The sequence below is a fragment of the Aeromonas sp. SCS5 genome, assembly GCF_001887375.1.
Lineage (GTDB): Bacteria > Pseudomonadota > Gammaproteobacteria > Enterobacterales > Aeromonadaceae > Aeromonas > Aeromonas jandaei.
Genome location: NZ_LFCS01000003.1, coordinates 1 through 56,886, shown reverse-complemented (window position 1 = coordinate 56,886; position 56,886 = coordinate 1). Strand labels below are relative to the sequence as shown.

Below are 56,886 nucleotides of genomic sequence, written 5' to 3'. Positions count from 1 at the left end.
GGTATTTCTCTACCCAGCTCGGTGGAGTGATAGATGGCGCGGGTCAACTCGGGAGAGGGCATGATGGGAATATTGTATTCACGGGCGATCTCCCTGATCTTCATCGCCACCTCGTCAGTCCCCTTGGCGATAACCTTGGGTGCGGCACCAGGCTTGCCCGCCTCATATTTGAGGGCAACAGAGTAATGGGTCGGGTTGGTGATAACCACATCCGCCTTGGGCACTTCCCCCATCATCCGGCGCGCAGCCATCTCCATTTGTAGACGACGGATCCGCCCTTTGACCTCTGGCTTACCTTCGCTATCCCTGAATTCGTCTTTTATCTCCTGCTTAGTCATCTTGAGCTGACGCATGTGATTCCACTGCTGGAACGGCACGTCTATGGCCACAATAGGGATAAGGGCACAACAGAGGATGATCAGCATCCAGAGAAAGAGTTCTAGCGCATCAATGATGCCACCGGGGTATCCCTCCATCGAGAGATTGAGCAGATGGTTAAACTGGCTGGAAAGCATCCACCATGCAAACAGGGAAATAAACACAACCTTGGCAATCGACTTGACCAGCTCGACCAACGATTGCACCCCGAACATCCGCTTCAACCCGTTGAGCGGGCTCAGCTTGCTGAACTTGGGCATCATGGCTTCGGTGGAGAAGTTCATCCCCCCCATCAGGGTATTGCCGATAAAAGCGGCAATGGTAACCAGCGCAAAAAGCAGACCCAGCGGAAGGATCAATTCCCCAAGCAGCGCTGGAACCATGGCGATCATGGCGTTGGGGTCGAAGGCCTGCTCCCTGTCCAGAGTAAAACCGGTCGTCAACACTTTGATCATGGCACTGGCGAGCGACCCCTTGAGCATCAGCAGCCCGAACACGGCTGAAAGCAAGACACTGGCGGTACCCAGCTCCTTTGAACGCGCAATCTGCCCTTTTTCACGGGCTTGTTGCAGTCGTTTGCCCGTGGGTTGTTCGGTACGTTCCTGATCGGTATCAGCCATGGGCGCCCCCCAAACACTGGGTGTCAATCAGCTCGCAGCTGACCTCCTGCACCCGCTCCCACAGACTATCAAAATGGCCGAGAAAACCACCGATAGTGAGCCAGAGGATGAGCAGACCCGACATCATGCTGACGGCAAAACCGATACTGAAAATATTGAGCTGAGGAGCAGCCCGGGTCATCACGCCAAAAGCGAAGTTGATAAGCAGCAGCGCCACTATGGCAGAGAGCGACATAACCAGCGCAGCCTGATACATAACCCCCAGGAATTTGCTCAAGGTTTGCATGGAGGAAACCGAAAGACCGCTATCGGAGACGGGGAGTGTCTCAAAGCTGAGGATGACCAGTCGCAGCATCACCAAATGACCATCGAGCGCCAGAAAAACCAGCGTCGCCAGCATCAGATAAAACTGGCCGACTACAGGTGTAGCCTGACCATTCATGGGGTCAACCAAGGTGGCAAAACCCAGACTGGTCTGCATGGCGATTACCTGACCCGCCATTACGAAGCTCTCCATCAGAAACTGGGTCATCAGTCCCAGCGCAATGCCTATAAGCAACTGCTGGGCCAATACCAGAAAACTGCCGACGGAAAAAAGCTCGATGGGTGGCATCTTGGGTAAAAGAGGCGCAATCAGAAAGGTAATGGCAAGGGCCAAGCCAATCCGGATCCGGGCCGGGGCAAGGCGGCTGCCAAATACCGCCATCACCATCAGCAGGCTACTCACCCGAGCCAGTGGCCAGAGGATGGAAGACAACCACTCCATGATAAGAGCGGTTGTGTAGGTCATCCCACCACCTCGGGGATCTGGCTCACCATTAGCTGAAAGAAGTCCATCAAACTCTGCAAGCCCCAGTGAGCACCAACCCCCAAAGCTAAAAGCGTCACAATCAGACGAGGCAGAAAGCTCAAGGTCTGTTCGTTGATGGAAGTGGCCGCCTGAAAAATAGCTACCAGCAAGCCAACGAAGAGGCTGGGCAGTATCACGGCACAGACCATGATTGTGACTAACCAGAGCGCCTCGCGAAATACGTCGACAAAGGTTTCAGGGCTCATACTGCCTGCTCCTTCGGCCCGGCTTAGCCGGTACCCAGTCCGAAACTGTTGGCCAGAGAACCCAGAATCAGGTTCCAGCCATCCACCATGACAAACAGCATCAGCTTGAATGGCAGTGAAACGATCATCGGCGAGAGCATCATCATCCCCATCGCCATCAAGATACTCGCCACCACCAGGTCGATAACCAGAAACGGCAGAAACAGCATGAAGCCAATCTGAAAGGCAGTTTTCAGCTCACTAGTCACAAAAGCCGGGATCAACACCCGCAGCGGCACATCGGCAGGTTTCTCCACCTGTACGTTGGCGATCTCCATAAAGGTATTGAGATCCTTGATGCGAGTTTGCGCCAGCATGAATTGATGGATAGGTAATTCGGCCCGCTCCAGTGCCTCTTTAGCCTGAATGGTCTCTGCCAGATAGGGCTGCAACGCTTCATTGTTGATGCGGTCTAGTACTGGCGACATGATGAAAAACGACATGAAGAGAGCAATGCCGATCAGCACCTGGTTGGAGGGGCTCTGCTGTAGCCCGATCGCCTGCCGCAAAATTCCCAGCACAATGATGATGCGGGTAAACGACGTCATCATGATCACCATGGAGGGCAAAAACGAGAGCGCCGTCATCAACGCCAGTACTTGCAGGGTCAGGCTGTACTCCTGACTACCATCAGCCATGGTTTTGACGGTCACAGCCGACATGGCATCCTGTGCCACGGCCAGCGAGGAGAATAGCAGCGGGGTCAGCAGGCTGGTCGACAGCCAGATCCAGTTAGCTTTTTTCATGCTTGCCCATCAATTTGCCAAGCTGCTGGGAGAAAACCTGAGGCTGATTTTCATCGAGCGGCTCTTCCAGGCGATAGAGGAAGTTGACCTGCTGTGGCGTGACCCCGACCAGCAACTGCTGTTCACCTACTTTGACCACCAGCAACTTCTCTTTGTAGCCCACCGGCAGGCTGGCGATCACCCTCATCTGGCCGCCTCCCATGGCGGTGGCAATCTTGCTCTTCTTGAGCAGAAAACCCAGAACCAGAATAAGACCGATCACCATCAGGCTGGAGAGCAACCAAGAGCTCAGGCTGGGGGCATTGACTGCCGCCCCGACATCAGCAAGTGCCGGCAAGGGCAGCAGTAGTAACAGCAGCATTCGCATCATTTGAGTTTCTTGATCCGCTCAATCTGGCTGATGACATCGGTCAGACGGATACCGAACTTGTCGTTTACCACTACAACCTCGCCGTGGGCGATCAGGGTGCCGTTGACCAGCACATCCAGCGGCTCACCGGCCACCCGATCCAGCTCCACGACGGAACCCTGGTTCAGTTGCAGCAGATTGCGGATGCTGATCTGGCTGCGGCCCACTTCCATGGCGATGGTGACAGGAATATCCAGAATGGTATCGAGCTTGCGGCGCTCCTCGGCACTGATAGGAGCGTCATCTTTCAACTCTTCCAGCGGGGCTGGCTTGGCTTCCGCCGTCACCTGCTCTTCCAGGGCGGCAGCCCATGCGTCCGCCATCAGATCCTCTTCCTCAGTTCCGCTCATCTTGCTTCCTTATCGCTACTTCATGACCGTTTATCGCAATAAACCGTCGATTATCTCTGTTGATCCTCGATGCTGCGCTCCAGCTCTTCCAGCTCGGCCTCGCCATCGATACGTACACCGCCCCGGGTCACCAGATGCATCTCGGTCTTGACCCCTTCCGGGCGCTTGAGTTTGTCGGTGATTTTGAGGGCGACATTATCCTTGGTGCGCCCCATCTTGGCGTGGAAAGTCGGCAGATCTTCCACGAAAACCAGCAGATTTTCAGGCATCTCGACCGGGATGATATCGCCAGGTTGCAGCTCCATCAGCTCGCGCAGGGTGAGCTCGGTCTCCAGCAGTTTGGCCCGCAGCTCGACCTTGACGTCCATGATCTCATCGCGCAGCGCCTTGCTCCAGCGCACATCGGTATCACCCTTGTCACTCTGTACACCGGCATCCAGCAGTTCGCGAATGGGCTCCAGCATGGAGTAAGGCATGGCCACATGGAAGTCACCACCACCACCATCCAGTTCGATGTGGAACGAGCTGACCACGATCACTTCAGTCGGGCTGACAATGTTAGCCATTGCCGGGTTCACTTCGGAGTCGAGATACTCGAAGCCCACATCCATCACCGGAGCCCAGGCATCCTTGTAATCTTCAAACACCAGCTTGAGCAGCATCTGGATGATGCGTCGCTCGGTGGGGGTAAATTCACGCCCTTCAATTTTGGCGTGGTAGCGACCGTCGCCACCAAAAAAGTTCTCCACCAGGATGAAGACCAGCCGAGCCTCCATGGTGATTAGCGCAGTCCCTTTCAAAGGGCGGAAACGCACCATGTTGAGACTGGTTGGCACAAACAGGGTATGAACATACTCGCCAAACTTGAGCATCTGTACGCCGTTGATGGATACCTCGGCAGTACGGCGCATCATGTTGAACAGACTGATCCGCATGTGGCGGGCAAAACGCTCGTTCACCAGCTCCAGTGTCGGCATGCGGCCACGGACGATGCGGTCCTGGGAGGAGAAGTCAAACTGGGCTACGCCGGGATCCCCCGCCGAGCCTATCTCCTCCTCTTCGACATCATCGACACCGTGCAAGAGGGCATCAATTTCGTCCTGACTTAACAGATCGCTCACGCTTCACCTACTGCATTACAAAGCCGGTAAACAGCACTTGTTCGATAACGGGGGAAGAGACCAGATCCTTGAGCACCCGGCGACACTCTTCCAGTGAATCCTTGCGCAGCTTCTCCTTGCCTTCGAAGGTCATCAGCTGTTCGGCCGTTGCTGCGCTGAACACCCGCAGCAAGGTGCCTTCAATCAGGGGGATATTCTGCTTGGCCAGCGTCTCATCGGCGGTGCCGCGCACCTGCAGCTGGATTTTGATCTGCACCAGACGATCTCGCTGCACGCCAGCTACGTTGAAGACAAAGGGACGCGGCATCGATACATAAAGTGAAGGCTGGGGCGCCTCCTCCTTGGGTTTGGCCTCTTTCCCCTCGGCAGCTTCGGCGGCCGGTTTCTCCGAGCCGGAGAGCATCAGAAAGGCGCCAGCACCGCCACCACCCAGCAGGATAACGGCAAGGGCGATGATAATGATCAGCTTCTTTTTCTTGCCCGCGGCCGGGTCTTTCAGGGTTAATTCGTTATCGTCTGCCATCCCTTGTCCACCCTCATATCAAACTTGTTCGATATCATAAACTTACTCGGGATTGCATCAAGCATAGAAATCAATTCCGGAACCGTTTGTCGATTCCACCAGCACATTGAGGGTAGATGTAGTCACATCTCCCGTCTCCTGCCCTCTGCCGGAGCCTGACTGACCACCACTCTGTCCTTGCTGACCCTGACCGCCAGAGGTTGCCTGACCTTGCTGTTGCTGCTGTTGTGACTGATGCTGCACCTGGGTTTGACCAAGCTGGATCCCCTGCCCCGCCAGCATGTCGCGCAGACGCGGCATCGCCTGCTCCAGCATCTCACGAGTCTGTCCATGTTGTACCACGAAATGGACGCTGGCCTGACTGGAAGCATCGATCTGGATCTGGATTTTCATCTTGCCAAGGCCGATGGGGTCGAGCTGGATCTCAGCCTGCTGCAGCTTGTCCGCCAGCATCAGGTTGACCTTCTGGTGCAACTCGGCAGGGGCTTCCTGGCCAGCCAGCTTGAGGTGAGGCAAATTCTGCGGCTCGCGGCGCTGTGCGCCCTCGGCGGCTGACGGGGTACGGTTTTCGGCAACCTGCACCTGCGGCTGGCTGTTCTGGCTATGTTGCACCGACTGACTCTGGCTGCTTTCGCTAGCCGCCTCGGTCACCACCACACTTTGGTTGGCACTATCCACTTTGGGTTTTACATCGAGTTGGGCTGATTTGCGAAGCGGAGTCGCTCCAGCCGCCTCCATCTGCTGAATGCCTGCGGAGATAGTCGACAAGGGGGCCTGTGGCCCTTGCGATTCAACCTGCGCCAACACCTGCTGTGGCGCAGCCATCACGGGTTCCGCGCTGGCAGGAGCAGGTGCCTGAGCGCTCTGGGTCGTGACAGAGACGGGAGCACTTGCAGCCCCTTCGCGAGCACTCTGGGCTGTCGACGCCGGATTGCTATCTGCCGTTGTCTGCTGCCCGGCGCTCTTGCCATCCCCTTGTGCGCCACCTTGTGACCCATTCTGAGCCGTACCATCGGCTTGCTTGAGCCCTTCGTGGAAGGTCTTGAGCGCCTCGCTCTGCCCCTGAGCCGGGGTCGTCTGTGCAGCTTGTCCCTTGTTCAGCAGCACAGCACTATCCATTTCACTGTCGGGCCCGAGTTGCGAACCAGAAGCCGTCTCAGGCTTGCTAACCGGGACAGACTCGCCAGTTGGCATCAGTTTGGCCAACTGGGCAACACGTTCGGCTCCGGAGAGAGGTTTATCCCCCTTGGCGGCAGGTACTGGTTCCCCCTGCCCCTTGAGTTCAGTTTCTCCCTTAAGTGTGCTGGCGCTCTGCCCTTCACCGGTCTTCTCAACTACCTCTTCTTCAACTACAACCTGAGAGGATTCACTATTCTGAGCGGTGGACACAGCTTGTGCGGACGCCGCAGCAAGCTTCTCCAGCATGGTTCCAGCGGCTACCGAGGACGGCAGCGCCGGCTTGTCAGTCGCGCTCGGTTTGACATCATCACCAGCCTCAAGCTCATGCTGCTCACCTTCTTGCGGCAACAGATTGCCGTCAGCAGGAGCCGCGGCAACAACGGCAGGCGTTACCAAAGAGGTGTCGAGTTTGAGGGAGTCTTGCAGACGCAGCAGAAAATCGTTGGGAGGCAGCTCGTCCCCCTTCTTCTCGCCATCTTCTTTGATGCTGCTATCGCTTTCTGTCGCCAAAGATTTGGCTGATCGGTCGCTGCTGCCGGATTTGTTGACGGCACTCTCTGCTGCTCCCTTCTCTGCGGACCCTTTATCTGCTGGCCCCTTATCCTTGCTCTGCGCCTTTGCAATCAGAGAGGCGAAGTCCCCCTTGCTGTCGAGGGCTCCGGCGCTATCCATATTTGCAGTTTCGGGTGTACCGTTCAGGGCGGCTTTGTCCAACCCGTTCGTCTGAGCCGAAGGCGCTTGTGTCAACACTGTCTGCATCATGATGGAGTCCCTGAATTATGGAGGTTCCCTGCGGGATGACCTCCGGCCATGTTCAGTTCAAAGCAAGTTACAGGCCAGATTGATGGAAGCGCCGCAAGATAGCGTACTCATCCAGCATCTTCTGCTCCTGACGCTGGGCCTTCTGCTGTTCGCGGCTTGCCTGTTTTTCCAGCAGCAACTCCACCGCCTTGCGCCGCTGCTGAGCTGCCAGCCACTCTTCGCGGCGCTGCTCCAACGCCTGCCGCACCTGCAACACCCCTTCGTACTGCTGGGTTGCCGCCTGCTCGAGCTTGTTGATAAAGGCGTGATACTGGGCGTTCTGCTGCGGAGAGATCCCCTGCAAGCCACGATCGGTCCACTGCTGGTGATAGATCTGGCGATACTGGTTGAGGGCATTCTGCTGCTCCATGAACAGCTTGAGATCCTGCTGGGCCTTCGCCAGCGCGAGCGCACACTGCTGCTCCGCCTCCACCAGCCGTTCCGACAACAATATCAACCCTTTACTCATGGATCTGCTCCAGCATCCAGCGACTCATCAACGCATCAGTGGCATCGCCACCATCTGCAAGGCCTGCAGGCCATCGTCATAAGGGATAACCTCGCGCATCCCCTGCTGCAAGAACTGGTCCAGATAGGGTTTCTGGATGATGGCACGGTCGATACGGGGATCAGAGCCCTGGCTGTAGGCACCGATGGTGATTAGGTCCCGGTTCTGCTGATAGAGGGAGTAGAACTGCTTGAGGGTACGCGCCAGATCCATGTGTTCCGGCGAAGTCACCATGGGCATGACCCGGCTGATGGACTTCTCGATGTCGATGGCGGGATAGTGGCCCGCATCAGCCAGCTCGCGTGACAGCACGATGTGGCCATCGAGGATCGCCCGCGCAGCGTCGGCGATGGGATCCTGCAGATCGTCCCCCTCGGTCAGTACGGTGAAAAAAGCTGTGATGGATCCCTGCCCATCGCTGCCGTTACCGGCCCGCTCAACCAGCGCCGGCAATTTGGCAAACACCGAGGGCGGATAACCCTTGGTAGCCGGCGGCTCGCCCACGGCCAGCGCAATCTCGCGCTGTGCCTGGGCATAACGAGTAAGAGAGTCCATCAAGAGCAGCACGTTGAGCCCCTGATCGCGGAAATACTCGGCGATGGCCAGCGCGGTTTCGCACCCCTTGAGACGCATCAGCGGTGAAGCATCGGCGGGAGCTGCCACCACCACGGAGCGGGCACGCCCCTCCTCGCCCAGGATATCCTCGATGAACTCCTTCACCTCGCGGCCCCGTTCGCCGATAAGCCCTACCACGACCACATCGGCTACCGAGCCGCGGGTCATCATGCCGAGCAGCACGGATTTACCAACGCCGGAGCCGGCAAACAGCCCCATCCGCTGGCCCTGACCGACGGTCAGCACCGCATTGATGGCGCGCACCCCGACATCCATCGGCTGATGAATGGGGCGACGCGCAAGCGGATTGATACGGTGCTGGGCAAACTGCACCGTCTGGGAGGAGAGAAGGGGGCCGAGGCCATCCAGCGGCTGACCGATACCGTCGATCACCCGACCGAGAAGATTCATGCCGACCGGAATACCGTGTTCTTCGGTGATGGGCACCACCCGGGCACCGGGAATGACCCCTTTGAGCTGCTCGCTCGGCATCAGATAGAGGCGATCGCCAGAGAAGCCGACCACTTCAGCCTCCAGCGTCCCATCAAGGGTATCGATACGGCAGAGCGCGCCGATGGCGGCACGGCAACCGATGGCTTCGAGGGTCAACCCCACCACCCGGGTTAATTTGCCGGCAACCGGTGGTTTGGGGGCGCTATCGCGCACCTTGTACCCTTGCAACCGGTTCAGTAGCGAGCCGCTCATCTGGCCTCCTGATCTAGAAAACAGTCAACCGGACAGCAGTGTCCGGCGTTGATTACGGGTGCGGATCCGGCGAGGAGTTATTGGGTGTCGCGTTGTCTCGCAAGAAGTTGCGCAGCAGCTGATCAATGCGTCCGGAAAGGGTCAGGTCGATACTGGAGAGCTCGGTCGCCAGTTGCAGATCGCCGGGAGAGAGGGTGGGATCGCTCTGCAGCCGCCACTGGCGCTTGACGCACTCCTCGGCACCGAACGCCTGTTCGACCCGGGCAATATCGTCGGGATGCAGCATCAGCGTCACCCCCTGTTCGGCGGCAGGCAGCAGGGCAATCCCCTGCTTGAGCGCCTCCAGCAAAATACGGGGAGAGGTTTCGGCCTCATGGCGGATGAGGGCCCGAGCCAGTTGCAACACCAGCGAGAGCAGCTGCTGCTCCACCGCCTGATCCAGTTCGTTGAGAGGATTGGCCAACCGGGCTACCAGTGCTTGCCAGTGAGCTATCTCCTGCTCCACCAGCTCGCGCCCCATGGCCAGCCCCTCTTCGCGCCCCTGCTCGAGACCGGCAGAGTGGCCCTGTTGCAACCCTTCCAGCTTGCCCTCTTCCAGCCCCTTGGCAAAACCGGCCTCACGCCCTTCAGCCATCCCCTCTTCCCAGGCAGCCTGGCGGATTGCCTCCAGCTCCTCGGCAGTGATGGAGGGGGTTGGCTCCTGCTCGGGTTCCGGCTCGACGACCTCTTCTTCCTGCTGATACCAGTCGGGGGCCAGGCCGAGAGCGTTGGTCTCGACCTCGGCCTCGACCTCCATCTCGGGCCAACCCCAGGTTTCGATCCGGGCATCGTCCCCGTCAGGCCGCACATAGCCACGCAGTTTGTTGTTCATGGATTAGCGCAGCTCCTCGCCACCGCCGGATACAGTCCCGGCGCAACCGTAGAGTTTCTGGCCCATGGCTTAGAGGAACTCCTCGCCACCACCGGCACCCAGCATGATCTCGCCGGCATCCGCCAGACGACGGGCAATGGAGAGGATCTCCTTCTGGGCGGCTTCCACTTCGGAAACCCGGATGGGCCCCATGGCCTCCAGATCGTCTGCCAGCATCTCGGCGGCACGCTTGGACATGTTCTTGAAGATCTTCTCGCGCATCTGATCGTCCGAGCCCTTGAGGGCCCGTTGCAGCAGATCGCCCGGCACTTCCCGCAGCATGGTCTGGATGCCGCGGTCGTCCACATCGATAAGGTTCTCGAACACGAACATCAAATCCTGGATCTGCTGACTCATCTCCTCGTCCGACTCGCGGATGGAGTCCATCAGCTGACCTTCGATGTTGGTGTCGAGGTAGTTCATGATGTTGGCCGCAGCCTTCAGGCCGCCCATCTTGGCTGCCTGGGCACCCGCCGCACCGGCGAACTGTTTCTCCATGATGTCGTTCAGCTCTTGCAGCGCCGCCGGTTGTACCTCTTCCAGGTTGGCGATACGCATCACCAGATCGAGGCGCACCTGCTCGGGGAACTGGCTCAGGATCTCGGCTGACTGCTCCGGCTCCAGATAGGAGAGCACTATGGTCTGGATCTGCGGGTGTTCGTTCTGGATGATGCTGGCCACCTGACGGGCATCCATCCACTTGAGCGAATCGAGGCCGCGGGCACCGGAACCTAGAATGATCTGGTCCACCAGGTTGCTCGCCTTGTCTTCGCCAAGGGCGGCCACCAGAGCCTTGCGCACGAAATCTTCGCTGCCGATACCGATGTTGGTGTACTTCTGGATATCGTCGATGAATTGACGGTGTACCGCCGCTACCCGGTCGTGACTGAAATCCGACATGGAAGCCATCGACATACCGAGCCGTTGCACCTGCTTGGGCTCGAGATGACGGAAGATCTGGGCCGCATCCTCTTCATTGAGACTCAGCATCAGCACTGCCGCCATCTCCATCCCGGACATCTGCTCCAGAAGCTGGCGCTGACTGTCGGTGATGTCGTTGCCAGTGACCTGGCTCTTATTCTCTTCAGGCATCTTTGGTTACCCACTCTTTAATGACCTGAGCGGCCAGATCCGGCTCGTTCGCCACCAGGGCACGCACGGCCTTGAGCAAATCTTCATCACGGTGCAGATCGGGCAGCTTGAGTTGACCATCGCGCAATCCGAACACCGGCTCTGCTTCGGCCTGAGCCGCCAGCAGACTCAACTCGTCGTCACCACCCAGCACAGTGTGGTTGTCGAAATCCAATTCGCCTTCCGGCTTGGCATCCGGATAGAGCAGCCGCTTGAGCATGGGGCGAACCACGGTCACGATCAAGACGATAATAACCAGCACGGAGGCCGCGATGCGCACCGCACGCCAGAACCAGGGCTCATCATAGACAGGGGTGGCCGCCACGGCTTCAAGCTCGGGACGGTTGAACGGGATGGCAACCACTTCCAGAGTGTCACCACGGGTCACATCAAACCCCAGACCACCGCTCAATAGACGACGCAGGGTATCGAGCTCAGCCTGGCTGCGCGCCTCGCGAGTCACCTTGCCATCAGCGGCAGTCATCGACTTGTAATCGACCGCCACGGAGACGGTCATGCGGCGGATCCCCCCCATCTGGCGACGGGTATGGCTGACGGTGGTATCCAGCTCGAAGTTGCGGGTGGCCTCTTTGCGTGAACGGCCATTGGCAGCTGAGCCACTCTCGCCAGCAGTCGCCTGCTCGGGAATGGTGGATGCTGCTGGCGGCTGGTTGCTGAGCGCCCCCGGGACACCACCATTACTGCTGCCGGAGCTGTTCTCTTCCAGCGTCATTTCGGAACGCACCGCCGGCAGATCCGGGTTGTAGGTTTTACGGGTCTGCTCCTGCTGGGAGAAGTCGAGGGAGAGATCCACTTCCGCCGTATAGTTGTCAGCGCCCAGTACCGGGATCAGAATGGCGTCAATTTTTTGTTTGTATTCGAGCTCCTGCTTCTGCTGCATCGCGAACTCTTTGCGAGTCTGGGCAGCGAGAGGATCTTGCGAGCCGGAGTTGAGCAGACGGCCATTCTGGTCGGTAACGGTGACACGAGTCGGTTCAAGGCCGTGGACTGCCGAGGCAACCATATCAACGATGGAGTCCACCTCGCCCTGCCCAAGAGCAGCCCCTTTCAGATTGACGACCACGGTCGCACTTGGTTTACGTTCGTTGCGGGCAAAGACGTTGTCTTTCGGGATGGCCAGCAGCACTTGGGCCTTGGCCACATTCTGGAACTGCTCGATAGCGCTGGACAGCTGGCGCTCGCGGCTCAGCTTGAGGCGCTCCGCCTCCATCCGCTGGCTCACACCGAAGCTGGAATCCTTGAGCAGGATATCTTCGCCGTCACTGCTGGCGTCAGTCACATTGGCCAGACCGGCACGGGTCAGCGCCAGCTTGATATTGGGATAGTTCTCGGCACTGACCAGCACGCTCTTGCCATCCACCTCGTAGGGGATCTTCTGCTGATCGAGGAAGTCGAGGGTCTTGACCAGCTCCTGGGTGGTATAGGTGCCGAGGGGACGCATGTCCGGCTCCTTGCCCCAGAGCAGGATAAACACGGCAATGGCCAGACAGATGGCAAGTCCCAGGATCAGGGTGATCTGGCGCAGTACATCGGTATTGGACAGAAAGCCCAGTGCCGAACTCTTCTGCTCATTCTCATCGAGGGCGGCAGTACCCTCATCGTTTAGCAGCAGATCGCCGTTTTGGTCAGTAGCCACGATTTATGTCCTTATTGCTGACATGTTCATGATGCCCGGTCGTCATGATTCGTTGAAATCCTTTATACCGGCATGTTCATGATGGTCTTGTAGGCATCGACCATCTTGTTGCGTACCTGTACCGTGGCCTCGAACGCGATGGAGGATTTCTGCCCGGCAATCATCACTTCGGCCAGATCCACTGATTTGTCACCCATATCGAAGCGGGTGCGCAGATCGTTGGCGGCGCCTTGCAATTCGTTGACGTTGCCCAATGCCTGTTGCAGCAGCAGGCCAAAGTCGGAGCTGACCTGACGGCCCGGCTGTGCCAGCGGGGTTGCACCGGCCTCAACCTTGAGTGCCTGCATCTCTTGCATCAGGCTGTTTGCACTAATTTCCATTTTTCCATCCCCAGACAAATCATTGACGCTGACAGCCAACAAGCAATTATGATGCCAAACAACAGATCCAAGTCTGGACAAGGGTTGCAGCGAGGGGAAAGCACTGCAACCCGATGAAGGGATAACGCCATAGCAAAGAGAGGGTGAACCCTTTCTGAGGCGACCTTATTGGGTCAGATCCTTGTCGATCCAGTATTTGGATCCGGAGATATTGGCATCGAGCAGCAGCCCCTTCTCGCCAATCTGATAGATGGCCATGCCGCCGTTGTATTTGGCGGTCAGTTCAGCGCTCTCCTTGCCGGCCACCACGCCCACTTCGGAGGTGGCCTCCCAACCCTGGGTCACGAAGGCATCGAATCTGGCCTTGTCTTCAAACAGGATCACCTGCTGATAAAACTTGCCACCGATCCCGGCTGCAAGACCCGCACCAAACATCTTCATATAGGTGTGTTTGCCGGTTTTCCGATTAACAGCCACACCGGCCCCCTGATTGGTGTGAAGCATCAGGGAGAACTTGCGCGAGTCGAAGACGGCGTAACCATAAGCCTTGTCAAACAACAACTTGGCTGAGGGCTGTTCATTGAAGAGATGTATCAGCGCAGTATCAGACATGGTGTTGAGCGCAATCCTTGCCTCTTGTGCCGTCTTGGGGTTGACCATTTCCGTGAGTTTTTTGTCGGCGACAACCAACCACTCCTTACCGGTCGCTATGCTCTTGTCAGTCCAGACACCGGCGGTATTGAACGCCTCCTCACCCCAGGTCGAAATAGAGGCCCAGCTCTTCTTGGAGAAATCGCTGACATCCTGCCACACCTCCTTGCCGGTTTCGCTCAACGCACTTCCGAGATCAGATGCCGCAGCCTTGAGCTTCGCCCAGTCGGCATAACAGGGGGAGATGGCCAGACTCACGGCCAGACCCAGCAACCACTTGTGATTCTTCATCCTTTTGCTCCCATATCCTTTAGCTTCATGGCATTCACCTATCCGCGCGGGTCAGGGCAAACACCTTGGACAATCTTGCGCATTATCGGGATGAGCTCCGCCATAAGCAATCTTCGAGTCCATGCCCATAAGTGAGATACGTGCCAAACCAACATAAAAAAGGCTGCCCACCGAAGGTGGGCAGCCTTGATAGTCAGCAAGTCAAACCGCTTATTCGACCATCATCACCTTGCATGTGTTGGTACTGCCGACAGTCTCCATCTTGTCACCGTGGGTCAGCAACACCATGTCACCGCTCTGCAGCAGACCTTTGGCTTTCAGGACATCCAGCGCATCGCGGCACACTTCATAGACCGGCTTGGTCTCGTCACCGTCAAACAGCACAGGTGTGACGCCGCGGTAGAGGTTGGTCCAGGCCAGGGTCTTGTTGTGCGGAGACATGGCAAAGATCGGCAAACCTGAGCTGATACGGGACATCAGCAGCGGGGTGGTACCGGATTCGGTCAGCGCCACAATCGCCTTGACCCCTTCCAGATGGTTGGCCGCATACATGGTCGACATGGCTACCGCTTCTTCGACAGAGGTGAAGGTGTAGTTCATGCGGTGGTTGGATACGTTCAGGCTCGGATGCTTCTCGGCACCGACACAGACGCTGGCCATAGAAGTCACGGTCTCGATGGGGAACTGACCGGCAGCGGTCTCGGCAGAGAGCATCACGGCATCGGTACCATCCAGCACGGCGTTAGCCACGTCCATCACTTCGGCACGGGTCGGCAGCGGCGCATTGATCATCGACTCCATCATTTGAGTCGCGGTGATCACCACCCGGTTCAGACGACGGGAGAAGCGGATCAGCTTCTTCTGTACGCCAACCAGCTCGGGGTCACCGATTTCGACACCCAGATCGCCACGGGCAACCATGACGGCGTCGGATCCGAGGATAATGTCTTCCATCGCTTCGTCAGTGGCGACAGTTTCGGCGCGCTCAACCTTGGCCACGATCTTGGCATTAGAACCGGCTTCGCGGGCCAGCTCGCGGGCATAACGCAGGTCATCGCCACAACGGGGGAAGGAGACCGCCAGATAGTCCACGTTCATACGGGCGGCAGTCTTGATATCTTCCTTGTCCTTCTCGGTCAGCGCCGGCGCTGAGAGACCGCCCCCTTTCTTGTTGATGCCCTTGTTATTGGAGAGCGGGCCAGCCACAGTGACAGTGGTCAGAATACGGGTGCCTTCGACGCTCTCTACTTTCAGCTGCACACGGCCATCATCCAGCAACAGGATATCGCCAGGCACAACATCGTTTGGCAGGCTCTTGTAGTCGATACCAACCTGCTCCTGACAACCTTCCCCTTTGCCAAGGGCCGCATCCAGCACGAATTTGTCACCGATAGCCAGATAGATCTTGCCATCTTTGAAAGTGGAAACGCGGATTTTCGGCCCCTGCAGGTCACCCATGATGGCAACGTGACGGCCCAGCTTGGCAGCAATTTCACGCACCTGATTGGCGCGCAGGATGTGATCTTCAGGAGTGCCGTGAGAGAAGTTCATCCGCACCATGTCGGCACCGGCGCGGATGATCCCTTCGAGGATCCCTTCGCGGTCGGTAGCAGGACCGAGTGTGGTTACAATCTTTGTACGTCTAGGCATGAAAGACTCCGATATGAAGTTGATACGAGTTGAGATTCTGCCCCATCAAGCCGATAGCTCGATGCACCCGTTTGCAAGCCATCTGGGTGGCTTTTGTTACTAAATTACAATACTACACCAAGGCGGGTGGCATAGACAGTCGGGGGCAAAGCCCCCGACCATTCAGGAAGAGTGCGGGGTTTCGAAGCGGGATTCGCGCAGTCCCTCTTTAACCTTCTTCAGGTTTTCGCGAAATTTCATTCCCCGGCGCAGGGTAAAACCGGTTGCCAGTACATCAACCAACGCCAGCTGGGCGATGCGGGATGCCATCGGCATATAGACGTCGGTATCTTCCGGCACATCCATGGAGAGCACCAGATTGCACTCACGTGCCAGCGGAGAGTCCTTGGCGGTCATGCCGATGACGGTGGCATCGTTCTCACGGGCCAGCGCTGCAATTTCCACCAGCGCCTTGGTGCGACCAGTGTGGGAGATGAGAACAACCACGTCCCCTTCGCTGCTGTTGATGCAGCTCATCCGCATCATGACGATGTCGTCAAAGCTCACCACCGGTATGTTGAAACGGAAAAACTTGTTCTGGGCATCGCGGGCCACTGCGGAGGAGGCGCCAAGGCCAAAGAAGCTGATCTTCTTGGACTGGGTCAGAATATCGACACAACGATTGATGGCGGAAATATCCAGACTGTTTTTGGCTGCATCAAGACAAGCCATGGTGGATTCGAAGATCTTGGCGGTATAGGTATCCGGACCATCTTCCGCTTCCACATGACGATTCACATAAGGGGTGCCATTGGCCAGGCTCTGGGCCAGATGCAGTTTGAAATCAGGGAATCCTTTGGTGTCAAGGCGACGGCAAAAGCGGTTGACGGTCGGCTCGCTGACATCGGCCATCTTGGCCAGGGCGGCGATACTGGAGTGAATAGCCGTCTGTGGGGATGCCAAAATCACTTCGGCGACCTTGCGCTCTGATTTACTGAAACTTTCCAAGTTGTTTGTAATTTTATCAAGGGTATTCATCATCACCACCAGGCATTTTGTAATTTAGCTTCAGTGTCTTTGCACTCAATTTACGGCTAAGCAGGTTTCCAATCAACCTGATGACTATACAAGACAAGCGGTTAACGCAACTAACACCCACAATACAAAGTATGACTCATCTCTAATTATTTCGTTCTTTTCGTTACAAAATGTCACTGCCGATTGAAACCGCTTACAAATGTTGCAAAGCAACAACACTGTGAGCGGGCGCACGTTTGTGCGTCTCCAACAGACGACCATCGCTTTGGCTCGGTTAGAATTGGCGGCAAATAATAATGTCGGGGCGCCACTGGTCGTCCACACCTTGTAACGAAGGAGTTGTTATGCAGCATACCCATGCACTGGTCGGCGATGTCGGCGGAACCAATGCTCGCCTGGCCTTGTGCGAACTGGCCACCGGCGCAATCTCTCAAGCCAAGACTTACTCAGGTCTGGAGCACCCATCTCTGGAAGCGGTCGTCCGCCTTTATCTGGAAGAGCACAAGGCTCAAGTCAATGAAGCCTGTATCGCGATTGCCTGCCCCATCAACGGTGACTGGGTCGCCATGACCAACCACAGCTGGGAATTTTCCATCAGCGAGATGCAGGCAAACCTTGGCCTTGGCCGTCTGCAGGTGATCAACGACTTCACCGCCGTCTCCATGGCAGTACCGGTATTGGCTGATGAAGAGCGAATCCAGCTTGGAGGTGCCACCCCCATCGCCGGGAAACCTATCGCCATCTACGGCGCTGGCACCGGGCTGGGCGTCGCACATCTGGTGAAAGCAGGCAAGCAGTGGCTCAGCCTGCCGGGTGAAGGCGGTCATGTCGATTTTGCGGCCAACAATGAAGAAGAAGATGCCGTTTTGCAGGTGATGCGCGGCGAGCTGGGCCATGTCTCGGCCGAGCGCTTTCTCTCTGGTCCGGGCCTGGTCAATCTCTATCGCGGGCTGGTCAAATCAGACGGGCGTGAGCCTGAAGCACTAGAACCCAAAGCGATCACCGAACGGGCGCTGGCCGGATCCTGCCTCGATTGCCGCCGTACCCTGAGCCTCTTCTGCGTGTTGATGGGTCGCTTTGCCGGTAACCTGGCCCTCAATATGGGCACGTTCGGCGGCGTCTATATCGCCGGCGGCATAGTGCCGCGTTTCAAGGAGTTCTTTATCAACTCGGGTTTTCGAGTGGCGTTTGAAGACAAAGGCCGCTTCAAATCCTATCTCAAGGAGATCCCGGTTTTCCTCATTACCCATGAGGGCCCGGGGCTGCTTGGCGCTGGCGCCTACTTGCGTCAGTCGATGGGTATGGCCATCTGAACAAAGGTGGGAATGGGGCTGAATGATCCATGGTTCAGCCTCAATTCAGTGATCCGGACATATAGTGTCTGCACGTAACCAAGAGAGCTGGAATTCACAAGGAGTGGAAACCTCTTTCATCCACTGGATACGTTTGTCACCTGACAAGCCTGAACTGTTTCAACCGGCCCTCTGGCCGGTTTTTTTTATCTTCAAATTACTGCGCCAGCGACTTCAACTGCGCCTTGTCAGGTGGATTGCTCCAGTCAATAGGGCCATGAGTAAAGCGGTACTGCAGCCGTGGCAAGCTGGTCTCCAGCCACTCTTCCCGGAAATAGGCGTAGCCCTGATCCCAGTCTGGATCATTGGCCCAACCGGTTTGCAGGAAATAGAGACGGGTACCCTGCCCTTCCGGTACAAAGCGCAGACAAACCTGAGTCTTTTGCTGGCGAATGTGCGGGAAAGAGGGAGGAAAATTCCAACTGAAACTGAGCAGGTCGTAGGGCATCACAGCCATCACCCGGCACCCTTCACTGCCTCGCTCCCCAAGCGGAGCATCCGGTCTGAAGTAGATCTCGAACGGGCCATTCGGTTCAGCCACCATCAAACACTCGGGCGCCAGAAAACTGCGCAGGCCACTCTCTGTTGTCCAGGCATGCCAGACATCGTCTATATGAGCCGGAACAAAGATGTTGCCTTCAATCTGTTTATTGTCCATAAATCAGCGAGCCTCAAGCCATCCATACAGGGGACTTCGGCAGTATAGCCCCATGCTCATGACAATAGACAGAGCTTAATCACGTCCTTGTCATTTACTTCTGAACAACAAAAACCAGGGCACATAAGATGTGCCACGGCCTGACCAGGGAGGTCAGAATGATCCGCGTAATGGAACCAAAAGATATTCCCCAACTAGCCCAGCTCTTCCTGAAAAGTCGCAGAGACACGTTTTATTGGGTAGAACCAGCCAGGTTCCAGCTCGATGATTTTGAGCAACAAACAGCAGGAGAGGAAATATGGATTGCCGAACACGGAGGAAATATCTGCGGCTTTATTGCAATCTGGAAACCCGATAATTTTGTCCACCATCTTTATGTTTCGACAGACTGGCATGGCCACGGGATTGGACGAGCCCTGCTTGAACAGGGCCTTGCTACCGGCTCGGGCTCACTTAAAGTCGCCACACGCAATACTGCAGCAGTTGCGTTTTATCACCGGCTTGGCTGGATAGAGACCGAGGAGAGAGGTCACTGCGATCTTACTGGCCCCTGGTGCATGCTAATCAAGGCTTAACCTTCACTCTGCCCTTTGGTTGGCAATAATGGTACTGGGGGAAAGAACCAGCGGTAGAGATCAAACCAGCCATCACGCTGCGCAATCACAACCTCGTGTACCGGATCTCGCTGAAAAATCGCCACCTTGTTTTCCGTCAACGGCACCCAAGCATAGTTAACCAATGCGTACTGGGACTGGATGAGATTGTATTCGTTCAGATATGAGTCGTCCTTGCCAGACTCGTGGAGCTGTACCCTGCTGTCGATGAGATATACCAGCTGGTCAAACAACGTCAGTTGAAATCCGGTTATCCGCCATTTCTCCTTGGTGGACTCTTCCTCCTCAATCACGGTGATCTTGCCCCAACGACATACCCCATGATAATTGACGCCATTCGCAGACATTCGAAGTTCGTAATGACATCCCAGGCTGTTGATGAACATCCCCGCGACAAAAAGCAGTACCAAGGACAGCGGTAGAAACAGCAAGGCATTTTTCAACGTTCGTTTCATCAGCCATCCCTTAAGGCGTTTGTTCTAACTCTTGGTAGGAAAAAATACGCACCTGATGGCCCGAGATCAGAACCAGAGAGTCAGGTTTGGTGACTGGCACTTCGCTTTTGGCTTCCATACGGCAAACAAGTCCCGAAGCGCCCTCGCCACAGCTGACGTGGAGCCATTCAAAATGCAAATAACTGGCAACAGAAAGCAATAACAAGACAAAAGTAATATTTATATAGGTCAAGGTTTTTGCCAACATCGGCCGTTCCAAACGACGCAGCATTGCAAACTTGATACGTTGCATGAGGGATGTTGCCTCGGCTGCTGTGGGGGCAACTACCTTATCACCTGATGAAGAGGCTGTTTCAGGAGACGTAAGATGGGAGGATGCAGCAATTATCTCATCCGATATGGGATATGGGTCAGTGACAACATTTTCGGGTTCCTGATAGCCATATCCCACAATGACCTTGCAATTAAGATGCAAGGAATAACCCTTTTTAGGCGTACTTTTTATATCGAGGATCTGGGGAGTCAGGGCGAAGTGGCGACGGATATTGGCAATGGCTACGTTCAATGAATTGGGGCTGATAGGACGCCCTTGCCAACCAATATCCAGCAGTAAATCCTTGTCACACACTTCATCGGGATGATCCAGTAAATAGCAGAAGATGAGAGACTCTGCCGATGAAAACCGGGCTGTCTTACTGGTTTGTGCGGCATCTGAATCCGCACCAAAAGCCAGCTCCCGCCTTTTAACATCAAAAACATAATCACCGAAATGGTAGGTTGATATGTTATTGCCTGTCGCAACGCCCGTCATATCAGCCCCTTGCTATTTTCTTCATCGTCAAGCAAACCGGAATCCACATCCAGATAGAATCAAACAGCTCCGAAAACGGCCTGCCATCGCGGGAAATTCTAATGGGTAAGGATCTGCTTCACAATAGGAGCGAGAGAAGTGTACGACGGGAAAATCAGGGCAGTATCTATCTGTATCACCTTTCAAAGGTTCCCCCGGCCAGACCGGGGGAACAGGCAGGATGAATCCGTTGTTTGGTATGTCATAAAGAGAACCGTTTCAGACCCTAAACTGCTTCAACAACTTGTCCAGCTGGGCTGATAACTGACGCAGGTCGCTGCTTGCTTCGGCAACCTGGGCAACTCTTCCAGCATTTTCACTATTGAGTGTCGCAATCCGGTTGACGCTGTGGCTCACCGCCTCGGCAACCGAGTGCTGCTCCTCCGAAGCCTGCGCAATATACATGTTCATCTCGCGGATCAGGCTGACCTGATTCTTTATCTTCTCAACCGACATCTGCACATCAGCAGCTTCAGCGCCAGCCTGTGACGCTCTATCCTGACTCTGTTGCATCCCGGCACCCACATTCTGGGTAGCCTGTTGCAAACGCTTAATGCTAGCGCTGATCTCTTCCGTTGACTGGCGAGTACGCCCGGACAGCGTCCTCACCTCGTCGGCCACAACGGCAAAACCTCGCCCTTGGTCTCCGGCTCTCGCAGCCTCGATAGCTGCATTCAGCGCAAGAAGATTGGTCTGTTCGGCAATACCGTTGATTACTTCGATAATATTGCCGATGCTGTTGCTCTCGGTAGACAAAGAACGCATCAGTGTCGCAACCCGTTCCACTTCACCCACCAGCTGTCTGATCGCCTCATTGGCATGGCCTGCCAGACTATATCCCTGCTCTACATAAAGATTGGCTTCGTCAGTTGCCGTAGAGGTTTTCACGGCATTCCCTGCCACTTCCTGCACTGCCTGGCTCATCTCGGTGATAGCCGTTGCAACCTGATCCAGTTCGGATTGCTGGGCATCGCTACCACTGCGGGTATCAGCAGACAAATAGTCACACCGCTCTGCCGTTTGCAGTACCCCGGCCGACAACTCGTTAATCTCCGCCACCATCTCCTGCAGCTTGGCAATAAAGTGGTTGATGTTGATAGCAAGCGTACCCATCTCATCCTGACGGTTGATTTTCAAACGCTGGGTCAGGTCACCATCTCCTTGGGCTAAATCGAACACGGCTTGATTCATCTGGTTGAGCGGTCGCAGCACATTGCGATGCATCAGAACCATCAACAAGGCGATGATGCAGATATCAAGCACCACAATCTGCCAAACAGTGGTAATCAGTTGCTGCCGCAGGTGTGCCTGAATGGCGGCATCGCTGGTATGCACCAACAAGCGGGCTACTGTCGTCTTCTGGCCGCTGTCGTCATAAACCAGATCATGACCACTGTATGTGCTGATATCAGCGGGGATTGTACTGATCGGTGCAATCGACCCCGCCTCATCACGAGAGAAACCGGCTACCAACTTGTCCTTGCTGACCACCAGCAAGGCACTCAGCATGTCGGCAGCCAGCTCGGACTTGAGCGATGCCTCTATAAATGAGGATTCGTAGTTCCATAAAGGGCCTGGCAAAGAGAGCTGCAGACGGCTGATGGCCTGGTCCACCAGCTGCGCTTGTTTGCTGTAGCTCTCCGCCCTGGAGGCACTGTAATTGTACCCCCCAAACAATACCAACAGCAGACTCACCGACAGGGAGGTCAGCACGGCAATCCTGAACTTCAGACTTTTCCAATCCATGGCTTCCTCCCGGTATTAACGGCAGCCCGAGCAGTAAGACTTACTGGTACTTGGCGTTGATCTTCTCGATGGTGCCATCTGCTTTCATGGCTGCCAGGATTTCATTCAACTTTTTAATAAGCTCATCAGGGGTATCTTTGTTGAACGCCAAACTCATCTGGGTTTCCTTGAACACGAATACCGGTTTGGGATTGGCTGCCTTCTCCTTGTTCGCCAGATAGGGGGCCAGATACTGACCTGTTGCCCACAGATCGATACGTCCAGCCTCCAGTTTTTTCACGTTTGCCGTATCGTTGGCGGCCAGCTGCAACTTGGAAAAACCCTGCGCTTTCAAATACTCGGCAGCAGCATCGCCGTTATAGCCACCGACCGAATACTGTTTGGCATCGTCCAGCGACTTGATCGAAATATTGGCAGTGGAGCTGGAGAAGAAGACCCAGTTATTGTTAACCAAGGGGCCAACCCATTTGAACAGAGTTTCACGTTCCGGCGTGCGAGTCGTGGAATAGAGCGCGGTGTTGGGGGTACTGAGGGTATCTTCATAAGCCCGTTTCCAGGGCATCAGGGTAATCTTGTATTCAACTCCAGCGCGCTTGAACAGCTCTTCAACGACCTCGGTAGAGAGGCCTACAATCTTGCCCCCTTCCCCTTGCATGTTGAACGGTGGGTAATCCTCAGTCATCACGTTTAGCGGTGCAGCCTGCGCCGCTCCCAACGCCAGCACGGAAGAGACTGAAAACAGGGCACCTTTCCACAACAATTGATAGTTCATTGCGACCTCGCTTTGCTTGCCATTCATCCCTAAACCCCCGCCGTCATCAATGGCTGGGCTGTATGGCCCGAACTCGGGCCGTGCCGGTTTCCACGGCTCGCTACCCGCGAATCAGATACGCAGCAGCAAACAGATTCGAATGGTGTTAGCAAGCCACCATTTGGAGCAATGTGGCTCGAACAAAATCTGTGGCCAAATGGCAATGAAAGAGATAGAGGCAAGTAACCGTGGATGAGTTACAACGTGAAATGCATCCAACCTTGATGTGATATACGAAGGCACCTTAGTGATGTGCCAACACGTGATCAGGAAAGAATGAGTGAGAACACCAACATCCATTTTCTCGTCCCTGCTCAAGACTGCCTTAGAGCCAAACCTGTCCTTTAGCTAAGGCCACGAAGAGAGATCCGTCAAATAGGTGTGGCGACATAAAGTCGCTGGCGAGGCAATCCTTGATCCATGACAAAAATGAGAAAGCATAAAGCCACCGTGAGGTGGCTTTATGCTTATCCGCTTGAGACGTCTGGCAAAAATCAATCCTTGGCGGAGTCCATAACCCCCTCTTCTGAGTGGGCAGGCAGGATCAGGTTGAGCAGGATAGCGGCAACCGAAGCCAGACCAACACCAGCCAAAGCGAAGTCACCGATCTTCATCTCCAGCGCACCGACACCCACGGTCAGGGTTACGGCCACGATGGCGATATTGCGCGACAATCCCAGATCCACTTTGGATTCGACCAGCGTCTTAAGACCGATGGCAGCGATGGATCCGAACAGCAGCAGCATGATACCACCCATCACCGGCATCGGGATGGAGGTGAGCAGCGCATTGAACTTGCCAAAGAAGGCCAGAATGATGGCAAATACCGCGGCCCAGGTCATGGTAACCGGATTGAAGTTGCGGGTGATCATCACCGCGCCGGTTACTTCTGCATAGGTGGTTACGGGAGGGCCACCGATCAGGCCAGCGAAGCAGACGCCGATACCGTCACCGGCCAGAGTACGGTGCAGACCCGGATTTTTGGTGTAGTCCTGACCAGTCACACCACCAATGGCGAGCACGCCACCGATATGCTCGATACAGGGAGCAATCGCCACCGGCAGCATGAACAGCGCTGCGGCCCAGTTGACCTCAGGAGTTTCAAAGTGAGGCAACGCCAGCCAAGGGGTGTTGATCAGACCATCGAAGTTAACCTGTCCCATCAGTACGGCAGAGACATAACCGGCAATCACGCCACACAGGATGGGGATCAACTTGATCCACCCCTTGCAGAACACAGCAGCAATCAGGGTCACCGCCAGCGAAATACCGGCCAGAGTCAGCGCGGTTGATGCAGGAACAACCTGCTCGCCACCGGCACGCCCCATCGCCATATTGCAGGCCACCTGTGCCACGGAGAGACCAATCACCATGATCACCGGGCCAATCACCACCGGCGGCAGCAATTTATGGACAAATCCCATCCCTTTCGCCCGGATCAGCGCAGCCAGAATGAAATACATGAAACCGGCAGCAAACAGACCGAACATGGTGGACGGCAAGCCCCAGGTCTGGGTGGCATAGATGATGGGAGCAATGAAAGCGAAGCTGGAGCCCAGAAAAATGGGCACTTGGCGGCGGGTACAGAGCTGGAACAACAGGGTGCCCACACCGGCGCCAAGCAGGGCCATGGAGGGGTTCAGTCCGGTGAGCAGAGGCACCAGAACCATGGCACCGAAGGCAACAAACAGGATCTGCAGCCCGGCGACACTTTGCTTGACTAGGGAAAACATGGATGTCCTTAATTTTTTGATAACTGACAGGGATATTTGACACTTTTCAGTTATCGAAAGACGCTTTCAAGGTAAAAAGTGAGCATATAGGCATCACAAATTACGTTTTACTGCTTGGGGAGGGCATGAAACAGGCTTTTTAGGCGGGATTCGTTGCTACAAGCATCGAGTATGCGATTTTACGTACTTTTGTGGCAAACGCCAATCGTTTTTCCATCATGTTTGCTTTACCGGTCTCCACTCAAGGTCTCCCCGCACCGCTCTATACTTGACCACACGGTTCAAAATGGACAAGGAGTCCTCCATGCCAAAACCCCCTTTCAAACCGACACAACGCAGGCTCCTGATTGGTTCTGCCATTGCATTAGCCCTATTTGCCAACCCGTTTAGCTATGACTTTGCCCATCAAGAGTGGCAGGTGACCAAGGCATATGCCGAGTCCTGCTTCGTTGCTGGCACCCGCATCACCATGGCCGATGGTAGCGAACGTCTCATAGAGACATTGCAAGCAGGTGAACGAGTTCTGGATCAATATGGCCATACCAACCAGATCTTGGCGGTAGAGCGTGTGCTCTTGGGTGATCGCAGACTCTATGGCATCAACCAACTACCTCCTTTCTTTACCGGCGAACACCCATTCCTGACCACTCGCGGTTGGGCTGCTATCTCACCAGCCATGACTCGTGCCGAAAACCCGACATTGATTGTATTGCCCCTCTTTACCGGCATGCGACTACTGGGATGGTCGGCCGCCGCTAACACTGGCAACCTGGCATTGGCACCGCAACCGGTTGAGCTGCTGGTGGAATCCATCTACTGGATTGACGCTCCGCCTACCACCGAGCTGTTCAACCTGGTTCTTAATGGTACCCATAGCTATATAGCCAATTCATTAATCGTGCATAACAAGGATGGTAATGGGGGTGGCAGCGACCACGGAGGCGGTGGTAACGACAATAGCGGCGGTGGCAGTGACCACGGAGGCGGTGGTAACGACAATAGCGGCGGTGGCGGTGACCACGGAGGCGGTGGTAGCGACAATAGCGGTGGTGGCGGTGACCACGGAGGAGGTGGTAGCGAAAATAGTGGAGGTGGCAGTGAACATGGAGGTGGTGAACACGCAGGAGGAGACCAACATACGGGTGAAGAGCGCCATGCTGGTGGCGAGTTGCATGGCGGAGGAGACCTTCATGCCGGTGGTCGCGGCCTTGGCAACGGGCTTGATGACAACGGTGTAGATGCCGTCGATGCCAACGGCAACAAGCTCAGAGGTGATGGCACGGTCGATGATAACGGCGTAGACACCGTCGATGCCAACGGCAACAAGCTCAGAGGTGATGGCACGGTCGATGATAACGGCGTAGATACCGTCGATGCCAATGGCAACAAACTCAGAGGCGATGGCACGGTCGATGATAACGGCGTAGACGCCGTCGATGCCAACGGCAACAAACTCAGAGGCGATGGTACGGTCGATGATAACGGTGTGGATACCGTCGATGCCAACGGCAACAAGCTCAGGGGCGATGGCACGGTCGATGATCGCCAACAGGTGCTTACCGATGAGCAGGAGCGTGCGCTGCTCAACGACGGCTTTCGCCAACAGGGGCAACCATAATGTGTTATCTGCTAACACTCCTCCTGCTCGGCCTCGCTGGCTGCGCCACGGTCGACACCCAGCCGCTTTACCATCAAATGGATAAGGCAGATGTTCAACTGGCCAATCAGGCACTCGCCAAGGCGCTGGAAACCCGCACCAAAGGGCAGAGCCTCACCTGGTTCAATCCGGCTAACCGTCACTCGGGTAGCGTCACCCCGCTGCGCACCTTCCGCCATACCAGTGGAGAGTGGTGTCGCGACTATCGCGAGCAACTCTATATCGGCAAGGCCAGCCAGCAGTGGCAGGATACCGCCTGCCGCAATCAGCAAGGGCGCTGGCGGCCACTACGCACTTAGTACGTGATGGAATAAACGAAGGGGGTAGCAGTGCGACCCCCTTGTCATTTTGGCCGACCCGTTATCCGGGTGGTGGATACGCGGTTATACCCGACGATAGGGCAGGTAAACCGGCTCCCACATGTGGTTGAGGATATGCAGTTGCAGATCCTGGCCAATCAGCGGGTGGGATGGATCCCGGCGCACGATATCCTTGAGCACTGCAGTCGCCACATGCACCGAGATGCTGCGCAGCTCGCGAATACGCGGATAGACAGCCCCTTTCGCCAGATCGACCTCACTTACGCACTCGGCCAGTGCAAAGGCGGCGGTGGTGAAGATATCGGGCGTGATCTCGCGGATCTGGCTGACAATCGCAGCCAGCCCAACACCGGGGAAGATAAAGACGTTGTTGCCCTGCCCGACCCGGAAATCCTGCCCGTCATAATTCACATCCTTGAACGGACTGCCGGTCGCGACGATGGCCTTGCCTTGGCTCCAGTTGTAGATATCTTCCGGCAAGGCTTCGCAGTTGGCGGTCGGGTTGGAGAGCGGGAACACCATGGGACGTTCGCAGTGCTTTTGCATCAGCTGGATGTGCTCTTCCTTGAAGGCGCCACCTGAACCACTGGTTCCCAACAAAACGGTGATGGGCACATGACGCAACACATCGGTCAGACTGGCCTTGCCGGGCACTTCGGTGTCCCAGCTAGCCAGCAGCAGGCCCGGCTTGGCGTAGCGGCGCTTGTACTCGTCAAGCCCCTCGCGGTTGTCACACACCAGTCCCTGGGTATCCAGAATATAGATGCGATCCCGCGCGGCCTGCGGATCCATCCCCTCGCGGATCATCCCAGCGCAGATTTGATCCGCCACGCCGACCCCGCCGGCGCCTGCGCCATAGACCAGATAGTTCTGTTGGCCCAGCGTCTCACCCTTGACCTTGACCGCCCCAATGATACCTGCCAGCACCACGGCCCCCGTACCCTGAATATCGTCGTTGAACGACGGCAGCGACTGCTGATAGCGGGCCAGATTGTTGAAGGCGTTGGATTTGCTGAAATCTTCCCACTGCAGCACCGCATTTGGGAAGTGACGCTTGACCCCCTGCACGAACTTGTCGATGAACTCCTCATACTCCTTGCCACGGATCCGCTTGTGCGGGCGACCGAGGTACATGGGATCATCCAGCAGTTTCTGGTTGTCGGTGCCGACATCCAGCGCAATCGGCATGCAGCAGGCCGGATGGATGCCCGCCCCCAGGGTATAGAGCGCCAGCTTGCCGATGGGAATACCCATACCGCCAACCCCCTGGTCGCCGATCCCCAGAATCCCCTGGCTGTCGGTTACAACAATGATGCGGATCGATTTGGCATCGAAGTGGCGGGCCTGACTGCCCATGTCATCCACGTTGTCCGGGGTGATGTAGAGGCCGCGCGGCTTCTGGAAGCGGTGGCTGAACTCCTGACACGCCTTGCCGACGGTCGGGGTATAGATATAGGGGGTCATCTCCTCCACATGGCGAGACAACAGGGCATAGAAGAGGGTCTCGTTGCGATCCTGCAGCGCGCGCAGGTTCTGGTATTTCTCGATATCGCTGCTCGCGCTCTTGAAGCCTTCATAAACCCGATCCAGCTGGGCTTCGAAGGTTTGCACCTGAGGAGGCAGCAAGCCATCGAGATCGAAATCGGCCCGCTCCTGTTCGGTAAAGGCGGTGCCCTTGTTGAGATAACGATTGTTGAGCAGATCAGTGCCTGTCAGTGCAACGGGGCGAAAATCCTGTCCCTGTGCATCTTTCCACAGCAGATATTGTCCGGTAGCCATAGTCATTCTCTTTGATTTACGTGAAGTTGCCGTTCGGCAGGAGAGCAAGACTCATAATGAAATCAATCATATGACGTTTAGTTGTTTCATTTTGTGAGCTTGGCCATACCCTGCGGCCAAAAAGATGCCCAAACGTGACTCAAACACATCCATTTTCCGCACCAATGGCGACGGCATCAGACCACACTGCGGTTGATGAAGAACTATGCTGAACATCAGACCCATTGCACGGAAACACCAACCGGTATGCCAGGCACCAACACCATACACAACATTCTTGTCGTCGATGATATGGCCTCCAATCGCTATATCCTGCGCAGCCTGCTCGAAGAGGAGGGCTATCAGGTGCGGGAAGCTGAAGATGGCCAGCAGGCCGTTGCTGCGGTCGCGCAAGCCACTCCCGACCTCATTCTGATGGACATCAATATGCCAGTGATGGATGGCTACGAGGCGTGCCGCCGTATCAAACAACAACAGGGGCACTGGGGCTTGCCCGTCATCTTCATCAGCGCCAACAGCGAGATCAGTGCCCTTGAGCAGGCCTTTCAGGCGGGCGGCTGCGACTATGTCTCCAAGCCGTTCCACCAGCTCGAGGTACTGGCCCGGGTGCAGAACCAGCTGCGCCTGCGCGAGCTTGGTCGCCAGCAGGCCAAGGTACAGCTCTATCAGAGCCTGTTTCAGCTCACCGCCGGCATCGCCCACGAGATCAACACGCCGGTCGGAGTTGGCATCACCGCCTCCAGCCTTATTCAGGGCGCCGGCGATCTGCTGGCCAATGCGGTAAAAAACGGGGTTCTGGGTCAGCGCCTGCTCAACCAGCAGCTGACCGATATCAAGGAGGGCACCGAGCTGGTGGAGTCCAGCCTGCGCCGGGTCGCCCTGCTCATCACCCGCTTCAAGGAGCTGACCCGCGATCAGAACGAACAGGAGGCGCGCCCCTTCGCAGTGAAGAAGTGTGCCGAGCATATGTTGCAGGCATTCGCCGCCGAGCTGCAGATTGCCAGAGTCACCCCCCGCCTTGAGGGGAGCGAAGTCACCCTGACCGCCCCCGAGACGCTCTTCGTCGACCTGCTGCAGGAGCTGGTGAAAAACAGCATGGACCACGCCTTTCACGGCAACGGGGAGCACAGCTTCACCATCCACGTCGCTCAGGATGAGGAGTCGCTGCTGCTCACTTATCAGGACTCGGGCCCCGGCATGCCGCCAGAGAAACTTCCCCGCCTGTTTGAACCCTTCTTCACCACCCTGCGCGGCAACACCAGCCACTGCGGGCTCAGCGCCTGCCGTATCCACAATCTGGTAGAGAACAACTTGCGCGGTTCGGTCAACGTCACCAGCCCGCCGGGCGAGGGATTGCGCTACGAAATCCACCTGCCGCTCAAGCCGGTGGCCTGAGCCGGCATTCGGAGAAAATTGAACATAAAAAGGGGCGCCGCTGCGCCCCTTCTCTTTACTCTTTGTCGACCATCAGCTTGATTTGCCCGCCTTGGGCTCATCGAGAGTGTGCTTCACCTCTTCATACCAGAGGTCGTGGTGCTCCTTGGCCCAGGTCTCGTCCACCTCGCCGGTCACCATTCCCTCCAGCGCCCCTTCCAGCTGGAACAGGCCCATGTAGATATGGAAGATAAAACCGCAGATAAGGATCAGCGCCCCGACGATATGGATAAAGCTGGCCCACTCCATCTGGCGGCGCAGCTGGCCGAAGATGGGGAAGTCGAGGAACAGCCCGGTCGCCACCACAATGCCGCCAAACCAGATCAGCAGCCAGAAGATCGCCTTCTCGCCGCCGTTGGAGAAACCCGCCGAAGGGTGACTCCCCTTGTGGGGCCCCAGCATACCACCTGCCTTCATGAACCACTGCACATCCACCATGTTGACGATGTTGTGGCGGAACCACTTGATGAGCACTCCCATCAGGCAGAGAAAGAAGAGCGGCCCCACGTAGTTGTGGAACACCTTGGCGAACCAGATCCAGTTCTCCCACACCCCGAGGCTCACCACCGGCTTGATGAAGTGCTTGCCGTAGATGATGGCCAGTCCCGACCCGGAAAGGGTCAGGAACATGCCCGCCGTGGTCCAGTGCAGCGCCCGATCGAGCCGGCTCCAGCGCTTGAGCTTGCGCCCGGTGCGCGGTTTGGAGAGCTTGGTCGGCCCCACCACCCAGTACATCAGGCCGCACATGGCGAGCGACCCGAAAATGGCGATGGCACCGAGCGGCGACACCCACTTGGTCTTCACCTCGAACCAGAGCTGGCCCGGCACCGAGATCAGCACCCCGTGCTCCGGCGAGCGGGAGGTGGTCACCCCCTCCTGCCCATCCTTCACCGCCCGCCAGTAATCGGCGCCGGCAAAACCGACCGCCTCTTTCTCGGCGTCGGCGAAACTTGCGGTACTCACCAGCAGCAGGGCAGCAAACAGGGCCATTAGCCAGGTTTTCATGCCGCCCCTCCCTGCTTGTTCAGCTTGCTGGCATCGTGAAACAGCTCATCGCCATTACCCCAGGCCGCATCCTTGGCACCGCGATAGGCAACCCGCTCGCGGAAGATTTCGGAGATGACCTGCGCATCCCCCGCCAGCAGTGCCTTGGTGGAGCAGAGCTCGGCACACATGGGCAGCTTGCCCTCGGCGATGCGGTTGGCGCCGTACTTCTGGCGCTCCGCCTCGCTGTGATCCTCTTCCGGGCCACCGGCGCAGAAGGTGCACTTGTCCATCTTGCCCCGATCACCAAAGGCGGCGGTTTTCGGGAACTGGGGGGCACCGAACGGGCAGGCAAACAGGCAGTAGCCGCAACCGATGCAGAGATCCTTGTTGTGCAGCACGATGCCGTCGTCGGTGTGATAGAAGCAGTCGGCCGGGCAGACCGCCATGCAGGGGGCGTCGGTGCAGTGCATGCAGGCGACCGAGATGGAGGTCTCCCCCGGCAGGCCGTCGTTGAGGGTCACCACCCGGCGGCGCTGGATGCCCCACTCGAGGGCATCGTCGTTCTCGTTCTTGCACGCCGTCACACAGCCGTTGCACTCGATGCAGCGCTTGGTGTCACACATGAATTTCATTCTGGCCATGGGATCAGGCTCCTACTTTGCGAAAACGGCACAGGGTGACCTTGGTCTCCTGCATCTGAGTGACCGGGTCATAGCCATAGGTGGTGACTATGTTGACCGACTCCCCCAGCACATAGGGATCAGACCCTTCCGGATATTTGGATCGCAGATCCTTGCCCTCGAAGTGGCCACCGAAGTGGAACGGCATAAAGGCAAGCCCCGGCTTGACCCGCGGGGTCACCAGCGCCTTCACCTTGACCCGGCCCCCTTCCGGCCCCTCGACCCACACATCCTGACCGTCGCGCACGCCGACGTCGTTGGCATCCGCCGGGTTCATCTCGACGAACATCTCCTGCTGCAATTCGGCCAGCCAGGGGTTGGAGCGGGTCTCGTCACCGCCCCCCTCGTACTCCACCAGACGGCCGGAAGTGAGGATGATCGGGAACTCCTTGCTGACATCCTTCTCCTGCACCGAGGCGTACTGGGTCGGCAGGCGCCACAGGCTCTTGGCATCGGGCCAGGTGGCGTAGTCTGCCAAGAGATCCCGGCGCGGGGTGTAAAGCGGCTCGCGGTGCTTGGGCACCTGATCCGGGAAGGTCCACACCACGCAGCGCGCCTTGGCGTTGCCGTAGGGGACGAAGCCGTGCTTGATGGCGACCCGCTGGATACCGCCGGAGAGGTCGGTCTTCCAGTTCTTGCCCTCGGCCTCCTTCTTCTCGGCCTCGGTCAGCTCATCCCACCAGCCAAGCTGCTTCAGCAGGTCGGCAGTGATCTCGGGATAGCCATCTTCTACTTCGCTTCCCTTCGGCCAGGAGTCTTCGGCGAGCAGCGAGACGCCCTGATACTCGATGCCGAAACGGGCGCGGAAACCGCCGCCCCCTTCCGATACCGGAATGCTGGTGTCGTAGAGGATATGGCTGCCGGGGTGTTTCATCTCCGGGGTGCCCCAGCAGGGCCAGGGCAGACCATACACTTCGCCGCTGACCGGGCCACCTTCGGCCTTGAGGTTGGTCTTGTGGAAGGTATGCCAGTTCTGCTGGTGCGCCTTGAGCCGCTCCGGGCTCTGACCGGTGTAGCCCACGCTCCACATGCCGCGGTTGTACTCGCGGGTGATGTCTTCCAAGAGCGGCTGGTTGTTCTCCACCTTGATGTGCTTGAACAGCTGATCGGCAAAGCCGAGCTTTTTGCTCAAGAGATACATGATCTCGTGGTCGACCTTGGATTCGAACAGGGGCTCGATCACCTTGTCGCGCCACTGCATGGAGCGGTTGGTGGCGGTGACGGAACCATAGGTCTCGAACTGGGTGGTAGCCGGCAGCAGGTAGACGCCGTCGGTGCGATCGTTCATCACCGAGGCAACGGTGGGGTACGGGTCGACAATCACCATCATGTCGAGCTTTTGCATCGCCTTCTTCATTTCCGGGCCGCGGGTCTGGGAGTTGACCGCATGGCCCCAGTAGAACATGGCGCGGATATTGGAGCCCTGCTCGATGAGATCGGCGTTCTCCAGCACCCCGTCCACCCAGCGGGAGACCGGAATGCCGTTGTTGTTCATCGGCAGCTTGCCGTTGTAGGCCTTGTTGTCAAAGCGCGCCTTGATCCACTCGTAATCGACGTCCCACACCCGGGCCCAGTGCTTCCAGGAGCCCTCTTCCAGCCCGTAGTAACCGGGCAGGGAGTCGGAGGTGACGCCAAAGTCAGTGGCGCCCTGCACGTTGTCGTGACCACGGAAGATGTTGGTGCCCGCTCCGCTCTTGCCCACGTTGCCGAGGGCCAGTTCGAGGATGCAGTAGGCACGGGTATTGTTATTGCCGGTGGTGTGCTGGGTGCCGCCCATGCACCAGACCACGCAGCCGGGGCGGTTGTCGGCAAGCAGTTTGGCGGCGCCATGAACTTGCTGTTCGTTGAGGCCGGTTACCCGCTCCACTTCCGCCGGGGTCCAGCGCGCCACCTCTTTGTGCACCTCGTCCATGCCGTAGACGCGGGTGCGGATGAACTCTTTGTCTTCCCAGCCGTTCTTGAAGATGTGCCAGAGCATGCCCCAGATAAAGGCGACGTCGGTGCCCGGACGCAGGGAGAGGTACATGTCCGCCTTGGCGGCGGTGCGGGTGCGACGCGGGTCGACCACCAGGATCTTGCAGCCGTTGCGCTCTTTCGCCAGCAGGATGTGCTGCATGGCGACCGGGTGGGCCTCTGCCGGGTTGGAGCCGATAAACATGATCGACTTGCTGTTGTGCATGTCGTTCAGGCTGTTGGTCATGGCGCCGTAGCCCCAGGTGTTGGCTACACCTGCGACCGTGGTGGAGTGACAGATGCGCGCCTGATGATCCACGTTGTTGGTGCCCCACAGGGAGGCCATCTTGCGAAACAGGTAGGCCTGCTCGTTGGAGTGCTTGGCGGAGCCGAGCCAGTAGACGCTGTCGGGGCCTGACTCCTTGCGCAGGCGCAGCACTTCGTTGCCCACCTCTTCGATGGCCTGATCCCAGCTGATGCGCTGCCACTTGCCACCCACCAGCTTCATCGGGTACTTGAGGCGACGCTCACCGTGGCCATGCTCGCGCAGGGCCGCACCTTTGGCGCAGTGACCGCCAAGGTTGAAGGGGTGATCAAAGGCAGGCTCCTGACCGGTCCAGACGCCGTTTTGTACCTCGGCATAGACACCGCAGCCCACCGAGCAGTGAGAACAAATGGTGCGCTTCACCTCGACCGGCACCTCGGCCGCCACGGTTTTGGCCTCGGCCCGCTGCATCATGGCTGGCGCCAGCCAACCGGCGGCCACGGCGCCACCGGCCACCAGACCCGAGTTGACCATAAAGGCGCGACGGGTCAGCCCCTGACCGCGAATGGCCTCATTGCCCTGCTCGCCCGCCTGGGGCTGCTCGGCACGTTTTGTCAGTTTCATGAGTTCTCCTTCACTGATCCGGCTCAGTCGGTGCCGCGCAGGGTGCGATAAAAGTCGTGAACATGGGGGGTCTCCCGATAGCCCTGATCAGGCTTGGTATCGTGGGTCAGCGCCTCTTTGCTCACCACCCGACCGGCAGCACCGGCCAGTACGCCTATGGTGGCGACCACGCCAACTCCCTTGATCAGATTGCGGCGAGACGGGTCTTTCAGCTTTTCATCGCTCATTCTTGTGACCTCTGTTTTTGTAATGTCCGGCGACTACGCGCCAGCTTCGCGTCCAATGGGATATCTCGTCTGCTCGTTTTGTTATGCACAGATGGAGGCGTTCAGCCCGTCACCACGCAGGCGCCAAACGGCAGGCGCAATTCGTTTTCCAGCTTGAAGAAATCTTCGGCAAGGGCGCCGACAGCCCGGTAGAAGCTGCCCCCTTTCGCCTGTTGCTGATCGCGGCAGCAGGCGAGTACCCAGGGGGCAAGGTGGCGCTCATAGAATCGGTTGCGATCCGGGTGTTGCTCACCAATCAGTACCGCCATCACCTCACAAAGGGCGGCGAGGTGATCTTCCGGCTCGCACACTCCGCTCTGGCGCTCGAAACCGAGGGACTGCAGATCTGCGCGCAGCACCGCCAGCGGCAGCTCCATCAGAGAGCCGGTGAGATACCAGGAGGCAAACGGCACGATCTCTCCGCGCCCCAGCCCGATAAAGAGATCCTGATACTCCTCGGCAAGCTCGTTTTCGTGGTGGCTGCTGGCCGCCAGCTGCACCAGCCCCAGCCCTCTGGCAAAGGGGCCCGGCATCGGCTGCAACCCTTGCAGCCAGGCGAGCTGTTCGCCACGGGGGGCGGCGCGCCAGAGGCTCGCCAGCAGGGCGTAGAGATCGGCGCTGCTCTGTTCCAGTTCGGTCATGGTCAGTTCGCCAGCCTTTTCGTCATGTTGTTCACTCATCACTGGCCCTCACACCTTGAGCTGGGAGACGGGATCTGCCGCCAGCGCCGCAAACACATCCTTGACCCGGCACTCCTCGCACATCAGCAGCCGCTGGGCGGCCTCATTCTGGAAGTGGGAGTGACCGGCCAGTTTTTGCTGGATGCGGCGGATCATCGAGGCGGGCGCGAACGGCTTGGAGCAGCGAATGCAGCAGGCGGCCTCTTCGGCTTTGAGGCTCTGCACGGCGCGGCGCACCTCAGGCACCGGCTGCAGGCGGGGCGTGAGCACGATGGCCTGCTCGGGGCACGCCTTTTCGCACATGCCGCACTGAATGCAATCCTGCTCGATAAAGTTGAGGCCGGGCGCATGGCCCACCGCATGCAGGGCGCGGCTCGGGCAGACCGCCACGCAACCCATGCAGAGGGTGCAGTCAGCTTCTTTCAATTCCACACTGCCGTAAGGGGCGCCGTGGGGCACCGCCAGCGGCTCGCGGCTCCCTTCGTTGGCCTGCCAGAGAGCGTCAAAGGCGGCAAACAGCTTCTCCCGTTTGTCTCCTTTGAGCTGCTTCTCCAGCAGGGCAACGGCCGGCTCACCGGAGATCGGCTTATCTAGTTCGACATCAGGGTTAAACAGGGCGATGCGATCGGCAGCAAGACCAGCGCCCGCCAAGAGCACAGCGGCGCTCGCCAGCTCCCGCTCAACCAGCGCCCGGACGCTTGCGGGGGCATCGTCACCCAGCGCAATGCGTACCGCGCTGGCGCCATAGGCAAGGGCGGCGAACCAGCTCTCGATACCCAAACTCGCGCTCTCCTCCACCCAGACCGGCAGCCAGTTGGCAGGCAGGCGGGTGAGTTCGGCCTCCACCCATTCGCGCTCGTTTTCACCGGCGATCAGCAGCTGGGGCGCTTCGCCGCCCGCCTCCCGATAATGCTTGAGCAATCGCAGCAGGTAGTCGCCGCTGGTGTTGGCATCGGGCTGGTGATAAGCAATCGCCCCGGTCGGACAGGCAGAGGCACAGCTGCCGAAGCCCTGACAGAGATGGGGATCGATCTGGATGCGGCCATTGATGGGCTTGAGGGCATCGGTCGGGCAGACATCGAGACAGCGGCTGCAACCGGGCACGCCGCGGGCGGTAAAGGCGCAGGCCTCGGGGTCGAGGCGAAAATAGCGCGGCTTGTCGAAGATACCGGTCAGCGCACAGAGCTCGGCGAGCCGTTCGGCCAGCCCATCGTCATCAATGAGATGCAGATAGCCGACCGGCGGGCGCTCCAGCGCAAACAGCGGGGCGCGGCCCAGATCGGCCACCAGATCGAAGCGCGGTTCGCTACCAATCGTCGCTTGTTGTGGGAAGCAGAGCGCAGCCAGATTAACCCGCTCACCCTGCCCATTGAGGCCGGTGAGCTGGAACTGCCCCAGATACCCTGTCAGGCTCGGTTCGCGCAGGGTCAGGGCCGCGAGGGATGCGGTGGCATCAAAAATGGTTTCGAGATCGGCCGCCTCGGCATCGTGGACCGCTTCGGTCACCAGCAGGGTGGGCTTCACTCCGGCAGGCAGCAGGCTGGCGGCGCGGCGAATCCGATCCTCCGGGCCGACCAGCAGCAGACGCCCCTGACTCTGGTAAGAGACAGTGGCCGGGATCAGGTTGTCGGTCTTGACCGTATGCTGCAGGGCATAGGCGCGAGCGCGCGCGTTATGCTCGGCCCCCGCCCCCCCCGCCCCATGGGCAAGATTGGAGGCCAGATTTGGGCTCAGATTTGGCAATGTTTGTTCAGTGCTCACATACACTCCTGCGCGCGCCACCTCATGGGATGGGCGCTTGTTGGTAAGCCGAGAGAGCAAGAGGCGAGCCAACTCCCCCGGAAAAAAAGTGACTGACAGGGAGTCAGGATCCTGAGGGTTCCATTCCCCCACCTTTGGCTGGGACATTTTGTCCACCAGAGGAAACCAAAATGTCCCGATCGTCGGTGTGGGTTTGAGAATGGTTATCAGCCAACCCGTGCGGCTCGTCGGCAGGTTCGCTGACAACCGCCACCGGTTCAGCAGATCCGCTGGCCGGATTGGCCGATTCGCTCTCCGGGGCGGTCACCTGATCCACCAACCAGTTGCGCAGCCCGGCGGTCAGGGCCGCGGGCAGCAATTCCGGCTGGCTGAAATCCTGGGTGTAGTCGTCGAGCCCATCCTGTTTATGGCTGCGAAACATGGCCCGCAGCGCCTCCCTGTCGGGGAGTTTGGCCTTGCCCGGCTGGGCCGTTTTCAGCAGCGGCTCGCCACTCTCTGCCCCTTCGATATGGAAGGATTCGCCACTCCCCTTGTCAGTGCTGACTACGGGGCTATCCAGCGGGGTATCTGGATTTTCAGCTTCGCCACTGCCTTCGACTGGGGCGGCAACAGCCTCGGGGCTAGCCTCTTCCCTCGGCTGCAATGCCTGATGCTTGCGCGCCTCACTCTTGCGAGACGACCAGCGCTTGAGGAAATCACTCATGGGCGCTGTTTCCGGCCTTGTTTACAGCACAGTTTCCGGCGTCGCTGCCACGCTCGCGGCCATCGGGGCCGGTGGCTTTGACGGCGCCGCAGCTGGCTTGATCTACCGTATCGACACCGAGCTGATCCTGCGCCCGTCCCTTGCCCTTCTTGCCCTTGCGGCGGGCCTCCAGCAGCTCGCCGTGACGGCCGATAAAGGCCTCCACCCAGGCTTGCAGCGCCTCGGGCAGCGGACAGGAGAGCACCTGCCGCTCGCCATCCATATAGGCGGCGGCCACGGTCTGGCTCAGGGTGAGGCCATCGGCGACAAAGCCACTGTCAACGCGGCTTCCGGTGACAAAGAGGCGGGGCGAGCCGGAGCTCAGGTTAAAGCGATAATCCCCCCGCTCATCGCGAAACAGGGTAAGGGGCAAGGCACCGACAGCCTCGGGCTCGGCGGGATGGAGCGCCGCAATCTCGAAACGGCGGCTCTGCCAGCGGCCAACCTGGCTGTCGATGGCCTTTAACTCCAGTTGCAGCCAGCGCTGCGGGGGCAAGGTATTGGTGGTCTCTTGCACTGTCACGGCTCCCATCAGAAGGTCTCTGCCGGGCCGCCCTCCCCCGTGATCCACCCCGTTCGAGGCGGTTCAGAGCAGGAGATTTATGGCGGCCACGGCCATCAATGGGATAAGACTTAGCAAGAGTGGGGCCAAGGCCGGTTTGGTGGCTGATGGGGGCTGCGCCGTGCGGGACATTGATTGGCGCGGGCGTAGGTTGGTGCAAAGCGCAGCGAAGCCCAACATGCGAGATGAAACTTTAAGGGCTCAGCAAAAAATGTTCTTTCGCCGGGTTGAAACCCTACTCAACTGACCCCAGTTAGTTATGGCCGTGACTACCCGCGGCAAACAGGTAATTCAGGCGTCCCTCATATCTGAGAGTTTGAGATATGACGAGACGCAAGAGAACAAATCCAAAATTAAATGAAAGTAAGCATTCAAAATCTAAGTCTGAGAAAAATAATCACGGAAAAAATGACGGCAGAAACAATGTTTCATGGCCGCAAATCGTGAAATATGAACTCAAACGATGGGCTGTCCGTGAGGTCATTAGCTATCTCTGGCAGCAAATCAGAGACTCTTTATGAATGCTTAGGCTTTGCAGCCTGGCCGGTTACGAAGTCTCAACCAGAGGAGCGTTTATTGAATAAACAGTGACGCAAATGCTCAAATGCGCGAGCACACCGAACTGAAAATGAAGAAGTGATTAACTACTTCAATTCAATGCAGTATCAAGCTTGGTAACTAACGTCATGACAAATGTAATGTCGAATAATTGGTTAATAGCTGAGTTCTGATATCTGTTTAACTGGAGGAGACGCCAAATCTTCCAGTTGAGGTTAAGTCGACTGAAGCAGCGGTGGACTTATACGTAGGGTAGATTTTTACCAAAGAGACATGAGACTGGGATGGTAAATGGAACTAGTGGTCACCGACCGCTCTGGTAATCGAACTCCACTGAATCTCGATGAACTACATCGAGTTATGGATTTGATTATTCTAGACCTAGGGATTCCAAGTCCTTGGGGACTACAAGATCAACATCCTGCGAAACCGCTGGGATGGTGGTTAGCCTATTTCCGAATTGTCAGTCTTGAAGGGAAGTTACGCCATGAAACGATACATGAGCCGCCTTTTCTCTTTGGTTTAGCAAAACTGCTTGAGGTATCGTCTGGGCAGGTTCGGCCACCTTAAAACATATTTGGATACTCACCTTTTTTTGTATGTCACTTAGCTCTTTTTTTTCCCACCTCGTTTTCCTACCTCGTTCAAAAATAATCTGGAACAAAACTTGCTGTGCCCCTCCCCTTAGATCCCGGCAACCGGTCGCGAGGGGCCCATGACACCGACCTTTATCAAAAGCAATGCCGCCGCCCAGCTCACCATGGCCGTCGAGGTGATGGATGAGCAGGGCACGCTGCAAACCCGCCAAATCGCCTGTGAGCGGCCACTGACGGTCTACCTCAACTGGAAGGAGATAGTAACCCTGATGACGCTGGGGGCCCGCCCCGAGGCGCTGGTGCTGGGTTATCTGAAAAATCAGGGCTTTATCGAGGATATTGCAGCCATCGAGTCGGTCATCGTCGACTGGGAGAGCGAGGCCGCCGCCGTGGTGAGCAGCCAGCAGGCCGAAGATCTCGACAAGTCGCTGGAGAAGAAGACAGTCACCTCCGGCTGCGGTCAGGGCACCATGTATGGCAGCGTGATGAAAAAGCTCGAAGGGGTGGTCTTGGCGGCGCCCGAGCTTAAACAGAGCACCCTCTACGCCCTGCTCAAGGCGCTGTCGGCCCATAACGAAACCTACAAGATGGCGGGTGCGGTACATGGCTGCGCCATCTGTCGCGGCAGCGAAATCCTCTCCTTTGTCGAGGATGTAGGGCGCCACAATGCGGTGGATACCCTGGCGGGCGAGCTCTGGATGAGTGGCGAGGCTGGCCACGACAAGATCTTCTACACCACCGGGCGGCTCACCTCGGAGATGGTGATCAAGGTGGCGCAGATGGGCATTCCGGTGCTGCTGTCGCGCTCCGGCGTCACCCAGATGGGGCTGGATCTGGCGCGCCAGCTCGGCATCACCATGATTGCCCGCGCCAAGGGGCGCCACTTCGAGGTATTCAGCGGCCACGACCATATCGTGCTGGACGAGAAGCCACCGGTGCTGGTGCCCGGTTCGGCCGGTCGCGGAATGCGGGATTAAACCATGAACGAATTTATGAATGTGAAGCAGGTGGCCGAGTACCTCGATCTCAACGAGAAGAAGGTCTACCAGCTCGCCAACGAGGCGCGCATCCCCGCCACCAAGGCGACCGGCAAGTGGCTGTTTCCGCGCTCCCTGCTTGATCGCTGGCTGCTCGGCAGCTGCCACGAGGGGGTGATGAACGATCGGCTGCTGCTGGCAGGCTCCGACGATGTGCTGCTGCACTATGGTTGCAGCAAGCTTGCGCGGCAGCTCGGCACCCAGGCACTGGTGGGCTACACCCCGTGCGGCACCCGTCAGGGGCTGGCGATGCTGGCGCGCGGCCATGTGGATCTGTGCGCCATCCACTGGGGGCAGGCCGAGGAGGCACACCTGCGCCACCCGGCGCTGGTGCAGCAGTATCAGGGCCACCGGCAATGGGTGATCGTTCATGGATTTCGCCGGGTGCAGGGGCTGGTGCTGCGGCAAGGGCTGCAACCCAAGGAGGCAAAAGAGGCGCTCGACTGGCGCTGGGCCATGCGTCAGGAAGGAGCCGGCAGCCAGCGCGCCCTGCAGGAGTGGCTGCAAACCCAAGGGGAGTCGCTGACCCGGTTGGAGCGCACCCTCGAGGTCAACAGCGAGCGGGAGCTGGCCGCCGCCATCAGTCGCGGCGATGCGGACGTCGGGCCCGGCGCCCAGAGCACCGCCACCGAGTTTGGCCTCGGCTTTATGCCGCTGTCGCAGGAGTGCTTCGATCTGGTGATGCCGCAGGGGGTCTTCTTTCGCACCCTGCTGCAGCAGCTGATCGGCTGGCTGCAATCCCCCGAGGGGCGTGAGCTGGCGGCCCGCCTCGGCGGCTATGACCTGAGCCAGAGCGGCAAGCTGGTGTGGAGCCCGCAGTAAGCGGCCCGGCACGACCTAACCCTTCCCCCTCTCCCGTCATTCCCGTCTCGCTGGCAGCCCGACCTGCGAGACGGTTTGCCTGCCTCTGCCTGACGCTCTGCTACGCCTCTTCATCACCGTCCCCCCAGATCGGAGGGAGTGCGCTGGCGGCCCCCAGCCAGCTCTGACAAGGGCTCAGAACGGGTCAGCGATCGGTATAAGTTAAAATCGGGTCATTTTGGCAAAACCCATAAATTTAATTTATACCGACGGTTTTGCCCCAGAGCGGCCGTCAAGGTCGGCCCGGCCAGCCCTGCAGCAACCCCCTCCGATCCGGCAAAGTAGCCCAAGCCGCCATAAAAAAATCCCCAAGGTTTGCTTGGGGATTTTTCCGTTGCACGAAGGTGAAGGGTTACTGACCGCGCTCGCCGCCGGAATCAAACCCCTCGGCATTGAGGGCGATGCGCCACCCTTCGAGCTGGGCCGGCTCGCCGCCGCTTGGCAGCAGGGCATGGCTGCGCAGCCGCACGGTAAAGCAGCTCCCCTGCCCCGGGGTAGAGTCCACCAAGAGCTCGCCGCCCCAGCGGCTGATGATGCGGTGACTCAGGGCCAGCCCCAGTCCGGTGCCGGTGGCGCGGGTGGTGAAGAAGGGGTCGAAGATCTTGTCCATGATGGCCGCCTCGATACCGCTGCCGTTGTCGATGACCCGCACCAGCGCCCCCTGCAACACGCCCGCCTCATCGAACCAATCGCGGCTCTCGACCCGGATCTCCCCCTGCTCACCCAGCGCGTGGCTGGCGTTGACCAGGAGGTTTATCAGCACCTGCAGCAGCTGCTGGCGATCCGCCTCGATCGGCTGCTGCGCCTTGAGGTCGGCCACCAGCGCCACCTGCTGCTGGCGCAGGGCGGAGCGCACCAGAGTGAGGCTCTCCTCGATGATGGGGTTGAGGTGCTGCCACACCGGCGCCGTCTCGTAGTCGCCGGGGCGAGAGTATTGCAGCAGGCTGCGGGTGATGGCGCGAATCCGCTCGATCTGGGTCAGCACCAGCGCCAGCTCCTCGCTGACCGGCTCGGCCGCCTCCCCCAGCTCCAGCTTCATCAGCTCCACGTTGCCGAGGATCACCGCCAGGGGGTTATTGATCTCGTGAGCCACTCCGGCCGACAGCTCACCAAGGGCCGCCAGCTTCTCGCTGATGAGCAGCTGCTGGCGCGCCTCGGTCAGCATCTGGATATGCTCCTCCAGCTCGGCGGTCTTCTGCTTGAGGCTCTGGGTGCGCTCGGCCACCTTCTGTTCCAGCTCGTCGGCGCTGCGGGCCATCTGCTGCTGGTGCGCCTCCTGCCTGTCCAGCATGGCGTCGAACTGGCGACCAAGCTGGGCCAGCTCGTGGTCGGGGTCGAGGGCCAGCTCGCCGATGCGGGCCGACTGCCCGGCCTGCACCTGCCGCACCACCTTGTGCATCCGCTCGATGGGGGTGAAGAGATCCCGCGCGCTGCGATAGACCAGCAGGCCCGAGATGAGCAGCAGCACCACCACGCCGGAGCCGAGCTCCACCAGATTGGTGAGGTAGGTGCGAATGATGGGCCACTCGAGGAAACCGACGTAGAGCATGCCGATCCGCTCGCCTTTGGCCCCCAAGAGCGGCTCGTAGCCCGAGACATACCAGGCGTCATGGACGAAGGCGCGGTCAATCCAGAGCTCGCCCCGCTTCAGCACCTGCTCGCGCACCGGCGGCGAGACCCGGGTGCCCACCGCCCGGCCCACCTGATGGCTGCTGCTGATCGGGACGTTGGTGCTCACCCGCAGATCGTCGAGAAACAGGGTAACGGTGCCAACGCTGCCATCCGGCAATGTGTTCTTGGCAAACACCTGCCCCTTGATCTCGTCCACCAGCCGGGTGCTGCCGTTAATCAGCTCGCCCCCCTCCAGCACCGCCCAGAGAGAGCCGTCGCGGGCCATCACCGGCGTCAGCGAGAGGCTGATCAGCCCCCGGTTCTCCACCACTTTGGTGCCATCCCGTTGCCACAGCACGGCCCGTTTGGCCAACAGCGGCGAGAGGGCGCGCATCTCCTGCTGCGACCAGACCACGAAGTGGCTGACGCTGCGTCCAGCGCGCAGGGCCGTCAGCTCCTGCGCCGTCAGGGTGTCCAGCTCGGCACCGCGGCGCAGACGCAGAAAATCGAGGCCGTAGTTGGATGCCAGCGGCATCACCCAGTCCTGCAGCTGATCCGGCGATTCCCGCAGCCGCAGCTGAAAGGCCCAGGCATCGCGCAGGTGCTCGAGGTGCTCGCTCTGGCGAGTCTGCTGCACGCTCACCGCGTGGTGGGCGCCGGCCAGATCACTTCTGACCGTGGTGAGCAGGTTCTGCCAGCTGTAGGTGAGCGTCCAGTAGAGGGTGAGCGCCACCATGCCCGCCAGACTCAGCATGATGGGCATGGAGGTGAGCAGCAGCAGGCGCCAGCGCACCTTGGTGCGCACGCAGCGCGGCAACAGAATTCGGATACAGCGTGACAACAGGCTCTTTTTCATCGCCACTCCCTTGGCATCGGCAGACCTCATTCGATGGCCCACTCCTTGAACTTGCGATCCAGCGTCTTGCGCGCCACCCCGAGCACCCGGGAGGCAGCCGACTTGTTGCCATCGTGATTCGCCACCACTTGCAGGATGTGAGCCTTCTCCACCTCGGCCAGCGGCCACTCCAGCGGATAACCGTCGCCGCCATCGCTTTGCGGCGCCGGCTGGCTGCTCTGCCAGTAGTCGGCGGGGGGCTTGCCGAGCAGCAAACAGCGCTCGATCAGGTTGCGCAGCTCGCGCACGTTGCCGGGCCAGGGATAAGCCTGCATCGCCACCACATCCTCGTGGGTCCAGCTCAGACTGCCCATCCCCATCTCGGCGGTGAGCTGGCGGGTAAAGTGGTGCACCAGCGCGGGGATGTCGTCGATGCGCTCGCGCAGCGGGGCGACCGGCAGCGCCACCACGTTGAGACGATAGAAGAGATCCTCGCGAAAGCGCCCCGCCTCCACCTCGGCTTTCAGGTTGCGGTTGGTGGCGGCGACGATGCGCACATCCACCGCCAGTTCGCGCTCGGCGCCGACCGGGCGAATGGCCTTCTGCTCCAGTGCCCGCAGCAACGAGGCCTGCATCGCCAGCGGCATCTCGCCGATCTCGTCTAAAAAGAGCGTGCCCTGATGGGCGACCCGAAACAGACCGTCACGCCCCTTGCGGGCGCCGGTAAAGGCCCCCTGCACATGGCCAAACAGCTCGCTTTCCAAAAGCTCCGGCGCGATGGAGGCGCAGTTGAGGGGCACGAAGGCCCCGACCCGACCGGAGAGCTGGTGCAGGGCGCGGGCCACCAGCTCCTTGCCGGTGCCGGACTCCCCCTCCACCAGCACGGCGGCGTTGGAGGGGGCGACCCGGGCGATCAGGGTCTTGAGCTCGCTGGTCTTGGCGCTGTCGCCAATCAGGGTGGGCGGGAAGAGCTTGCTCACCTCCCGGCGCAGCAGCAGGTTCTCCCGCTCCATCTGGCGGCGCTCGATGACCCTGTCCACCGCCTGCACCATCTGATCGAGATTGAAGGGCTTGAGAATAAAGTCGCTGGCGCCCAGACGCAGCGCCTTGAGGGCGGTCTCCATGTCGCCAAAACCGGTCATGAAGATGATGTCGCTGCGGCGGGTGCCGGGCTCGATGGCCTCGTGCCACTCGATGCCGGAGCGCCCCGGCAGGCGGATGTCGGCGATGATGAGATCAAAATGGAGGCGGCAGCGCAGGGCTTCCGCCTCCTCCACGCTGGCGGCGGTCTCTATCTGGGCGAAGCGCTTGGCCAGCGCCTTGGCCAGAAAACTGCGCATGCCGGGCTCATCGTCAACGATGAGCAGGGAGAGGGCAGACCAGCGGCCGGAAGAGACTGTCATGAAAAAAAGCACCTCGAATACAGGTAAGGTCGGAGAATGTCCCGATAACCGGAACCTTTGTGGGACATTTTGTCCTTCCCGTATCAAAATCACCAACCCCAATTATTAAAAGCGATAACCGGCTCACCTAATTGCCGCAATTAACCCTCTGTTTTTAAAGGATAAAGAGCTAATCACAGTGGTGTGGAACAGTTTGGCACCCCGCTTGCTTGGCTGTTTCCTCTCTCACCTGCCCTGAAAGTTGCATCACGATGACGATAAAAACCAACCTCAAACGTTTTGCCCTCTCTCTCGCCGCCAGCCTGCTGCTCGCCGGTGCGGCCCATGCTGACACTACCAAGGCGCCAATCCGCCTCGCCACCACCACCAGTACCGAACAGTCCGGTCTGCTGGGCTGGCTGCTGCCCCAGTTCACCAAGGAGACCGGCTATCCGGTGCAGGTGATGGCGGCCGGTACCGGCCAGAGCCTGAAGATGGGCGAGAATGGCGACGCGGATCTGGTGATGACCCACGCCCCCTCTGCCGAGAAGAAGTTCGTCGACGCGGGCTTTGGTATCGAGCCGGTGCACCTGATGTACAACGACTTCGTCATCGTCGGCCCGGCCAAAGACCCGGCGGGTCTGGCCAAACTGCATGACGCGGCCAAAGCGCTGCAAGCCATCAAGGAGAAGGGTCAGACCTTTATCTCTCGCGGTGACGAGTCCGGTACCCACATCAAGGAGAAGACCCTGTGGCAGGCGGCCGACGTCAAACCCGAGTTTGCCGGCTATAAATCCATCGGCCAGGGGATGGGCCCGACCCTGACCATGGCCTCCGAGCTCGGAGCCTACACCCTGACCGACCGCGGCACCTGGCTCGCCTACCAGAGCAAGCTGGATCTCGCCGTGCTGCTGGAGGGTGACAAGCGCCTGTTCAACCCCTATCAGGTGATCCTGGTCAACCCCAAGCGCTACCCGGATCTCAACACCGAAGGGGCACGCACCCTGAAGAACTGGCTGGTCTCCGAACATGGCCAGAAGCTGATCGGCGACTTCAAGGTGGCCGGTCAGGCGCTGTTCGTGGCCGACGCCAACAGCAAGTAATGCCCGCACCGACCGATATGGCGGCGCAGCTGGCCCTCCCCCTGCATGCTGACGGGGGAGGTGCCTGATGACGCTGCTCGACACGACCCTGGCGGCCCTCGCCCTGCTGTTCAACGGCGATACCGAGCTGTGGCAGGTGGTGGGGGTCTCCTTCTCCGTCTCAGGCATCGCCCTGCTGCTGGTGCTGCTGCCGGCGCTGCTGCTGGGTTTTGCGCTGGCCTACCTGCCGCTGCCCGGCCGCTGGCTCTGGCTCTCCTGCATCAACACCCTGCAGTCGGTGCCGACCGTGGTGATCGGTCTTTTGCTCTACATGCTGCTGTCGCGGGCCGGCCCTTTTGGTGACTGGAAGCTGCTCTTTACCCAGCAGGCGATGGTGGTGGGGCAGATGCTGATCGCCTTTCCGGTCATCGCCACCATGGCTCACGCCGCCTTTGTCCAGAGTGACCGCCGCGCCTGGGAGACCGCCCTGACCCTGGGCGTCTCCTGGCCCAAGGCGCTGCTCGGGTTGATGCACGAATGCCGCTTTGGCCTGCTGGCAGCGGTGATCGGCGCCTTCAGCCGCATCGTCACCGAGGTGGGGTGCTCCATGATGGTGGGGGGCAACATCCTGCACTTTACCCGCAATATCCCCACCGCCATCGCGCTGGAGACCCAGAAAGGGGCCTTCACTCAGGGGGTGGCCCTCGGCATTGTGCTGCTCACCCTCGCCTTGCTGCTCAACCTGCTGCTCACCGCCTGTCGCGGCCAGAGCTATCTGAAGAATTGACCATGCCCGCAACCCACAGGAGTACCTCATGGCTCTGACCGCCCACCAGCTGACGATGCGCTTTGGCGACCGTCAGCTGTTCGAGATTGAGCGCCTCTCCATCGCGGCGGGAGACACCATCTGGCTGCACGGGGCCAACGGGGTGGGCAAGACTACCTTGCTCAAGATCCTGGCGGGGCTGATCCCCCCGACCCGCGGCTACACCAACCTGCCGGGGCGCTGGCAACGGCGGCTCAACCGTCTGCTCAAACGGGATCTGGGGCCCGGCCGGGTCACCTATCTGCACCAGACCCCCTATCTGTTTGATCGCACGGTGCATGACAATGTCGCCTGGGCGCTGGACAAGCAGCTTGGCAGCGAGGTGCGGGTGTTCGAGGCGCTGCGCCGGGTCGAACTGGAGGGGCTGGCACGGGAGCACATCAGCATTCTCTCGGGTGGCGAACGGCAACGGCTGGCCATGGCCCGAGCCTGGGCACTGCAACCCGCTTTTCTGCTGATGGACGAGCCCACCGCCAATCTGGATGCACATTCGGTTGCCCTGATGGCCGCATTGGCGCAAGATCTGCGGGAACATGGCAGCGGCCTGGTGGTGATCAGTCACCAGCACAACGCCCTGACCGACCTGTGCGAGCGGCAATGGACCCTCGCCCGTGGCCAGCTGCAAGAGACGACCCCTTTAAAAATCATCGAGCGACATGACTTCAAGAAGCGAATCCCCCTCTAGCCCTTTTCCCGTGTCGGCAGTGATCCTCGCCGGCGGCCGCGCCACCCGGATGGGGGGCGAAGACAAGGGATGGGTGGAGCTGGCAGGACGCCCGCTGATCGTCCACGTACTGGAGCGGCTGCGCCCCCAGGTGGACGAGACCCTCATCAATGCCAATCGCAGCCACGACCGCTATCAGGCGCTGGCTCCCGTCATCAGCGATGACAATCGCGACTACCTCGGCCCGCTGGCGGGCATGCAGGCTGGCCTTGCCGCCGCCCGCCACGACTGGGTGCTGTTCGTCCCCTGTGATGGCCCCGCCCTCCCCCCGGATCTGATGAGCCGCTTTCGCGCCGCCCTGACCCCGGATACCGAGCTGGTAGTAGCCCACGATGGCGACTGGCTGCAACCCGTGGTGGCTCTGCTGCACACATCCCTGCTCCCCTCCCTCAGCGCCGCACTGGCCGAGGGGGAGCGCAAAATCGATATCTGGTTTGCCCGCCACAACATGGCGGTGGTGAGCTTTGCCGATCAGCCGGATGCCTTCATCAATCTCAACAGCCCGGACGAGCTGGCCGCCTACGAGGCGCGCCTGCAAGACGCCACCGGACAAGGAGCCACCTCATGACCCCGGCCCCCACTCTTCCCCTGCTCGGCTTCGCCGCCTGGAGCGGTACCGGCAAGACCACCCTGCTCGAGCAGCTCATCCCTCTGCTGACAGGGCGCGGCCTGCGCATCGGGGTGCTCAAGCACGCCCATCACGACTTTGATATCGACCAGCCGGGCAAGGACAGCTATCGCCTGCGCAAGGCGGGCGCCCAGCAGATGATGGTGGCCTCCCGCCGTCGCCATGCCCGCATCATTGAAACCGAGCTGGCCGAAGCCGATTTTCGCCAGCTGCTGGCAAGCTTCGATCAGACAGAGCTCGACCTGCTCTTGGTCGAGGGGTTCAAGCACGAGCACTTCCCGAAAATCGAGCTGCACCGCGCCGAGATTGGCAAGCCGCTGCTCTTCCCCGAAGACCGGGACATCATAGCGCTGGCCAGCGACCAGCCCGCAGAGACCACCCTGCCGCAACTCGATATCAACGACCTTGAGGCTATCGCCGACTTCGTCTGCAGCTGGCTTGACGGCTGCCAGACTCGCGAGCAGGAGGCTGGTAGCGGCTTTTTGTCGGTCGAAGCGGCCCGCAACGCCATTCTGGCGGCCCTCACCCCAAGCACCGCCTGCAGCGACAAACCGCTGGCCCAGTGCCACGGCGCCGTGCTGGCGACCGATCTGATCAGCCCCATCAATGTGCCCCCCCACGCCAACTCGGCGATGGACGGCATTGGTCTGCGCAGCGACGATCTCGCCGCCGGTCGCTGGCAACTGGTGGGTGAAGTGCTGGCGGGCCAGCAGCGCCACGAGCCGGTGCTGGCCGGTCAGGCGGTGCAGATCATGACCGGTGCCCCGCTCCCCCCCGGGGTCGATACCGTGGTGATGCGCGAAGAGACTCATATTGAGGGTGAGTGGGTCACGGTCACCGCCCCCGTTCGCGCAGGGCAGAACGTGCGTCAGGCCGGTGAAGATCTGGCCAAAGGTGCGGTCGCCATCCCGGCCGGTACCCGACTCGCCGCCCCCCAGCTGGGGCTGGCGGCATCGCTCGGGCTGGGCAGCCTGCCGGTGCGCACGCCGCTGAAAGTGGCACTGTTCAGCACCGGCGACGAGGTACAGGCACCGGGCGAACTGCTCGCCCCCGGCCATATCTTCGACAGCAACCGCTTCACCCTGATGGCCCTTATTCGCGCCGCCGGTTGCGAGGTGATGGACCTTGGCATCATCCCAGATGACAAGACCATACTGCGCCAGCAGCTGGAGCAGGCTGCCGCCAGCGCCGATCTGGTGCTGAGCTCCGGCGGGGTCTCGGTGGGCAACGCCGACTTTATCAAGCTGGTGCTGGCAGAACTTGGCCAGATCGATTTCTGGCGCATCCAGATGCGACCGGGCCGCCCGCTCGCCTTTGGCAAACTGGGGCAGACCCCCTTCTTCGGCCTGCCCGGCAATCCGGTGGCCGCCATGGTCTGCTTCCTGCAATTTGTCGAGCCAGCCATCGCCCGCCTGCAGGGCAAGCTGTGGCAGCCGCTGCGCCTCTCGGCACTGGCAGACGAGAAGATGAAGAGCCGCCCGGGTCGCACCGAGTTCCTGCGCGGCATCTTCCATCAGGATTGCAACGGCCAGCTGCGGGTGCGCACCACGGGGCCGCAGGGCTCCGGCATCCTGAGCTCCATGGCCGATGCCAACTGTCTGATTGAAATCGTCCCCGCTCAGAGCGGCATCGCCGTTGGCGAGCGGGTCTGGATCCACCCCCTGCAAGGACGATTGGCCTGAATCCCGACGGGGCGCAGGCCGGATGCAATGCGCCCCCAGGTCACTTTACACGAGGCTCACTGTGCGTCTTGATGCCCCCTTATCCCGGCTCGATCTGCTGGTCTACGGCCACTATCGCATCGTCCATGGCCTGCGCATTGCGCTCGCCTTTATGCTCACCTTTCTGCTCACCCGCCAGCTGCAACTGCCGGAGAGTACCTGGCCGCTGATCACGCTGGTGGTGGTGATGGGCCCCATCTCGTTTTGGGGCAATGTGCTCTCCCGTGCCCTGCAGCGGGTAGTGGGCACCATCTTCGGCGCCAGCTGCGGGATAGTGGCGCTCTATCTCGAGATCTACTCCCTGCCGCTCACCCTGATCTGGTGCGGCTGCATCATGTTCCTGTGCGGCTATCTGGCGCTCGGCAAGCGCCCCTATGTGGGACTGCTGATCGGCATCACCCTCGGCGTCACCATGGGGGCCCAGCCGGGGGATATCCATACCGCCCTCTGGCGCAGCGGTGACGTGGTGCTGGGCTCCCTGCTGGCACTGCTCTTTTGCAGCATCTACCCCCAGCGGGCTTACAGTCACTGGCGGCTGCAGCTGCACCAGATCCTGCAGCAGTCGGGACGGCTCTATCACACCCACCTCTCCCCCAACGTGCTGGAGCGGCCGCAGCTCAAACACAATCTCTCCCAGCTGCTGGCCCAGACCGGCAAACTGCGCGCCCTGCTGGCACCGGCAGCCAAGGAGACCCGCCACAGCATCGCCCTGTTTGATGCGGTGCAGGTCACCATGCGCAATACCCTCTGCACTCTCGAGATGCTGGCCAACACCTACTGGAACGATCGGGAGAGCCACTTCCTGATGCAGAGCACCCGCGAGCTGCACGAGTGCCATCAGGCGACCGAAGAGGCGATAAACCAGCTTGCCCGGATGCTGCAAACCGGCGACGGGCGCGGCGCCGAGGCCGCCATCACCCGTCTGCACGAGCTGGCAACCCGGGTCAACCTGCCCGCCAATACGGAGACGGCCATCATCGGCTATCTCTGGCTCAACGTGCAGCTGACCGAGCAGCTCACCCACCTACGCCGCCTGCTGGGGCTGATCCTCACCGTGCCTCATCGCAAACAGCCGACCTGATCGCCATAAAAAACGCCCCGCATTGCGGGGCGTTTTGCTATCTGACTGGCCGTTTGGGCAGTGAGGGCTATAAACCTTAACTGGCATTGGCCAGCGGCTGTTCGGGGGTGAGGTAGAGGGAGAAATCCTGAATACCCGCCTGCAGGGCGGCAAAGCAGTCGGGATCGATGGCGGTGCCCAGATTCTCCGCCATCATCTCCAGCGCCTGCGGCACGGGGATGGCACCGCGGTAAGGGCGCCTGGCGGTGATGGCATCGAAGATATCGGCCGTGGTGATGATGCGCGTCTCAAGGGTAATCTCGTCTCCCTTCAAGCCCTTGGGGTAGCCTTTGCCATCGAGTCGCTCATGGTGGGCGCCCGCTACTTGTGCCAGCTCCTCGAAGGCGCCGATGCGGCTCAGGATCTCCTCGGTGTAGGCGGCATGCATCTGCACCGCTGCCCACTCCTGCGCATCGAGCTTGCCCGGCTTGTCGAGAATGGCGTTGCTCACCCCGAGCTTGCCCACATCATGGAGCAGGGCGCCCCGCTTGAGCCAGCGTCGACGCGACTCGGACAACCCCATCTGGGTGGCAAGAATATCGGTATAGAGCGCCACCCTGCCGCTGTGACCCGCGGTGTAGGGACTTTTGGAGTCCACCACCTGCCCGAAGGCCGCCGCGATTTCGTCCAGATAATCCTCATCCAGTGCCACCTCCCCCTGTCCGGCCGGGTGGACCAGCACCCACTCGCTCAGTCGGGGATCGGCCAGCCCTTGCCAGAACTCCTCATCGGCCAGAGCTTCAAATTCCCGAACCAGTGCCGGATCAAACCAGCTGCCGCTGCGCTCGCGCAGCTCCTTGAGTGCTGCATCCGGGCCTGCGGCTGCGTGAAACACATCCACCACCTGACAGAGCAGGGCAATGCGCGAGAAGAGCGGGATCGCCTCGCCAGCCAGTTGCAGGGGGCGACCCTTGCCATTCCAGTGTTCATCAAGGGAAAGGATGCCATTGGCTACATCATCACTGAAACGGAGCTGGCGAGCGATATCCGCCCCCCGATGACAGCGGGTCTGGATCAGTTCGTTGGCAATCTGGTCGCCGTTGCGAAAGATATGAAACAGGCTGCGAAAACGTCCCAGCAGATCCGCCTGCAGGCCGGTGTGGCCCAGTACGAAGTTGACTACCTCGGAGAGGGAGCCATCCACCAGCTTGAAATCGCGTTTGAAATGAAGATCGTCGGTGAGATAGAGCTCGCAGATGCGGGCAGCATTGCTGCTGCACCCAAGATCCTTGAGCAGGAGCGTGTAGTAGAGATCATGGCGCAGCCGGGCATCCAGTCCCAGCTGCTCCCCCAGACGGGAACCTATCCAGCAGCAGCGAATGCAATGCCCTCTTGGTTGCCCCTCGGTCATGTCGAGCGCATGACTGAGGGAACCAATCAACTCCGCCAATCGCAATCCATTCACCGTCATAGTCTACTCCCTTAGACATCATGGCGATTTTGCCAGCTGCTTATGTATACCCCATCTGGTGCCGGATAGATCTGGATTCAGTTGAATTTAGGCAGCAGCCTTGCCCTGATTCACCCGCTCTTCCAGCTCAGCACGGCTCAGGGTAGAGACGAAGCGACCGTCGAAGTAGATATCCATCAGCTCGCCGCGCTTCTCGCCACGCATCATGCTGCTGCGACCATCCAGATAGTGCACCTCCATCTGGGCGGTATGCTCGTCGGGATAGCTGATCTCCACCTCGCGCACCCCTTGCGGCAACATGGCCAGCGGCACTTTGTGAAGAGAGGGGTCGAGGTGCTGGTTCACCTTGATCACCGGGTCGACCTTCATATCCACCACAGCCGGTGACTTGCCGGTGATGGGGTTCTTGCCAGTCCAGAATTCGATGGTATTGAAGACGAACAGGTCGGCAGTCGCCGCCAGACCATAAATCGGGGAGAGCAGCATAAAGACGCCAGCCCGGCCGTAGCGGTTATCCACTACGCTCAGATTGCCCTTGGTCACCATGCCGGATAGCCCCATCTGCCCCATGCAGCCACTCAGCCCCATGCTCGCAACCATCATCAGCAACGCGGCCGCCCGCCCCTTCTGTTGTCGTACCATCTTGTTCTTTTCCTGCTCGGTTATGAATGAGGCGGCAAGCCTAAGCAAGAGAGGGGGTGGGGACAATTCACAATGGCGGGGTGATACAGGAAGAGTTCAGATTGGGGCACTGACTGGTCAGAAGTGCATCAGTGCCCCGGTTTGATTGTGGTCGGATGAGTCACATGGCCAGACCCGAAACCGTGGCGGAGACATTGTTTGCCTCGCGGCGGATCTCGCTCATCACCTCGTTGACCTCGCCAACCTGCTGCTTGCCCAGCTCGGCGCTGCCCGCCACATCAGACATCTCGGCGGTCACCTTGGCGGTCAGTTCACGGTTGTTCTGCACCACCTTGGCTATCTCGTCGGTAGAGAGAGAGGTGCGTGCCGCCAGCTGGCGAACCTCGTCAGCCACCACCGCAAAGCCACGCCCCTGATCCCCGGCCCGGGCCGCTTCGATGGCCGCGTTGAGGGCGAGCAGGTTGGTCTGGTCGGCAATGCTGCTGATGGTGGAGACAATCGCCTCTATGCTGCGCGACTGCTCGTTCAGCTGATTGATAAGGCCAATGCTGTGGGTCAGCTGGCTGGCAATCAGGCTGGAGGTATCGACCACCGAGGCGAGCAGCCCAGCCCCGCGCTCGGCACAGCTGAGGGTCTCCCGCGCCGCATCATGGGCCAGCATGGCCGCTTCGCGCACCGCATCGCTCTTGTTGATCCGCTCCGTGATGTCGCTGGCAAACTTGATCACCTTCACCACCCGGCGGGTATCATCCAGGATTGGGTTGTAGGTCGCCTCCAGCCACACCTTGCTGCCATGGCTATTCTGGCGGCAGAAGAGGCCGGATTTGAACAGGCCGCGCCCAAGCTCTTCCCAGAAGTGGGGATTTTCCTGATAGAAGTGGTCATCGCAGAAGATGCGGTGGTGCTTGCCCTGCACCTGAGCCAGGGTGTAACCCATGGTGTTAAGGAAGTTGGCGTTGGCAGTGAGCACTTCACCGGTCGGCGTGAATTCGATGACGGCCAAAGAACGATCAAGGGCCTTTACCACCGCCTGCTGGCTCAGCAGCTGCAGATGATGCTCTGTAACGTCGGCGGCAATCTTGATCACCCTGGTCACTACGCCGCGCAATTTGACCGGGAAGTAGGTGGCCTCCAGCCAGATTGGCTCGCCGCGACGATTAAAGCGCTGAAAGACCCCGGTACGGGAACGCCCCTGTTTCAGGTCAGCCCAAAACTGTTGATAGGCGCTGCTCTGGGCATACTGCTTGTCGCAAAAGATCCTGTGATGCTGGCCCACGACCTCGGATGCGCTGAATCCCACCACGTTGAGAAAGAGATCGTTGGCGGCCAGCACTGTACCATCAGGGCTGAAAGTGATGGTCGCGACGCTGCCATGCACTGCATCGTAAAATCCCTGTTGCTCCAGAAGCTGCTCCTGACACTGCTGCAACTCGGCTTTCAATTTGTTATTGAACATCGAAACATATCCTCCAGACAGGCACCCGCCATGGCCAAACCACATGGTGGATCAACAAGATAATGACGGCGTGTACCCTCAGCATAGCTGGCTGGGCCATCAGACTCCCTTTTGACAAGCTATTTATTGTCACCCATCACACGACGGGCTGATGGCTGACATGTCCCGGCTCACGGGGCAGTTGGTTGCCACTCCATATAAGCCGGATTGGCGACAAAACCGATCCGCTCATAGAGAGGCCGGCCAGCCTCGCTGGCATGGAGCCATACCTTGCCAAACCTGCGGGCTATGGCCTCTGCCGCCATGGCATCGAGCAGTGCACTGGCTATACCCTGCTTGCGATAATCGGGCAAGGTATACATGTTGAGCAGATAGGCCTCTCTTCCCGCCAGATTGCCGGGATAGGGTGGGCGCACGAACATCGCCAGAGTACCTGCCGCGATAACCTGTTTATCGACCTCGGCCAGCCAGGATAAAGCGGATCCGCTCAAAAATGCGTTGGTAAAATAACGTTCGGTTGCCTGTATCAGGGCGGGGTCGGCTGCAGGGTGCGGTAACTCCCCCACTTCACAGAAGAGCGCCATTCGCATGGCAACCAGCATCGGAATATCGGCCTCGGTGGCCTGACGGATCAGCATCGCAGCTCCTTGCGTCATCGGGATCCATAAAATGAGCAACCAACAGGGGGGAAAGCGCAGCTGCTGCCACATTGTGACATCCCCCTTTTTGCACCAGCGATAGTAACAGAACTGAGCATTAACCATTTGTTTTTAAACGCATAAAAAAAAGACAGCCGAAGCTGTCTTTTTTATCGAAGAGGGTCTTAGTAGAAGATCCGCTCGCCACGTTCGCTCATCTTGAGCCAGACCGGCTTGGTACTGGTCTTGTTCCAGATGCGGTGCAGATAGCTATAAAAGCGGGCGCGATCACTACGAAACAGCATCACTGGAAACGCCAGAATGCCCACCAGCAATACATAAATGCGACGAAGAATAATTTGAGTCAGAGAAAAGGGATGAAACATGATGCAACTCCTTACTGGTACGACCACTGAGCAAAGATTACTCCACTATCCGTAGGATTACTACATCCCCAGCCATATTTTTTCATAAAAACGGCAAATTAGCGGGATAAATGAAATTTAGCAACGTGATTAACCAACAGTTAACACATTTGCGAAAATCGTGCGCTCTGCCACAGTTATGAGTGCGGAAACGTGCCGTATGGAGATGCGTATGAAGCTTTCAGAAGTTGCTCTGCTGGTGCTGATGCTCGCCTTGACCAAGGCGCAAATCGATGAGTGGCAGCTCAATCAGGGGGATGCCATCGTGCTTGCCCGACAAGGGCCAACCACCGTGAGTCTGTGGCAGTGCGGCACACTGAAACAACAGATGGCGGATCTCACCCAATACAGTGCAGAAAGCCAGTTTCAGAATCGGGGCCAAAACGTGGACGAAGTGAATCACTATCTTGAACGGCAGTGGCGAGAAGCAGGCTGCGAACGGCTGATGCTGCAACAGAGCTACTGATAAATTCGGTTTGAGATGATTTCTTGAAACGAAATAAGAGAGATGGAGGCACGTTCCGGAGTCGAACCGGACTAAACGGATTTGCAATCCGCTGCATAACCGCTTTGCTAACGCGCCATGCTGACAAGACTGATTGTCTTGAAAGTGATATCCATCGTTGGTTCGATGGAAAATTGGAGCGGGAAACGAGACTCGAACTCG

Annotated in this window: 54 protein-coding genes and 1 tRNA gene (1 of these 55 only partly in view); 14 read left to right on the top strand and 41 right to left on the bottom strand. The window is 59.0% G+C overall.

Annotated features, from left to right (window positions below; translation table 11 throughout):
• The 18 genes from flhB to BS300_RS03215 all read right to left on the bottom strand — a co-directional run.
• Window positions 1–998, bottom strand: the 5' portion of a protein-coding gene (gene flhB / locus BS300_RS03300) for a flagellar biosynthesis protein FlhB (protein WP_071910766.1). It extends 133 nt beyond the left edge of the window; only the first 998 of its 1,131 coding nucleotides appear in the window; the start codon lies at window positions 996–998; the stop codon falls past the left edge of the window.
• Window positions 991–1,788: a flagellar biosynthetic protein FliR gene (gene fliR, locus BS300_RS03295; RefSeq protein ID WP_041208914.1), complete on the bottom strand. Its 798-nt coding sequence runs from the start codon at window positions 1,786–1,788 to the stop codon at window positions 991–993. Before fliR ends, flhB begins: the two co-directional genes overlap by 8 nt.
• Complete coding sequence (gene fliQ / locus BS300_RS03290; protein WP_041208915.1) at window positions 1,785–2,054, bottom strand: flagellar biosynthesis protein FliQ; 270 nt, start codon at window positions 2,052–2,054, stop codon at window positions 1,785–1,787. Before fliQ ends, fliR begins: the two co-directional genes overlap by 4 nt.
• Window positions 2,055–2,077: 23 nt before the next feature.
• Complete coding sequence (gene fliP / locus BS300_RS03285) at window positions 2,078–2,839, bottom strand: flagellar type III secretion system pore protein FliP (RefSeq protein ID WP_071910763.1); 762 nt, start codon at window positions 2,837–2,839, stop codon at window positions 2,078–2,080.
• Entirely contained in the window at window positions 2,826–3,209 is a 384-nt protein-coding gene (fliO, locus tag BS300_RS03280; protein WP_043849985.1) for a flagellar biosynthetic protein FliO, read from the bottom strand. Before fliO ends, fliP begins: the two co-directional genes overlap by 14 nt.
• Window positions 3,206–3,598: a flagellar motor switch protein FliN gene (gene fliN / locus BS300_RS03275; RefSeq protein WP_005298791.1), complete on the bottom strand. Its 393-nt coding sequence runs from the start codon at window positions 3,596–3,598 to the stop codon at window positions 3,206–3,208. Before fliN ends, fliO begins: the two co-directional genes overlap by 4 nt.
• Window positions 3,599–3,648: 50 nt before the next feature.
• The gene (gene fliM / locus BS300_RS03270; protein WP_041208918.1) at window positions 3,649–4,719 is read right to left on the bottom strand and encodes a flagellar motor switch protein FliM; all 1,071 of its coding nucleotides are present in this window, start codon (window positions 4,717–4,719) and stop codon (window positions 3,649–3,651) included.
• Window positions 4,720–4,726: 7 nt separating this feature from the next.
• Window positions 4,727–5,242, bottom strand: coding sequence for a flagellar basal body-associated protein FliL (gene fliL / locus BS300_RS03265; RefSeq protein WP_041208919.1), 516 nt, complete (start codon window positions 5,240–5,242; stop codon window positions 4,727–4,729).
• Window positions 5,243–5,299: 57 nt separating this feature from the next.
• Window positions 5,300–7,093, bottom strand: coding sequence for a flagellar hook-length control protein FliK (locus BS300_RS03260; protein WP_239693792.1), 1,794 nt, complete (start codon window positions 7,091–7,093; stop codon window positions 5,300–5,302).
• Between the two features lie 157 nt (window positions 7,094–7,250).
• Window positions 7,251–7,691, bottom strand: a complete 441-nt coding sequence (fliJ, locus tag BS300_RS03255) for a flagellar export protein FliJ (protein ID WP_033114462.1) — start codon at window positions 7,689–7,691, stop codon at window positions 7,251–7,253.
• A 27-nt stretch (window positions 7,692–7,718) separates the two neighbouring features.
• Window positions 7,719–9,050 (bottom strand): flagellar protein export ATPase FliI, encoded by a 1,332-nt coding sequence (gene fliI, locus BS300_RS03250; RefSeq protein WP_041208921.1) that lies wholly within the window; start codon window positions 9,048–9,050, stop codon window positions 7,719–7,721.
• A gap of 52 nt (window positions 9,051–9,102) precedes the next feature.
• Entirely contained in the window at window positions 9,103–9,921 is an 819-nt protein-coding gene (fliH, locus tag BS300_RS03245; RefSeq protein WP_071910759.1) for a flagellar assembly protein FliH, read from the bottom strand.
• A 69-nt stretch (window positions 9,922–9,990) separates the two neighbouring features.
• The gene (gene fliG / locus BS300_RS03240) at window positions 9,991–11,052 is read right to left on the bottom strand and encodes a flagellar motor switch protein FliG (protein WP_033114465.1); all 1,062 of its coding nucleotides are present in this window, start codon (window positions 11,050–11,052) and stop codon (window positions 9,991–9,993) included.
• On the bottom strand, window positions 11,045–12,748 hold the full coding sequence (fliF, locus tag BS300_RS03235) for a flagellar basal-body MS-ring/collar protein FliF (protein WP_071910757.1): 1,704 nt from the start codon (window positions 12,746–12,748) through the stop codon (window positions 11,045–11,047). The genes fliG and fliF overlap by 8 nt, the downstream gene beginning before the upstream one ends.
• 62 nt (window positions 12,749–12,810) lie before the next feature.
• Window positions 12,811–13,128 (bottom strand): flagellar hook-basal body complex protein FliE, encoded by a 318-nt coding sequence (fliE, locus tag BS300_RS03230; protein WP_071910754.1) that lies wholly within the window; start codon window positions 13,126–13,128, stop codon window positions 12,811–12,813.
• Window positions 13,129–13,293: 165 nt separating this feature from the next.
• Window positions 13,294–14,070: a lipoprotein gene (locus tag BS300_RS03225; protein WP_041208925.1), complete on the bottom strand. Its 777-nt coding sequence runs from the start codon at window positions 14,068–14,070 to the stop codon at window positions 13,294–13,296.
• A 210-nt stretch (window positions 14,071–14,280) separates the two neighbouring features.
• Window positions 14,281–15,720, bottom strand: a complete 1,440-nt coding sequence (gene pyk / locus BS300_RS03220) for a pyruvate kinase (RefSeq protein WP_033114470.1) — start codon at window positions 15,718–15,720, stop codon at window positions 14,281–14,283.
• Window positions 15,721–15,882: 162 nt separating this feature from the next.
• Entirely contained in the window at window positions 15,883–16,737 is an 855-nt protein-coding gene (locus BS300_RS03215; protein ID WP_005334759.1) for a MurR/RpiR family transcriptional regulator, read from the bottom strand.
• A gap of 296 nt (window positions 16,738–17,033) precedes the next feature.
• On the opposite strand from BS300_RS03215, the gene glk reads away from it, so the two are divergent.
• Entirely contained in the window at window positions 17,034–18,050 is a 1,017-nt protein-coding gene (glk, locus tag BS300_RS03210; RefSeq protein WP_083593353.1) for a glucokinase, read from the top strand.
• 196 nt (window positions 18,051–18,246) lie between these two features.
• Here the strand turns inward: glk and BS300_RS03205 are convergent, their stop codons facing one another.
• Complete coding sequence (locus tag BS300_RS03205) at window positions 18,247–18,747, bottom strand: SRPBCC domain-containing protein (RefSeq protein WP_041208927.1); 501 nt, start codon at window positions 18,745–18,747, stop codon at window positions 18,247–18,249.
• Window positions 18,748–18,905: 158 nt separating this feature from the next.
• Here BS300_RS03205 and BS300_RS03200 point away from each other — a divergent pair, with 158 nt between their 5' ends.
• Window positions 18,906–19,322, top strand: coding sequence for a GNAT family N-acetyltransferase (locus tag BS300_RS03200; protein WP_071910750.1), 417 nt, complete (start codon window positions 18,906–18,908; stop codon window positions 19,320–19,322).
• Here BS300_RS03200 and BS300_RS03195 read toward each other — a convergent pair.
• From BS300_RS03195 to BS300_RS03175, 5 genes are all read right to left on the bottom strand, one after another.
• Window positions 19,319–19,816, bottom strand: coding sequence for a hypothetical protein (locus tag BS300_RS03195; RefSeq protein ID WP_071910748.1), 498 nt, complete (start codon window positions 19,814–19,816; stop codon window positions 19,319–19,321). The two genes, BS300_RS03200 and BS300_RS03195, sit on opposite strands and share 4 nt — an antisense overlap.
• A 10-nt stretch (window positions 19,817–19,826) precedes the next feature.
• Window positions 19,827–20,627 carry a winged helix-turn-helix domain-containing protein gene (locus BS300_RS03190; protein ID WP_071910746.1) on the bottom strand — a complete coding sequence of 267 codons (801 nt, stop codon included), beginning with the start codon at window positions 20,625–20,627 and terminating at the stop codon, window positions 19,827–19,829.
• Window positions 20,628–20,885: 258 nt separating this feature from the next.
• Window positions 20,886–22,412 (bottom strand): methyl-accepting chemotaxis protein, encoded by a 1,527-nt coding sequence (locus BS300_RS03185; protein WP_071910744.1) that lies wholly within the window; start codon window positions 22,410–22,412, stop codon window positions 20,886–20,888.
• Between the two features lie 40 nt (window positions 22,413–22,452).
• Window positions 22,453–23,184: a transporter substrate-binding domain-containing protein gene (locus BS300_RS03180; protein ID WP_042031631.1), complete on the bottom strand. Its 732-nt coding sequence runs from the start codon at window positions 23,182–23,184 to the stop codon at window positions 22,453–22,455.
• A 533-nt stretch (window positions 23,185–23,717) separates the two neighbouring features.
• Window positions 23,718–24,956: a uracil-xanthine permease family protein gene (locus BS300_RS03175; RefSeq protein WP_041208933.1), complete on the bottom strand. Its 1,239-nt coding sequence runs from the start codon at window positions 24,954–24,956 to the stop codon at window positions 23,718–23,720.
• 304 nt (window positions 24,957–25,260) lie between these two features.
• Here BS300_RS03175 and BS300_RS21470 point away from each other — a divergent pair, with 304 nt between their 5' ends.
• Complete coding sequence (locus BS300_RS21470) at window positions 25,261–26,574, top strand: hypothetical protein (protein ID WP_071910742.1); 1,314 nt, start codon at window positions 25,261–25,263, stop codon at window positions 26,572–26,574.
• Entirely contained in the window at window positions 26,574–26,912 is a 339-nt protein-coding gene (locus BS300_RS03165) for an RT0821/Lpp0805 family surface protein (protein WP_071910740.1), read from the top strand. Before BS300_RS21470 ends, BS300_RS03165 begins: the two co-directional genes overlap by 1 nt.
• An 84-nt stretch (window positions 26,913–26,996) precedes the next feature.
• Here BS300_RS03165 and BS300_RS03160 read toward each other — a convergent pair whose 3' ends face one another.
• The gene (locus tag BS300_RS03160) at window positions 26,997–28,712 is read right to left on the bottom strand and encodes an NAD-dependent malic enzyme (RefSeq protein ID WP_071910738.1); all 1,716 of its coding nucleotides are present in this window, start codon (window positions 28,710–28,712) and stop codon (window positions 26,997–26,999) included.
• A gap of 246 nt (window positions 28,713–28,958) precedes the next feature.
• Here BS300_RS03160 and BS300_RS03155 point away from each other — a divergent pair, with 246 nt between their 5' ends.
• On the top strand, window positions 28,959–30,107 hold the full coding sequence (locus BS300_RS03155; RefSeq protein ID WP_071910736.1) for a hybrid sensor histidine kinase/response regulator: 1,149 nt from the start codon (window positions 28,959–28,961) through the stop codon (window positions 30,105–30,107).
• A 72-nt stretch (window positions 30,108–30,179) separates the two neighbouring features.
• Here BS300_RS03155 and BS300_RS03150 read toward each other — a convergent pair whose 3' ends face one another.
• The 8 genes from BS300_RS03150 to BS300_RS03115 form a co-directional block, all read right to left on the bottom strand.
• Window positions 30,180–31,151, bottom strand: a complete 972-nt coding sequence (locus BS300_RS03150) for a formate dehydrogenase subunit gamma (protein WP_042031584.1) — start codon at window positions 31,149–31,151, stop codon at window positions 30,180–30,182.
• On the bottom strand, window positions 31,148–31,774 hold the full coding sequence (gene fdh3B, locus BS300_RS03145; RefSeq protein WP_071910734.1) for a formate dehydrogenase FDH3 subunit beta: 627 nt from the start codon (window positions 31,772–31,774) through the stop codon (window positions 31,148–31,150). The genes BS300_RS03150 and fdh3B overlap by 4 nt, the downstream gene beginning before the upstream one ends.
• 4 nt (window positions 31,775–31,778) lie before the next feature.
• Window positions 31,779–34,655 carry a formate dehydrogenase subunit alpha gene (locus BS300_RS03140; protein ID WP_071910732.1) on the bottom strand — a complete coding sequence of 959 codons (2,877 nt, stop codon included), beginning with the start codon at window positions 34,653–34,655 and terminating at the stop codon, window positions 31,779–31,781.
• A 23-nt stretch (window positions 34,656–34,678) separates the two neighbouring features.
• The gene (locus BS300_RS03135; RefSeq protein WP_041208942.1) at window positions 34,679–34,882 is read right to left on the bottom strand and encodes a transcriptional initiation protein Tat; all 204 of its coding nucleotides are present in this window, start codon (window positions 34,880–34,882) and stop codon (window positions 34,679–34,681) included.
• Window positions 34,883–34,983: 101 nt separating this feature from the next.
• Complete coding sequence (locus BS300_RS03130) at window positions 34,984–35,601, bottom strand: molecular chaperone TorD family protein (protein ID WP_071910730.1); 618 nt, start codon at window positions 35,599–35,601, stop codon at window positions 34,984–34,986.
• Window positions 35,602–35,610: 9 nt separating this feature from the next.
• The gene (locus BS300_RS03125) at window positions 35,611–37,362 is read right to left on the bottom strand and encodes a 4Fe-4S binding protein (RefSeq protein ID WP_071910728.1); all 1,752 of its coding nucleotides are present in this window, start codon (window positions 37,360–37,362) and stop codon (window positions 35,611–35,613) included.
• 103 nt (window positions 37,363–37,465) lie between these two features.
• Window positions 37,466–38,065 carry a DUF3306 domain-containing protein gene (locus tag BS300_RS03120; RefSeq protein WP_071910727.1) on the bottom strand — a complete coding sequence of 200 codons (600 nt, stop codon included), beginning with the start codon at window positions 38,063–38,065 and terminating at the stop codon, window positions 37,466–37,468.
• Window positions 38,058–38,636, bottom strand: coding sequence for a DUF3305 domain-containing protein (locus tag BS300_RS03115; RefSeq protein ID WP_071910725.1), 579 nt, complete (start codon window positions 38,634–38,636; stop codon window positions 38,058–38,060). The genes BS300_RS03120 and BS300_RS03115 overlap by 8 nt, the downstream gene beginning before the upstream one ends.
• A 1,303-nt stretch (window positions 38,637–39,939) precedes the next feature.
• On the opposite strand from BS300_RS03115, the gene BS300_RS03105 reads away from it, so the two are divergent.
• Complete coding sequence (locus BS300_RS03105) at window positions 39,940–40,797, top strand: formate dehydrogenase accessory sulfurtransferase FdhD (RefSeq protein ID WP_071910721.1); 858 nt, start codon at window positions 39,940–39,942, stop codon at window positions 40,795–40,797.
• Window positions 40,798–40,812: 15 nt separating this feature from the next.
• Window positions 40,813–41,679 carry a helix-turn-helix transcriptional regulator gene (locus BS300_RS03100; protein WP_083593401.1) on the top strand — a complete coding sequence of 289 codons (867 nt, stop codon included), beginning with the start codon at window positions 40,813–40,815 and terminating at the stop codon, window positions 41,677–41,679.
• Window positions 41,680–42,070: 391 nt separating this feature from the next.
• On the opposite strand, the gene BS300_RS03095 is transcribed toward BS300_RS03100, so the two are convergent.
• Both BS300_RS03095 and BS300_RS03090 read right to left on the bottom strand, forming a co-directional pair.
• Window positions 42,071–44,185, bottom strand: a complete 2,115-nt coding sequence (locus tag BS300_RS03095; protein WP_071911335.1) for a HAMP domain-containing sensor histidine kinase — start codon at window positions 44,183–44,185, stop codon at window positions 42,071–42,073.
• 26 nt (window positions 44,186–44,211) lie between these two features.
• Window positions 44,212–45,567, bottom strand: coding sequence for a sigma-54 dependent transcriptional regulator (locus tag BS300_RS03090; protein ID WP_071910717.1), 1,356 nt, complete (start codon window positions 45,565–45,567; stop codon window positions 44,212–44,214).
• Window positions 45,568–45,818: 251 nt separating this feature from the next.
• On the opposite strand from BS300_RS03090, the gene BS300_RS03085 reads away from it, so the two are divergent.
• From BS300_RS03085 to BS300_RS03060, 6 genes are all read left to right on the top strand, one after another.
• Window positions 45,819–46,649 carry a substrate-binding domain-containing protein gene (locus BS300_RS03085; RefSeq protein ID WP_071910715.1) on the top strand — a complete coding sequence of 277 codons (831 nt, stop codon included), beginning with the start codon at window positions 45,819–45,821 and terminating at the stop codon, window positions 46,647–46,649.
• A 64-nt stretch (window positions 46,650–46,713) separates the two neighbouring features.
• The gene (locus tag BS300_RS03080; protein ID WP_104014170.1) at window positions 46,714–47,415 is read left to right on the top strand and encodes an ABC transporter permease; all 702 of its coding nucleotides are present in this window, start codon (window positions 46,714–46,716) and stop codon (window positions 47,413–47,415) included.
• Between the two features lie 28 nt (window positions 47,416–47,443).
• Window positions 47,444–48,139 (top strand): energy-coupling factor ABC transporter ATP-binding protein, encoded by a 696-nt coding sequence (locus BS300_RS03075; protein ID WP_071910713.1) that lies wholly within the window; start codon window positions 47,444–47,446, stop codon window positions 48,137–48,139.
• The gene (gene mobA / locus BS300_RS03070) at window positions 48,111–48,746 is read left to right on the top strand and encodes a molybdenum cofactor guanylyltransferase MobA (protein ID WP_071910711.1); all 636 of its coding nucleotides are present in this window, start codon (window positions 48,111–48,113) and stop codon (window positions 48,744–48,746) included. The genes BS300_RS03075 and mobA overlap by 29 nt, the downstream gene beginning before the upstream one ends.
• Window positions 48,743–50,488: a bifunctional molybdopterin-guanine dinucleotide biosynthesis adaptor protein MobB/molybdopterin molybdotransferase MoeA gene (locus tag BS300_RS03065; RefSeq protein WP_071910709.1), complete on the top strand. Its 1,746-nt coding sequence runs from the start codon at window positions 48,743–48,745 to the stop codon at window positions 50,486–50,488. Before mobA ends, BS300_RS03065 begins: the two co-directional genes overlap by 4 nt.
• Before the next feature lie 61 nt (window positions 50,489–50,549).
• Complete coding sequence (locus tag BS300_RS03060) at window positions 50,550–51,608, top strand: FUSC family protein (RefSeq protein WP_071910707.1); 1,059 nt, start codon at window positions 50,550–50,552, stop codon at window positions 51,606–51,608.
• Between the two features lie 76 nt (window positions 51,609–51,684).
• Here the strand turns inward: BS300_RS03060 and BS300_RS03055 are convergent, their stop codons facing one another.
• The 5 genes from BS300_RS03055 to BS300_RS03035 all read right to left on the bottom strand — a co-directional run bounded on the left by BS300_RS03055 (window position 51,685) and on the right by BS300_RS03035 (window position 56,180).
• Complete coding sequence (locus BS300_RS03055) at window positions 51,685–53,058, bottom strand: HD-GYP domain-containing protein (RefSeq protein WP_071910706.1); 1,374 nt, start codon at window positions 53,056–53,058, stop codon at window positions 51,685–51,687.
• A gap of 87 nt (window positions 53,059–53,145) precedes the next feature.
• Window positions 53,146–53,700: a DUF3332 domain-containing protein gene (locus tag BS300_RS03050; RefSeq protein WP_041208956.1), complete on the bottom strand. Its 555-nt coding sequence runs from the start codon at window positions 53,698–53,700 to the stop codon at window positions 53,146–53,148.
• Window positions 53,701–53,860: 160 nt separating this feature from the next.
• Complete coding sequence (locus tag BS300_RS03045; RefSeq protein WP_071910704.1) at window positions 53,861–55,156, bottom strand: PAS domain-containing methyl-accepting chemotaxis protein; 1,296 nt, start codon at window positions 55,154–55,156, stop codon at window positions 53,861–53,863.
• A 170-nt stretch (window positions 55,157–55,326) separates the two neighbouring features.
• On the bottom strand, window positions 55,327–55,794 hold the full coding sequence (locus BS300_RS03040) for a GNAT family N-acetyltransferase (RefSeq protein ID WP_071910702.1): 468 nt from the start codon (window positions 55,792–55,794) through the stop codon (window positions 55,327–55,329).
• Between the two features lie 185 nt (window positions 55,795–55,979).
• Window positions 55,980–56,180, bottom strand: a complete 201-nt coding sequence (locus tag BS300_RS03035; protein WP_005334863.1) for a YbfA family protein — start codon at window positions 56,178–56,180, stop codon at window positions 55,980–55,982.
• 211 nt (window positions 56,181–56,391) lie between these two features.
• Between BS300_RS03035 and BS300_RS03030 the strand changes: the two genes are divergently transcribed.
• On the top strand, window positions 56,392–56,685 hold the full coding sequence (locus tag BS300_RS03030; protein WP_042029394.1) for a hypothetical protein: 294 nt from the start codon (window positions 56,392–56,394) through the stop codon (window positions 56,683–56,685).
• 43 nt (window positions 56,686–56,728) lie between these two features.
• On the opposite strand, the gene BS300_RS03025 is transcribed toward BS300_RS03030, so the two are convergent.
• Window positions 56,729–56,802 (bottom strand) — tRNA-Cys (locus BS300_RS03025).
• Window positions 56,803–56,886 lie beyond the last annotated feature (84 nt).

Bases quoted from the DNA above. Each gene is read 5' to 3' on its own strand.
- fliR (WP_041208914.1), bottom strand. From the start codon at position 1,788: ATGACCTACACAACCGCTCTTATCATGGAGTGGTTGTCTTCCATCCTC.
- fliQ (WP_041208915.1), bottom strand. From the start codon at position 2,054: ATGAGCCCTGAAACCTTTGTCGACGTATTTCGCGAGGCGCTCTGGTTA.
- fliP (WP_071910763.1), bottom strand. From the start codon at position 2,839: ATGAAAAAAGCTAACTGGATCTGGCTGTCGACCAGCCTGCTGACCCCG.
- fliO (WP_043849985.1), bottom strand. From the start codon at position 3,209: ATGATGCGAATGCTGCTGTTACTACTGCTGCCCTTGCCGGCACTTGCT.
- fliN (WP_005298791.1), bottom strand. From the start codon at position 3,598: ATGAGCGGAACTGAGGAAGAGGATCTGATGGCGGACGCATGGGCTGCC.
- fliL (WP_041208919.1), bottom strand. From the start codon at position 5,242: ATGGCAGACGATAACGAATTAACCCTGAAAGACCCGGCCGCGGGCAAG.
- BS300_RS03260 (WP_239693792.1), bottom strand. From the start codon at position 7,093: ATGGATAGCGCCGGAGCCCTCGACAGCAAGGGGGACTTCGCCTCTCTG.
- fliJ (WP_033114462.1), bottom strand. From the start codon at position 7,691: ATGAGTAAAGGGTTGATATTGTTGTCGGAACGGCTGGTGGAGGCGGAG.
- fliI (WP_041208921.1), bottom strand. From the start codon at position 9,050: ATGAGCGGCTCGCTACTGAACCGGTTGCAAGGGTACAAGGTGCGCGAT.
- fliH (WP_071910759.1), bottom strand. From the start codon at position 9,921: ATGAACAACAAACTGCGTGGCTATGTGCGGCCTGACGGGGACGATGCC.
- fliG (WP_033114465.1), bottom strand. From the start codon at position 11,052: ATGCCTGAAGAGAATAAGAGCCAGGTCACTGGCAACGACATCACCGAC.
- fliE (WP_071910754.1), bottom strand. From the start codon at position 13,128: ATGGAAATTAGTGCAAACAGCCTGATGCAAGAGATGCAGGCACTCAAG.
- BS300_RS03225 (WP_041208925.1), bottom strand. From the start codon at position 14,070: ATGAAGAATCACAAGTGGTTGCTGGGTCTGGCCGTGAGTCTGGCCATC.
- pyk (WP_033114470.1), bottom strand. From the start codon at position 15,720: ATGCCTAGACGTACAAAGATTGTAACCACACTCGGTCCTGCTACCGAC.
- BS300_RS03215 (WP_005334759.1), bottom strand. From the start codon at position 16,737: ATGAATACCCTTGATAAAATTACAAACAACTTGGAAAGTTTCAGTAAA.
- glk (WP_083593353.1), top strand. From the start codon at position 17,034: ATGTCGGGGCGCCACTGGTCGTCCACACCTTGTAACGAAGGAGTTGTT.
- BS300_RS03205 (WP_041208927.1), bottom strand. From the start codon at position 18,747: ATGGACAATAAACAGATTGAAGGCAACATCTTTGTTCCGGCTCATATA.
- BS300_RS03200 (WP_071910750.1), top strand. From the start codon at position 18,906: ATGATCCGCGTAATGGAACCAAAAGATATTCCCCAACTAGCCCAGCTC.
- BS300_RS03195 (WP_071910748.1), bottom strand. From the start codon at position 19,816: ATGAAACGAACGTTGAAAAATGCCTTGCTGTTTCTACCGCTGTCCTTG.
- BS300_RS03190 (WP_071910746.1), bottom strand. From the start codon at position 20,627: ATGACGGGCGTTGCGACAGGCAATAACATATCAACCTACCATTTCGGT.
- BS300_RS03185 (WP_071910744.1), bottom strand. From the start codon at position 22,412: ATGGATTGGAAAAGTCTGAAGTTCAGGATTGCCGTGCTGACCTCCCTG.
- BS300_RS03180 (WP_042031631.1), bottom strand. From the start codon at position 23,184: ATGAACTATCAATTGTTGTGGAAAGGTGCCCTGTTTTCAGTCTCTTCC.
- BS300_RS03175 (WP_041208933.1), bottom strand. From the start codon at position 24,956: ATGTTTTCCCTAGTCAAGCAAAGTGTCGCCGGGCTGCAGATCCTGTTT.
- BS300_RS21470 (WP_071910742.1), top strand. From the start codon at position 25,261: ATGCCAAAACCCCCTTTCAAACCGACACAACGCAGGCTCCTGATTGGT.
- BS300_RS03165 (WP_071910740.1), top strand. From the start codon at position 26,574: ATGTGTTATCTGCTAACACTCCTCCTGCTCGGCCTCGCTGGCTGCGCC.
- BS300_RS03160 (WP_071910738.1), bottom strand. From the start codon at position 28,712: ATGGCTACCGGACAATATCTGCTGTGGAAAGATGCACAGGGACAGGAT.
- BS300_RS03155 (WP_071910736.1), top strand. From the start codon at position 28,959: ATGCCAGGCACCAACACCATACACAACATTCTTGTCGTCGATGATATG.
- BS300_RS03150 (WP_042031584.1), bottom strand. From the start codon at position 31,151: ATGAAAACCTGGCTAATGGCCCTGTTTGCTGCCCTGCTGCTGGTGAGT.
- fdh3B (WP_071910734.1), bottom strand. From the start codon at position 31,774: ATGGCCAGAATGAAATTCATGTGTGACACCAAGCGCTGCATCGAGTGC.
- BS300_RS03140 (WP_071910732.1), bottom strand. From the start codon at position 34,655: ATGAAACTGACAAAACGTGCCGAGCAGCCCCAGGCGGGCGAGCAGGGC.
- BS300_RS03135 (WP_041208942.1), bottom strand. From the start codon at position 34,882: ATGAGCGATGAAAAGCTGAAAGACCCGTCTCGCCGCAATCTGATCAAG.
- BS300_RS03130 (WP_071910730.1), bottom strand. From the start codon at position 35,601: ATGAGTGAACAACATGACGAAAAGGCTGGCGAACTGACCATGACCGAA.
- BS300_RS03120 (WP_071910727.1), bottom strand. From the start codon at position 38,065: ATGAGTGATTTCCTCAAGCGCTGGTCGTCTCGCAAGAGTGAGGCGCGC.
- BS300_RS03115 (WP_071910725.1), bottom strand. From the start codon at position 38,636: ATGGGAGCCGTGACAGTGCAAGAGACCACCAATACCTTGCCCCCGCAG.
- BS300_RS03105 (WP_071910721.1), top strand. From the start codon at position 39,940: ATGACACCGACCTTTATCAAAAGCAATGCCGCCGCCCAGCTCACCATG.
- BS300_RS03100 (WP_083593401.1), top strand. From the start codon at position 40,813: ATGAATGTGAAGCAGGTGGCCGAGTACCTCGATCTCAACGAGAAGAAG.
- BS300_RS03095 (WP_071911335.1), bottom strand. From the start codon at position 44,185: ATGAAAAAGAGCCTGTTGTCACGCTGTATCCGAATTCTGTTGCCGCGC.
- BS300_RS03090 (WP_071910717.1), bottom strand. From the start codon at position 45,567: ATGACAGTCTCTTCCGGCCGCTGGTCTGCCCTCTCCCTGCTCATCGTT.
- BS300_RS03085 (WP_071910715.1), top strand. From the start codon at position 45,819: ATGACGATAAAAACCAACCTCAAACGTTTTGCCCTCTCTCTCGCCGCC.
- BS300_RS03075 (WP_071910713.1), top strand. From the start codon at position 47,444: ATGGCTCTGACCGCCCACCAGCTGACGATGCGCTTTGGCGACCGTCAG.
- mobA (WP_071910711.1), top strand. From the start codon at position 48,111: ATGACTTCAAGAAGCGAATCCCCCTCTAGCCCTTTTCCCGTGTCGGCA.
- BS300_RS03065 (WP_071910709.1), top strand. From the start codon at position 48,743: ATGACCCCGGCCCCCACTCTTCCCCTGCTCGGCTTCGCCGCCTGGAGC.
- BS300_RS03055 (WP_071910706.1), bottom strand. From the start codon at position 53,058: ATGACGGTGAATGGATTGCGATTGGCGGAGTTGATTGGTTCCCTCAGT.
- BS300_RS03050 (WP_041208956.1), bottom strand. From the start codon at position 53,700: ATGGTACGACAACAGAAGGGGCGGGCGGCCGCGTTGCTGATGATGGTT.
- BS300_RS03045 (WP_071910704.1), bottom strand. From the start codon at position 55,156: ATGTTCAATAACAAATTGAAAGCCGAGTTGCAGCAGTGTCAGGAGCAG.
- BS300_RS03040 (WP_071910702.1), bottom strand. From the start codon at position 55,794: ATGCTGATCCGTCAGGCCACCGAGGCCGATATTCCGATGCTGGTTGCC.
- BS300_RS03035 (WP_005334863.1), bottom strand. From the start codon at position 56,180: ATGTTTCATCCCTTTTCTCTGACTCAAATTATTCTTCGTCGCATTTAT.
- BS300_RS03030 (WP_042029394.1), top strand. From the start codon at position 56,392: ATGAAGCTTTCAGAAGTTGCTCTGCTGGTGCTGATGCTCGCCTTGACC.